This window comes from Fenollaria sp. (assembly GCF_057222035.1).
The window spans coordinates 57,672-105,002 of record NZ_JBXXYC010000007.1 but is presented as its reverse complement, the minus strand read 5'-3'; the positions used below and the strand labels follow the sequence as shown (position 1 = coordinate 105,002).

61 protein-coding genes (1 of these 61 cut by a window edge) are annotated in these 47,331 nt (G+C 35.9%); 55 read left to right on the top strand and 6 right to left on the bottom strand.

Features of this window, described 5'->3' with window-relative positions:
• From AC2UOP_RS06320 to AC2UOP_RS06305, 4 genes are all read left to right on the top strand, one after another.
• Positions 1-220: DUF7010 family protein (locus AC2UOP_RS06320; RefSeq protein WP_484833030.1), on the top strand; the 220-nt coding region annotated here is incomplete at its 5' end.
• Positions 221-651: 431 nt separating this feature from the next.
• Positions 652-1,590: a stalk domain-containing protein gene (locus AC2UOP_RS06315; protein ID WP_085839670.1), complete on the top strand. Its 939-nt coding sequence runs from the start codon at positions 652-654 to the stop codon at positions 1,588-1,590.
• 192 nt (positions 1,591-1,782) lie between these two features.
• Positions 1,783-2,676, top strand: coding sequence for a copper amine oxidase N-terminal domain-containing protein (locus AC2UOP_RS06310; protein WP_484833029.1), 894 nt, complete (start codon positions 1,783-1,785; stop codon positions 2,674-2,676).
• Between the two features lie 106 nt (positions 2,677-2,782).
• The gene (locus AC2UOP_RS06305) at positions 2,783-3,151 is read left to right on the top strand and encodes a hypothetical protein (RefSeq protein WP_085839432.1); all 369 of its coding nucleotides are present in this window, start codon (positions 2,783-2,785) and stop codon (positions 3,149-3,151) included.
• A 55-nt stretch (positions 3,152-3,206) separates the two neighbouring features.
• On the opposite strand, the gene AC2UOP_RS06300 is transcribed toward AC2UOP_RS06305, so the two are convergent.
• The 4 genes from AC2UOP_RS06300 to AC2UOP_RS06285 all read right to left on the bottom strand — a co-directional run bounded on the left by AC2UOP_RS06300 (position 3,207) and on the right by AC2UOP_RS06285 (position 7,895).
• Positions 3,207-3,947: a hypothetical protein gene (locus AC2UOP_RS06300; RefSeq protein ID WP_484833028.1), complete on the bottom strand. Its 741-nt coding sequence runs from the start codon at positions 3,945-3,947 to the stop codon at positions 3,207-3,209.
• A 128-nt stretch (positions 3,948-4,075) separates the two neighbouring features.
• Positions 4,076-5,821: an NADH-dependent [FeFe] hydrogenase, group A6 gene (locus AC2UOP_RS06295; protein WP_484833027.1), complete on the bottom strand. Its 1,746-nt coding sequence runs from the start codon at positions 5,819-5,821 to the stop codon at positions 4,076-4,078.
• Positions 5,822-5,830: 9 nt separating this feature from the next.
• Positions 5,831-7,408: an NADH-ubiquinone oxidoreductase-F iron-sulfur binding region domain-containing protein gene (locus AC2UOP_RS06290; RefSeq protein WP_484833026.1), complete on the bottom strand. Its 1,578-nt coding sequence runs from the start codon at positions 7,406-7,408 to the stop codon at positions 5,831-5,833.
• Between the two features lie 4 nt (positions 7,409-7,412).
• Positions 7,413-7,895, bottom strand: coding sequence for an NADH-quinone oxidoreductase subunit NuoE family protein (locus AC2UOP_RS06285; RefSeq protein ID WP_484833025.1), 483 nt, complete (start codon positions 7,893-7,895; stop codon positions 7,413-7,415).
• A gap of 562 nt (positions 7,896-8,457) precedes the next feature.
• Here AC2UOP_RS06285 and rpsJ point away from each other — a divergent pair.
• The 39 genes from rpsJ (at position 8,458) to AC2UOP_RS06090 (ending at position 30,243) form a co-directional block, all read left to right on the top strand.
• Positions 8,458-8,772: a 30S ribosomal protein S10 gene (rpsJ, locus tag AC2UOP_RS06280; RefSeq protein ID WP_019214284.1), complete on the top strand. Its 315-nt coding sequence runs from the start codon at positions 8,458-8,460 to the stop codon at positions 8,770-8,772.
• A gap of 49 nt (positions 8,773-8,821) precedes the next feature.
• Positions 8,822-9,448 (top strand): 50S ribosomal protein L3, encoded by a 627-nt coding sequence (gene rplC / locus AC2UOP_RS06275; RefSeq protein ID WP_019214285.1) that lies wholly within the window; start codon positions 8,822-8,824, stop codon positions 9,446-9,448.
• A gap of 18 nt (positions 9,449-9,466) precedes the next feature.
• On the top strand, positions 9,467-10,087 hold the full coding sequence (rplD, locus tag AC2UOP_RS06270) for a 50S ribosomal protein L4 (protein WP_019214286.1): 621 nt from the start codon (positions 9,467-9,469) through the stop codon (positions 10,085-10,087).
• Positions 10,084-10,383 (top strand): 50S ribosomal protein L23, encoded by a 300-nt coding sequence (rplW, locus tag AC2UOP_RS06265; protein ID WP_242824751.1) that lies wholly within the window; start codon positions 10,084-10,086, stop codon positions 10,381-10,383. Before rplD ends, rplW begins: the two co-directional genes overlap by 4 nt.
• Positions 10,384-10,401: 18 nt before the next feature.
• Positions 10,402-11,235, top strand: a complete 834-nt coding sequence (gene rplB / locus AC2UOP_RS06260; RefSeq protein WP_019214288.1) for a 50S ribosomal protein L2 — start codon at positions 10,402-10,404, stop codon at positions 11,233-11,235.
• A 10-nt stretch (positions 11,236-11,245) separates the two neighbouring features.
• Positions 11,246-11,530 (top strand): 30S ribosomal protein S19, encoded by a 285-nt coding sequence (gene rpsS, locus AC2UOP_RS06255; RefSeq protein ID WP_019214289.1) that lies wholly within the window; start codon positions 11,246-11,248, stop codon positions 11,528-11,530.
• 16 nt (positions 11,531-11,546) lie between these two features.
• Positions 11,547-11,882: a 50S ribosomal protein L22 gene (rplV, locus tag AC2UOP_RS06250; protein ID WP_019214290.1), complete on the top strand. Its 336-nt coding sequence runs from the start codon at positions 11,547-11,549 to the stop codon at positions 11,880-11,882.
• 11 nt (positions 11,883-11,893) lie between these two features.
• Entirely contained in the window at positions 11,894-12,706 is an 813-nt protein-coding gene (gene rpsC, locus AC2UOP_RS06245) for a 30S ribosomal protein S3 (protein ID WP_019214291.1), read from the top strand.
• 18 nt (positions 12,707-12,724) lie between these two features.
• Positions 12,725-13,156, top strand: coding sequence for a 50S ribosomal protein L16 (gene rplP / locus AC2UOP_RS06240; protein WP_019214292.1), 432 nt, complete (start codon positions 12,725-12,727; stop codon positions 13,154-13,156).
• Positions 13,146-13,352, top strand: coding sequence for a 50S ribosomal protein L29 (gene rpmC / locus AC2UOP_RS06235; protein ID WP_019214293.1), 207 nt, complete (start codon positions 13,146-13,148; stop codon positions 13,350-13,352). The genes rplP and rpmC overlap by 11 nt, the downstream gene beginning before the upstream one ends.
• A gap of 4 nt (positions 13,353-13,356) precedes the next feature.
• The gene (gene rpsQ / locus AC2UOP_RS06230) at positions 13,357-13,611 is read left to right on the top strand and encodes a 30S ribosomal protein S17 (RefSeq protein WP_019214294.1); all 255 of its coding nucleotides are present in this window, start codon (positions 13,357-13,359) and stop codon (positions 13,609-13,611) included.
• Between the two features lie 28 nt (positions 13,612-13,639).
• Positions 13,640-14,008 carry a 50S ribosomal protein L14 gene (rplN, locus tag AC2UOP_RS06225; RefSeq protein ID WP_484833024.1) on the top strand — a complete coding sequence of 123 codons (369 nt, stop codon included), beginning with the start codon at positions 13,640-13,642 and terminating at the stop codon, positions 14,006-14,008.
• Between the two features lie 17 nt (positions 14,009-14,025).
• Complete coding sequence (rplX, locus tag AC2UOP_RS06220; RefSeq protein ID WP_019214296.1) at positions 14,026-14,340, top strand: 50S ribosomal protein L24; 315 nt, start codon at positions 14,026-14,028, stop codon at positions 14,338-14,340.
• 14 nt (positions 14,341-14,354) lie between these two features.
• A complete protein-coding gene (gene rplE / locus AC2UOP_RS06215) occupies positions 14,355-14,897 on the top strand; it encodes a 50S ribosomal protein L5 (protein WP_019214297.1) in 543 nt (180 codons plus the stop codon).
• A 13-nt stretch (positions 14,898-14,910) separates the two neighbouring features.
• Positions 14,911-15,096, top strand: coding sequence for a type Z 30S ribosomal protein S14 (locus tag AC2UOP_RS06210; protein WP_019214298.1), 186 nt, complete (start codon positions 14,911-14,913; stop codon positions 15,094-15,096).
• A 21-nt stretch (positions 15,097-15,117) separates the two neighbouring features.
• Positions 15,118-15,510 (top strand): 30S ribosomal protein S8, encoded by a 393-nt coding sequence (gene rpsH, locus AC2UOP_RS06205; protein WP_283162619.1) that lies wholly within the window; start codon positions 15,118-15,120, stop codon positions 15,508-15,510.
• A gap of 21 nt (positions 15,511-15,531) precedes the next feature.
• Complete coding sequence (gene rplF / locus AC2UOP_RS06200) at positions 15,532-16,068, top strand: 50S ribosomal protein L6 (RefSeq protein WP_019214300.1); 537 nt, start codon at positions 15,532-15,534, stop codon at positions 16,066-16,068.
• Between the two features lie 12 nt (positions 16,069-16,080).
• Positions 16,081-16,443, top strand: coding sequence for a 50S ribosomal protein L18 (gene rplR, locus AC2UOP_RS06195; RefSeq protein ID WP_019214301.1), 363 nt, complete (start codon positions 16,081-16,083; stop codon positions 16,441-16,443).
• Positions 16,444-16,459: 16 nt separating this feature from the next.
• Positions 16,460-16,966, top strand: a complete 507-nt coding sequence (gene rpsE / locus AC2UOP_RS06190) for a 30S ribosomal protein S5 (RefSeq protein ID WP_019214302.1) — start codon at positions 16,460-16,462, stop codon at positions 16,964-16,966.
• 11 nt (positions 16,967-16,977) lie between these two features.
• Positions 16,978-17,154: a 50S ribosomal protein L30 gene (gene rpmD / locus AC2UOP_RS06185; RefSeq protein ID WP_019214303.1), complete on the top strand. Its 177-nt coding sequence runs from the start codon at positions 16,978-16,980 to the stop codon at positions 17,152-17,154.
• Between the two features lie 16 nt (positions 17,155-17,170).
• Positions 17,171-17,626, top strand: a complete 456-nt coding sequence (gene rplO, locus AC2UOP_RS06180; RefSeq protein WP_019214304.1) for a 50S ribosomal protein L15 — start codon at positions 17,171-17,173, stop codon at positions 17,624-17,626.
• A gap of 1 nt (position 17,627) precedes the next feature.
• Positions 17,628-18,887, top strand: a complete 1,260-nt coding sequence (secY, locus tag AC2UOP_RS06175; RefSeq protein ID WP_019214305.1) for a preprotein translocase subunit SecY — start codon at positions 17,628-17,630, stop codon at positions 18,885-18,887.
• Positions 18,888-18,897: 10 nt separating this feature from the next.
• On the top strand, positions 18,898-19,545 hold the full coding sequence (locus tag AC2UOP_RS06170; RefSeq protein ID WP_019214306.1) for an adenylate kinase: 648 nt from the start codon (positions 18,898-18,900) through the stop codon (positions 19,543-19,545).
• An 8-nt stretch (positions 19,546-19,553) separates the two neighbouring features.
• Complete coding sequence (locus AC2UOP_RS06165; RefSeq protein WP_484833023.1) at positions 19,554-19,838, top strand: RNA-binding protein; 285 nt, start codon at positions 19,554-19,556, stop codon at positions 19,836-19,838.
• Between the two features lie 9 nt (positions 19,839-19,847).
• On the top strand, positions 19,848-20,066 hold the full coding sequence (gene infA, locus AC2UOP_RS06160; RefSeq protein ID WP_019214308.1) for a translation initiation factor IF-1: 219 nt from the start codon (positions 19,848-19,850) through the stop codon (positions 20,064-20,066).
• 11 nt (positions 20,067-20,077) lie between these two features.
• The gene (gene rpmJ, locus AC2UOP_RS06155; RefSeq protein ID WP_019214309.1) at positions 20,078-20,191 is read left to right on the top strand and encodes a 50S ribosomal protein L36; all 114 of its coding nucleotides are present in this window, start codon (positions 20,078-20,080) and stop codon (positions 20,189-20,191) included.
• Between the two features lie 16 nt (positions 20,192-20,207).
• Positions 20,208-20,561, top strand: a complete 354-nt coding sequence (rpsM, locus tag AC2UOP_RS06150) for a 30S ribosomal protein S13 (RefSeq protein WP_019214310.1) — start codon at positions 20,208-20,210, stop codon at positions 20,559-20,561.
• Positions 20,562-20,574: 13 nt separating this feature from the next.
• Complete coding sequence (gene rpsK, locus AC2UOP_RS06145; RefSeq protein ID WP_484833022.1) at positions 20,575-20,973, top strand: 30S ribosomal protein S11; 399 nt, start codon at positions 20,575-20,577, stop codon at positions 20,971-20,973.
• A 36-nt stretch (positions 20,974-21,009) separates the two neighbouring features.
• Positions 21,010-21,963 (top strand): DNA-directed RNA polymerase subunit alpha, encoded by a 954-nt coding sequence (locus AC2UOP_RS06140; RefSeq protein ID WP_019214312.1) that lies wholly within the window; start codon positions 21,010-21,012, stop codon positions 21,961-21,963.
• A gap of 10 nt (positions 21,964-21,973) precedes the next feature.
• Entirely contained in the window at positions 21,974-22,315 is a 342-nt protein-coding gene (gene rplQ / locus AC2UOP_RS06135) for a 50S ribosomal protein L17 (protein WP_019214313.1), read from the top strand.
• 62 nt (positions 22,316-22,377) lie between these two features.
• Complete coding sequence (locus AC2UOP_RS06130; protein ID WP_484833021.1) at positions 22,378-22,893, top strand: HutD family protein; 516 nt, start codon at positions 22,378-22,380, stop codon at positions 22,891-22,893.
• A gap of 79 nt (positions 22,894-22,972) precedes the next feature.
• Positions 22,973-23,932, top strand: a complete 960-nt coding sequence (locus AC2UOP_RS06125) for a hypothetical protein (RefSeq protein ID WP_484833020.1) — start codon at positions 22,973-22,975, stop codon at positions 23,930-23,932.
• 303 nt (positions 23,933-24,235) lie between these two features.
• A complete protein-coding gene (locus AC2UOP_RS06120; protein WP_484833019.1) occupies positions 24,236-24,763 on the top strand; it encodes a hypothetical protein in 528 nt (175 codons plus the stop codon).
• On the top strand, positions 24,733-25,353 hold the full coding sequence (locus tag AC2UOP_RS06115) for a methyltransferase (RefSeq protein ID WP_484833031.1): 621 nt from the start codon (positions 24,733-24,735) through the stop codon (positions 25,351-25,353). Before AC2UOP_RS06120 ends, AC2UOP_RS06115 begins: the two co-directional genes overlap by 31 nt.
• A gap of 3 nt (positions 25,354-25,356) precedes the next feature.
• Positions 25,357-26,541, top strand: coding sequence for a cation diffusion facilitator family transporter (locus AC2UOP_RS06110; RefSeq protein WP_484833018.1), 1,185 nt, complete (start codon positions 25,357-25,359; stop codon positions 26,539-26,541).
• The gene (locus tag AC2UOP_RS06105) at positions 26,542-27,765 is read left to right on the top strand and encodes a glutamate--cysteine ligase (RefSeq protein ID WP_484833017.1); all 1,224 of its coding nucleotides are present in this window, start codon (positions 26,542-26,544) and stop codon (positions 27,763-27,765) included.
• Positions 27,746-29,080 (top strand): hypothetical protein, encoded by a 1,335-nt coding sequence (locus AC2UOP_RS06100; protein ID WP_484833016.1) that lies wholly within the window; start codon positions 27,746-27,748, stop codon positions 29,078-29,080. The genes AC2UOP_RS06105 and AC2UOP_RS06100 overlap by 20 nt, the downstream gene beginning before the upstream one ends.
• 1 nt (position 29,081) lies before the next feature.
• A complete protein-coding gene (locus tag AC2UOP_RS06095; protein WP_484833015.1) occupies positions 29,082-29,861 on the top strand; it encodes a hypothetical protein in 780 nt (259 codons plus the stop codon).
• Positions 29,862-29,985: 124 nt separating this feature from the next.
• Positions 29,986-30,243 (top strand): hypothetical protein, encoded by a 258-nt coding sequence (locus AC2UOP_RS06090; RefSeq protein WP_484833014.1) that lies wholly within the window; start codon positions 29,986-29,988, stop codon positions 30,241-30,243.
• 186 nt (positions 30,244-30,429) lie between these two features.
• Here the strand turns inward: AC2UOP_RS06090 and AC2UOP_RS06085 are convergent, their stop codons facing one another.
• Together AC2UOP_RS06085 and AC2UOP_RS06080 are read right to left on the bottom strand one after the other, a co-directional pair.
• Positions 30,430-30,597 (bottom strand): 4Fe-4S binding protein, encoded by a 168-nt coding sequence (locus AC2UOP_RS06085; RefSeq protein ID WP_019214322.1) that lies wholly within the window; start codon positions 30,595-30,597, stop codon positions 30,430-30,432.
• Between the two features lie 63 nt (positions 30,598-30,660).
• Entirely contained in the window at positions 30,661-30,921 is a 261-nt protein-coding gene (locus tag AC2UOP_RS06080) for a DUF1294 domain-containing protein (RefSeq protein WP_019214323.1), read from the bottom strand.
• Positions 30,922-31,000: 79 nt separating this feature from the next.
• On the opposite strand from AC2UOP_RS06080, the gene AC2UOP_RS06075 reads away from it, so the two are divergent.
• The 12 genes from AC2UOP_RS06075 to metG form a co-directional block, all read left to right on the top strand.
• Complete coding sequence (locus tag AC2UOP_RS06075) at positions 31,001-31,696, top strand: tRNA1(Val) (adenine(37)-N6)-methyltransferase (protein ID WP_484833013.1); 696 nt, start codon at positions 31,001-31,003, stop codon at positions 31,694-31,696.
• Positions 31,683-32,519, top strand: a complete 837-nt coding sequence (rsmI, locus tag AC2UOP_RS06070) for a 16S rRNA (cytidine(1402)-2'-O)-methyltransferase (protein WP_484833012.1) — start codon at positions 31,683-31,685, stop codon at positions 32,517-32,519. The genes AC2UOP_RS06075 and rsmI overlap by 14 nt, the downstream gene beginning before the upstream one ends.
• A 1-nt stretch (position 32,520) precedes the next feature.
• The gene (locus tag AC2UOP_RS06065; protein WP_484833011.1) at positions 32,521-33,459 is read left to right on the top strand and encodes a DNA double-strand break repair nuclease NurA; all 939 of its coding nucleotides are present in this window, start codon (positions 32,521-32,523) and stop codon (positions 33,457-33,459) included.
• On the top strand, positions 33,456-35,294 hold the full coding sequence (locus AC2UOP_RS06060; RefSeq protein ID WP_484833010.1) for an ATP-binding protein: 1,839 nt from the start codon (positions 33,456-33,458) through the stop codon (positions 35,292-35,294). The genes AC2UOP_RS06065 and AC2UOP_RS06060 overlap by 4 nt, the downstream gene beginning before the upstream one ends.
• 2 nt (positions 35,295-35,296) lie before the next feature.
• Entirely contained in the window at positions 35,297-36,733 is a 1,437-nt protein-coding gene (locus AC2UOP_RS06055; protein ID WP_484833009.1) for a glycogen synthase, read from the top strand.
• Positions 36,734-37,440: 707 nt separating this feature from the next.
• Complete coding sequence (locus AC2UOP_RS06050; RefSeq protein ID WP_484833008.1) at positions 37,441-38,883, top strand: aspartate ammonia-lyase; 1,443 nt, start codon at positions 37,441-37,443, stop codon at positions 38,881-38,883.
• Between the two features lie 464 nt (positions 38,884-39,347).
• Positions 39,348-40,397: a DMT family transporter gene (locus AC2UOP_RS06045; RefSeq protein ID WP_019214329.1), complete on the top strand. Its 1,050-nt coding sequence runs from the start codon at positions 39,348-39,350 to the stop codon at positions 40,395-40,397.
• Between the two features lie 105 nt (positions 40,398-40,502).
• Positions 40,503-41,462: a hypothetical protein gene (locus tag AC2UOP_RS06040; protein WP_484833007.1), complete on the top strand. Its 960-nt coding sequence runs from the start codon at positions 40,503-40,505 to the stop codon at positions 41,460-41,462.
• 69 nt (positions 41,463-41,531) lie between these two features.
• Positions 41,532-42,104, top strand: a complete 573-nt coding sequence (locus AC2UOP_RS06035) for a methyltransferase domain-containing protein (RefSeq protein ID WP_484833006.1) — start codon at positions 41,532-41,534, stop codon at positions 42,102-42,104.
• Between the two features lie 393 nt (positions 42,105-42,497).
• The gene (locus AC2UOP_RS06030; RefSeq protein ID WP_484833005.1) at positions 42,498-44,216 is read left to right on the top strand and encodes an ABC transporter ATP-binding protein; all 1,719 of its coding nucleotides are present in this window, start codon (positions 42,498-42,500) and stop codon (positions 44,214-44,216) included.
• Positions 44,209-45,924: an ABC transporter ATP-binding protein gene (locus tag AC2UOP_RS06025; protein WP_484833004.1), complete on the top strand. Its 1,716-nt coding sequence runs from the start codon at positions 44,209-44,211 to the stop codon at positions 45,922-45,924. The genes AC2UOP_RS06030 and AC2UOP_RS06025 overlap by 8 nt, the downstream gene beginning before the upstream one ends.
• Before the next feature lie 83 nt (positions 45,925-46,007).
• Positions 46,008-47,331: the 5' portion of a methionine--tRNA ligase gene (gene metG, locus AC2UOP_RS06020; protein WP_484833003.1), read on the top strand. 614 nt of this gene lie beyond the right edge of the window; 1,324 of the gene's 1,938 nt are visible here — the first part of the coding sequence; it begins with the start codon at positions 46,008-46,010; its stop codon lies beyond the right edge, outside the window.

Here is a 47,331-nt window from a genome sequence, read left to right as displayed (position 1 = left end):
GATTATGGTATACGCTATGGTGTTTGGAGCACATTTATTTCCCTATTCATGGTTGTATCAATCAAAGGGATATACAGTTGCTGCAATTTCCATTCCGATGATTTCTTTGATTTTAGGATGTGCATTTAACGGCACAACGGTAGCTGTTGCGGCATGTATTATTGAGATAGTATTTGCTTGTGTATTACATATGGAATTAAAGAAAATGGGAGATAACTAAAACAAATCCCAGTTTGTCGAGCTAAATAATTAAATAGAAATGAAAGAGATGATAGATAATTAAACTCTATCGTCTTTTTTTATACTCAAAATTAGGAGTTTAAAATGGTAAGGATAAGAAGTACCACTTAAAACAATTAAATATATAAGACAGCTAGCGATTGATATAGGTTCAGTCGCTTTTTGATGCACTTCGTCTAAAACGGCATCGTGGAAGGATGGGGTTCTTCTTTCTTCAAAAAATCACTATAAATTTTGTGCTTTCTTAGAAAATATAAATTAAAAAACTTTAAAAGCTTTCACTTTGGTGAGAGTTTTTTTAGTGCTTTATTACAAATTTATTAAAAATCACGAAAATCCATTTATTTATACTTGCGTGGGTATATAATATATATAGGTAAAGTAATAAAAAGTGATAAAAGGAGGTTTATTATGAAAAAGTTTTTATCATTTGTTCTAGTATTTGTGCTATTTTTGTCCATGTCTATGAACATTTCAATGGCTAAGTTTGACGAGACTGGTGCTAAGGAAATTGAATTTCCTCTTGATGTGGAGCCTAAAGACTATAGCGTAAGGATAGGTAAGAATGAATATCCAATTAAAAATGCTACTATACTATTTGTTAACGGTGAGCTTATTCCAAAAGTAGAGATTCTTCTTGAAGATGATACGCCTCTTATTCCTATAAGGGCACTTTCTGAGAAACTTGGCTACAAGATTGAGTGGAAGGCTACTGAGAAAAAAGTTATATTGTCTAAAGATAATTCTAATATCGAGCTTTTCATCGGGAAAAACACAGCACGTGTTGACGGCAAAGACTATAAGATGGAAAAACCGGTCAAGATTAATAATAAAGTAACATATATTCCACTAAGTTTTATAGATAAGGCTATGGGACTTGAAGTTGTTGATACTAAAGAGATGGAGGGGTTATATCCTAAGTATTACGAGACTCAAATACCGTTATCACCTGAAAAAACTATAGTTACCGCTATGAGAAATATCTTTATTGACGAAGAGCATGAGTATTTGAATAAATCTACTGGAGAAGAAACTATGAAGCTAGTACAAAAGAAGTGCATAGAAGGCCTTAAGAACTTTGAAAAGAGCACAAGAGAACGCATTGAAAAATCTAAGGAAATTCAAGAACGTTTTGATGGAGTTTTTAAAGACATTAAAAGGGAAATAGATAGAATGATTTATTTGGGAGAAGTTTCAAAATTTTACAAATACACTATAGGTGTTTATGATATTTATTACGACAGAACAGATGGCAAGATTTATTTTGAGATACCTTCAGCAGGTCCAATCATTAAGGAAATGGATGTGAATGATCCAGATTTATATACGGCGACATTTGTAGCTGGCTAGTGCTTTCGTGTTAAAATTACAATCTTTGTTAGTTTCGAATAAATATTATAAAAAGGCTTTCACTTTTGTGAGAGCTTTTTTAATGCTTTATTACAAATGTGTTAAAAATCACGAAAATCCATTTACTTTTGATTGAACGGGTATATAATATATATAGGTAAAGTAATAAAAAGTGATAAAAGGAGGTTTATTATGAAAAAGTTTTTATCATTTCTTTTAGTATTTGTGCTAGTTTTGTCAATGTCTATGAACATTTCTATGGCGAAGCTTGATGAGACTGGTGCGAAAGAAATTAGTTTTGGAACTAGTAGGGGACCTGAAGATGCCATTATACGTATCGCTGACAAAACTTATCCTATTAAGAACGAAACTATATTATTTATCAACGGAGAAATAATTCCTGAAGCTGAAGTCGTTATAGATGGCGGCAAGGCCATGCTACCACTAAGGCTTATTGCTGAAAAGCTTGGATACGAACTTGGTTGGAACGGTGCTGAGAAAAAGGTTACGCTTAAAAAAGCTGATAAGAGCATTGACATTACTATAGCTAAAAATGAAATGTCTAAGCTTATCAAGAATACTACTTATGTAAGTCCAGATTTTGTAGAAAAGAATCTTGCTGAAAGCGCTGTAGTTACTGAAAGGATTGGCGATGACTCAAAAGAATTTTATGATACTAAGATGGCTATAACTCAAGATAAGACTATCGAAAGAAGTCTTAGAAATGTCATCATTGATGAAAAGCACGAGTACAAGGACAATATTAGCTCGGATGACGCGATGAAGCTAGTAAAGGAAAAATGTCTTGAAGGCCTAAAGAATTTTGCGAAGACTTTGAAGGAAAAAACTAAGGAAGATCCAAATAGATTTGACGATGACATAAAATTAATAGAAAAAGATATCAATAGAATGATATACATTGGCGAAGTATCTAAGTTTTATAGATACACTATAGGACCTTATGATGTTTTATATGACAGAACAGATGGTAAAATCTACTTCCAAATATATCAAGATGAAACTAGAATTAAGGAAGTGGATGTGAATGATCCGAATCTGTATTTAAACATCTTTATCATTGGTTAAAAATATTAAAAGCTTTCACTTTGGTGGGAGCTTTTGTTTTTTACATAATTTGCAAAAATGATTTTTTGGTATTATAATATAAGTAAGCTTATTAGGGGGTGTCAAAATGACGGAACTTAATAAAACAAAGTCAAGAAGCAAAGTAAGTAAGATATATAACTACACTGTTTTAGGTATATATGCTTTGGTTTTGCTAGCGTATATAGTTTTTAAGCTTTTGGGTGCTGATGAAAAGGCAGCTGAAATCTTTCTTAATGGTGTATTTCTGAGTTTAATATTTGCTCTAGTGGGATTAATATTTATTAAGAAAAACGCTTTTACATGGATAAATATTATCTTGCCTGTGGTAATCAATCTACCATACTTCTTATGTCTTATAGCCGTTACGCATGGTTTGGATTGGATGGGCGTTACATTATATTACGCTGAACGCGTAATTAGCTCACCAATAAATTTAATAAAAGCATTTTTCTAATTTGCGCATAAAAATGCAGCTACATATCATATCATGTAGTTGCATTAATTTTTATCTAATTACTTGCGGATATATTATCTATGGCTGTTCTATCTGAAATATCGCTTAAGTCAATCGGGCTTGAGCTTGACTCTGGCATATCGTCTAAGCTGCCTTCCCAGACTGATTTTATTTGAACGTTTAAGTTCTCATCTCCTAGTTCGAAGCTTATATCGTCAATGCTGCTATCACCGGTACCTGAGGACACACAAAAGTAGGATAATGTATCTTTACTTTCGCTTAGGCCGATGTCGCCTCTAAAGCCGCCTGCTCTAGCTACTCCTATTGGCACAATCTCATCTGAGCTTAGCTCTTTTGTAAAGTCTTTGTTTGGATAATAAAACTTGACGTCTGACATACCATAGTCATAGTCTTGATAAACTAAAAGTAGTGGGTAGTCTAGATTGTTTAGCTTTACGAGTGAATATGTGTAAGTGCAATTAAATCCGTCATCTTTTGTGGCTGGATTAAATTTCTCTGGGTTCATATTGTCCAAAACACTTGTGTATACTTGCTTTACTTTTTCAAGATTCTCATCTTCTTGAGCTAATGCATTTTCTTCAGCATCTTTACTTTCTTCGTTGTCTTCGCTTTCTTCATCATCTTTGCTTTCTTCATTATTTTTGCTTGATTTATCGTTTGCGCTTTCTGTAAGATTCTTATCTTCAAGTGTAGTATCTTGTTTTGATGAACATGCTGTTAGGCTTAAGATAAATGTAAGGTTAATTAGAAGAGCTATCATTGTTTTTTTCATCATAAGGTCTACTCCTTTTCATAGATGTTTTTATATATCAATTCTAGCATATTTTTCTTTGTTTTACAATAAGTTTATATCAATAAAACCCTCTTCACCACGTGGCAAAGAGGGTATATGATTATATTAAATTACATCTTTGGATCGGCTTCGTAATGCGTGTGTAGTAGCTCGTGTGCTAATTCGCCGCCAACTTCGCCAAGGTATTCTTTATAAAGTTGTATGATTTTTGGATTGGCGTGTGATTTTCTTATTGCTTTACCTTTATCTATATTATAGATGGCTTCAGCTCTCCTCTTAAGTATTGAGATGTCGCCGTTATGAAGCGGTTGACCGCCTCCGCCTATACATCCGCCTGGGCAAGCCATAACTTCTATCGCATCGTATTCTTTTTCGCCTGACTTAACCATGTTTAGTAGTTTTCTTGTATTGCCAAGTCCGTTTGCTACGGCGATTCTGATTTCTCTTCCATCTATATCAACTGTTGCTTCCTTGATGCCGTTAAGGCCTCTAAGTGCAGTGAATTCAATCTCTTTAAGCTCTTTTCCTGTTATAGTCTCGTAAGCTGTTCTGCATGTTGCCTCGATAACGCCGCCTGTAGCTCCGAAGATTGCGCCTGCGCCTGTTGATTCACCCATTGGATCGTCAAATTCTTCGTCTTTAAGGTCTTTAAAGCTTAGTCCTGCTTCTTTGATCATTGCGCCAAGCTCATTAGTTGTGATAACTATATCAACGTCGCTGTGGCCCATGCTCTTAAGCTCATCTCTTGCTGATTCGTATTTTTTAGCTAAACAAGGCATTACTGATACGACTACCATATCCTTAGGATCTATGCCAAGTTTTTGGGCAAGATAAGTTTTTGCAACTGCTCCAAACATTTCATGAGGGCTCTTGCATGACGATGGTATATCGATCATATCTGAGAATTGTTGCTCCATGAAGTTTACCCAACCTGGACAGCAGCTTGTAAGTATCGGCATCTTGCCTCCCTTTGTAAGTCTTTCTACAAACTCGTGTGCTTCTTCAACTATAGTTAGGTCGGCTGCGAAGTTTGTGTCAAAGACTTGGTCAAAGCCTAATTTTTTAAGTGCACTAACCATCTTACCAGTAACTATAGTGCCTGGCTCCATGCCAAATAGCTCGCCTAGGGCAACTCTAACTGCTGGAGCAGTTTGAACAACAACGTATTTCTTTGGATCTGCAAGTGCTTTCCATACTTTTCTTGTGTAGCTCATACCATGAAGTGCGCCTGTAGGGCAGACTGTAACGCATTGTCCACAGAATGTACATGTTGTTTCGAACATGCTTCTGTTAAATGTTGAGCCGACGTGGCAGTCAAAACCACGGCCAACTTCAGCAAGTGCGCCAACTGTTTGCACCTCGTTACACATTGTCTCGCATCTTCTGCAAAGAATGCACTTTTCTGGCTCTCTAATCATAGATAAGCTTCTGTCATCTATAGGTATATGTCTTCTTTCCCCTTGATATGGAATATCTCTGATGCCTAGGTCTTGCGCTAGTTTTTGTAATTGACAGTTTAAGTTCTTAGCACAAGTCAGGCAGCTGTTTGGATGATCCGATAAAAGCAGCTCAACTATAGTTCTTCTCGCGTTTATGGCAAGAGGCGACTCAGTCTTTATATCCATACCTTCTTTAACAGGTGTTGCACACGCTGGAAGAAGCTTGCTGCTTTTTGCGTCTTCAACCATACAAACCCTGCATGAAGCAAGTTTATTTACAAATTTTATATCATGTAATTCCATGTGGCAAAGTGTAGGTATCTTTACGCCAATGGTTTTAGCAGCATCAAGTATTGAAGTTCTGCCTTCAACAGATACATCAACGCCGTTAATTTTTAAGTTTGTTATCTTAGCCATAAGTACCTCCTATACCAATACTACTGCCTTAACTGGGCAGACGTTCTTACAATTGCCGCACTTGATACACTTAGCTGTGTCAATAATGTGTTTTTCCTTAACTTTTCCTTCAATACAGTTAACAGGGCAGTTTCTAGCACATTTTGTGCAGCCGATACACTTGTCAGTGATGAAGTAGTTAAGTAAATTCTTACACTTCTTAGCTGGACAAGTCTTGTTTTCGCCAACGTGAGCCATGTATTCATCTCTAAAGTATGTTAATGTTGAAAGTATTGGGTTAGGAGATGATTGACCAAGTCCACATAGTGATGACTTGCTCACGATTATGGATAGATCTTCAAGTTTTTCTATATCTTCTTCAGTACCATTGCCTGAAGTTAATTTTTCAAGCAATTCAAGAAGCCTTTTATTGCCAATTCTACAAGGCGTACATTTACCGCATGATTCGTCAACTGAAAATTCTAGGAAGAATCTTGAAACGTCCACCATGCAGTCATCTTCGTCCATAACAACCATACCGCCAGAGCCCATGATTGAGCCTATAGCCTTAAGAGATGCAAAGTCAACCTTTGTATCAAATAATCTCTCAGGTATACATCCGCCAGATGGTCCACCAGTTTGAACGGCCTTAGCCTTTTTGCCGCCTTGAATACCTCCGCCTATATCAAAAACAATCTCTCTAATAGTAGTTCCCATAGGCACTTCAACTAGTCCTGAGTTAGCAACCTTACCAACAAGTGAGAAAACCTTAGTTCCTGACGAATCTTCAGTGCCGATGGATCTGAACCAGTCTGCGCCATGATCAATAATTTGAGCAACGTTAGCAAAAGTTTCAACATTGTTGATAACAGTTGGCTTGCCCCAAAGACCACGTTCAGTAGTTCTGTACTCTTTATTTCTTGGCATACCACGTTTTCCTTCGATAGATTCCATAAGAGCAGTACCTTCACCACAAACGAAAGCACCTGCACCTAGACGAAGCTCTATTTGGAAAGAAAAGTCACTGCCTAAAATATTGTCTCCTAATAAATTATTTTCATTTGCCTTTTTTATAGCAACTTTTAGGCTTTCAACAGCCTTTGGATACTCAGCTCTAACGTAGATAAAGCCCTTTTGAGCACCAACAGCATAAGCGCAGATGGCCATGCCCTCTAAAACGCTGTGCGGATCTTTTTCCAAAACAGACCTATCCATGTAGGCACCTGGGTCACCTTCGTCAGCGTTACAAATTATATATTTTATACCTTCTGGCTGAAGAAAAGCTGCTTCCCATTTTCTTCCAGTAGGGAAACCCGCTCCACCACGTCCCCTAAGACCAGAAGCTTTTATTTCACTAATTATATCTTCTCTTTTTGAATTAAGCGCCTTCTCTAATGAGAAATATCCGCCTAATGCTATGTATTCATCTAAGGACGCTGCATCAATAATGCCACAGTTCTTTAAAACAATTCTGTGCTGCTTTTCAAAAAATTCGCCCTTTTTAGTAATCTTGTCACCGTCAATATTAAAAGAGCCGTCCTTTTTAAGTCTATCAAGAAGAAGATCCTTAGTTTTCTTTTGAATTTCTAATAGATTTTCCTTATTCATATACTTACTCCTTATACTTATTAATAATTTCTGTGACTTGACTTTCTTTTACATGGTCATAAATGTCATCACCAACAGTTACAACAGGTGCTAAAGCACATTCACCAACACATCTAGTCTCAACTATAGAGAAAAGTCCATCAGCTGTTGCCTCGCCCTTAGCTACATTTAATTCCTTTAAGAAGTCGTCCAAAAGCTTATCAGCACCCTTTACGTAGCAAGCAGTACCTAAGCAGATGCATATAGAGTGTTTACCCCTTGGTTTAAAAGTGAATTGACTGTAGAAAGAAGCAACGCCATAAATTTCACTGCTATGCTTATTCAATTTAAGCGCCATAAAATCTACAATCTCTTCAGGTATGTATCCAAAGAGTCTTTGTGCTTCTTGAAGAACTGGCATGACAGCACCTCTGTCGCTCTTCTTTTCTTCGATAAATTGTAAGAACTCGTCGAACTTAGCACGATCTTTGTTAAAACAAAACGCCATAATTTACCTCCCTTAAAATTTAGCTTATTAGTACTAATATTTTATAATAAAAACGATTTTTTGTCAATGATATAATTACTATATTAAAGCATTTAGATAAAAACTTAATAAATATATTTTTTATTACACATAAGATAATAATTTTCGTTATTAAAAAATAATTATTAAAAATATTAATACTTATTTAATAAAATTATAAAATAATTTATATCAAAGCATAGATATGAAAATAAATTTATTTTATAAAAAATTATTGCCCTATATATAAAAGGAAGAGAAAAAATATAAAAAAATAAAAAATAATTAAAAAAACCCTTGACAGACAAGAGCTTATTATGTATAATATATGAGTGCTTAAATCAAATGGCTATGACTAAGAAAGGTTGCGCATCATGTTTTTTGTTGCGTGATGTGGTAATTTCCCTAGTTTCATGCAAGTTTGCTCGAGATGGAAGCAGGCGATTGATTGGCATATTTTATTTACGCTTAGAGAAAACGCACGGATGCGTGTGTAAGAGTTGACTCTCTAAGAAGTAAAAAAATATTACATGGAGGTAATCAAATGTCAAGCAAAAAACAAAAAATCAGAATTAGACTTAAAGCTTACGATCACACACTACTAGATCAATCAGCTCAAAGAATTGTTGAAGCTGCTAAAAAGACAGGCTGCAAGGTATCAGGACCAGTTCCACTACCAACAGAAAAACAAATCGTAACAATTTTAAGATCAGTTCACGTTAACAAAGATTCAAGAGAGCAATTCGAACAAAGAACTCACAAGAGACTAATCGATATCCTTGAACCAAATGACAAAACTGTAGACGCACTTATGAAGATGAACGTGCCTGCAGGTGTAGATATAGAAATAAAACTATAATCTATAAGATTTTATTTAAAATCCGCTGTAAATTATGGAGGTGCAGTTAATGAACGGAATTTTAGCAAAGAAAATTGGAATGACACAAGTTTTCGAAGAATCAGGAAACCTAGTTCCAGTTACAGTTCTTCAAGCCGGACCTATGGTAGTTGTTCAAAAGAAAACTGTTGAAACAGACGGTTACAACGCTATAGTAGTTGGTTTTGGAGAAATCAATGAAAAGAATGTAAACAAACCTCGTAAGGGTCAATTCAAAAAAGCTAACGCTAGCTACAAAAGATACCTTAGAGAGTTTAAAGTAGAAGATGTAGAAAAATACAACTTAGGTGATGAAATCACAGTTGAAATCATGGATGGCGTTGAATTTGTAGACGTTATCGGAACATCAAAAGGTAAAGGTACTCAAGGTGTTATAAAAAGACACGGCTTCGGCAGAGGTAGAGAATCACATGGTTCAAAATTCCACAGAATGCCAGGTGGTATGGGTGCTGCAACATGGCCAGGAAAAGTATTTAAGGGCCATAGAATGATGGGCCGCATGGGTAATGAAAGAGTAACTGTTCAAAACCTAAAAGTAGTAAAAGTAGATAAAGAAAACGGAATTATCCTAATCAAAGGTGCTGTACCAGGACCAAAGAAAGGTTTAATTACTGTTAGAAAAGCAATAAAGAAATAGCGCTAAAGGAGGATTAAAATGCCAAGTTATAAAGTTTTAAACATGGAAGGTAAAGAACTTGAGACAATTGAATTAAATGATGACATCTTTAATCAAGAAGATAACCCTCATCTTATTTACCAAGTAGTAGTTAATCATTTAGCGAACAAACGTCAAGGAACTCAAAGCACTTTAACAAGAGCTGAAGTTAGAGGCGGCGGAAGAAAACCTTGGAAACAAAAAGGTACAGGTAGAGCAAGACAAGGAAGTACAAGAAGTCCTCAATGGAAGGGCGGCGGAGTTGTATTTGCACCAAAGCCAAGAAGCTATGGATACAAACTTCCTAAGAAGTTAAAGAGATTAGCTTTAAAGGTAGCTCTTTCAAACAAAGTTCGTGATAATGAGCTTATTATAGTAGATGATATAAAATTACAAGAAGTTAAGACAAAATACGCTTTTAAAGCACTACAAAATCTTAACGCAAAGAAAGCATATATAGTTACTAAAGATAACGATAAAGACACACAAAGAGCTTTTAGAAATATACCATTCACAATGATTAGTGAAGCAAGAAACATAAACGTATATGATATAGTAAGACATGACAATATGATACTTACAAAAGCTTCTTTAGAAACTATCGAGGAGGTGTTCAAATAATGCTTAATCCACATGATATAATCATAAAACCCATAGTTACAGAAAAGTCTATGAGCGATATGGAAGAAGGTAAGTACACTTTCAAAGTAGACAGAAGAATAAACAAATCTGAAATCAAAAAAGCAATTGAAAACGTTTTTGGTGTAAAGGTTGAAAAAGTAAACACAATGAACATGCAAGGTAAGTTAAAAAGACAAGGCGCACATGAAGGTAGAAGACCAAACTGGAAAAAAGCCATTGTTACACTTAAGGAAGATTCAAAGAGAATTGAATTCTTTGAAGGCATGTCAAATTAGTGATAGGAGGGAAATTTAATGGCTATTAAAACATATAAACCAACTACTCCGTCCAGAAGAATGATGGCATCACCTGCTTTTGAGCTTATCACAAGAGCTAAACCAGAAAAGTCACTTGTAGAAAGCATTAAGAAAAACTCAGGTAGAAACAACACTGGTAGAATCACATCTCGTCACAGAGGCGGGGGAGCTAAGAAGATATACAGAATTATCGACTTTAAGAGAAATAAAATAGGCGTTGTTGGAACAGTAGCTCACATCGAGTACGATCCAAACAGAACAGCAAACATCGCGCTAATTCAATACGAAGACGGCGAAAAGAGATATATCCTTCATCCAGTAGGATTAAATGTTGGAGATAAAATCGAAGCAGGAGAACATGTCGACATCAAAGTAGGTAACGCACTTAAATTAAGAGACATCCCAGTAGGTACACTAATCCACAACATTGAAATGAAACCAGAAAAAGGCGGACAACTAGCAAGAAGCGCTGGTTCATACGCTCAACTTATGGGTAAAGAAGGTAACTACGCACAATTAAGATTACCATCAGGCGAGATGAGAGTTGTTTTACTAGACTGTATGGCAACAATCGGCCAAGTAGGTAACCTTGACCACGAACTAGTTAACATGGGTAAAGCTGGTAAGAAGAGATTAACAGGAAGACGCCCTCACGTAAGAGGTTCAGCGATGAACCCAGTAGACCATCCACATGGTGGTGGTGAAGGTAGAGCACCAATAGGTAGACCATCACCAATGACACCTTGGGGTAAACCTGCTCTAGGACTTAAGACTAGAAAGAAAAAGAAACATTCTGATAAGTATATAATCAGAAGAAGAAACGACAAGTAGGAGGGTTTAAATGGCAAGATCGATAAAAAAAGGACCTTTCGTAGACGAACACTTAATGAAAAAAGTTGAAGCTATGAATGAAGCCAACGATAAAAAAGTTATTAAAACATGGTCAAGACGTTCAACAATCTTCCCAGAATTCATAGGACACACAATAGCAGTATATGACGGCAGAAAACACGTTCCTGTATATATAACAGAAGATATGGTAGGACATAAACTTGGAGAGTTCGTTTTAACAAGAACTTTCAGAGGCCATGTTGCTAAAGGCGACAAGAAAGCAAACGTAAAATAATAGAAGGAGGATATAAATGGAAGCAAAAGCAATAGCTAAATATATTAGAATATCTCCTAGAAAAGTTCACTTTATATGCAACGAAATTAGGGGAAAACATATTGATGAAGCTCTTTCTATTTTAAAGTTTACACCAAAGAAAGGCGCAAGAGAACTATTAGCAGTACTTGAATCTGCAATAGCAAACGCTACAAACAATTTTGACTTAGATAGAGACAAACTATATGTTAAGGATGCACAAGCAACTGATGGACCAAGAATGAAAAGATACAGACCAAAGGCTCACGGTTCAGCTTATCCAATACTAAAGAGAACTGCACACTTATCAGTTGTAGTATCAGACGAGAAATAAGGAGGTAAGAAATGGGCCAAAAAGTAAATCCACACGGACTAAGAGTCGGAGTTATAAAAGATTGGAGCTCAAATTGGTATGCCGACAAGAAAAGTTTCTCTGATAATTTAGTAGAAGACTATAAGATAAGAGAATATTTGAAAAAAGAGCTTTACCAAGCAGGAGTTTCAAAATTAAAAATCGAAAGAACAAGAAAGAAAATTAAAGTTACTATATATACAGCAAAACCTGGTATCGTAATCGGTAGAGGCGGAGAAGGTATAGAAGCACTTAAGAAAAAAATCGAAAGACTTACTACAAAGACAGTTTTAGTAAACGTTGAAGAAGTAAGAAAGCCAGACTTAGATGCTCAACTAGTAGCAGAAAACATTGCGTTCCAACTAGAAAGAAGAATCACATTCAGAAGAGCAATGAAAGGCGCTATCCAAAGAACAATGAAAGAAGGAGCAAAGGGTATCAAAACTCAAGTTTCCGGAAGACTTGGTGGAGCCGACATGGCTAGAAGCGAAGGTTATTCAGAAGGAACAATACCTCTACAAACACTTAGAGCAGATATTGACTATGGTTTTGCAGAAGCAAACACAACATACGGCAAGATCGGCGTAAAGGTTTGGTTATACAAAGGAGAAGTACTTCCAGAAGTAACTGACGAAAGAAAGAAAAACTTTAAAAAGAGAAGTCAAGACGACAAAAAGAAAGACTTCAAAAAGAGAAGAAGAAATAACAACCAAAATACAGGCTTTAAAGACAGAAAAAATAACAATAACAGAAGAGGCTTTAAGCCAGAAGCTAACGAAGCACAAAACGCTAATAACGAAAATTAGTAAGGAGGAAAACATACTATGTTAATGCCTAAAAGAGTAAAGCATCGTAGAGTTCATAGAGGCAGAATGAAAGGTAAAGCATATTCAGGTAACACAATTACTTACGGTGAATATGGCCTACAAGCACTAGAACCAACATGGATGACAGCAAACCAAATAGAAGCTGCTCGTCGTGCGATGACAAGATATATAAAAAGAGGTGGAAATGTTTGGATTAAAGTATTTCCAGACAAACCAGTAACAAAGAAACCTGCAGAAGTACGTATGGGTTCCGGTAAAGGTGCTCCAGAGTATTGGGTTGCAGTAGTAAAACCAGGTAGAGTATTATTTGAAATGGGTGGAGTTTCAGAAGAAATAGCAAGAGAAGCACTAAGACTTGCAGCAATGAAACTTCCTATAAAAACTAAATTTGTAGTTCGTGAAGAAGGTGGTGAAGCTAATGAAGGTTAAAGAAATACGTGATTTAACAACAGAAGAACTAAATCAAAAAGAAAAAGAGCTTAAAAAAGAACTATTTAACCTAAGATTCCAATTAGCTACCGGACAATTAGAAAACCCAAAGACAATTTCTCAAGTTAAAAAAGACATTGCTAGAGTGAAAACAATTGTCAGAGAAAGAGAACTTTCTCAAGTAAAGGAGGCTTAAATCAATGGAAAGAAATCTTAGAAAAGTTAGAACAGGTACAGTAGTTTCTGATAAGATGGAAAAGACAATAACTGTTGCAGTTGAAACAAAAGTTAGTCATCCTATATATAAGAAGAGAGTTAACAGAACTACTAAATTTAAGGCTCACGATGAAAACAACGAAGCAAGAGTTGGCGATTTTGTAAAGATTATGGAAACAAGACCACTATCTAAGACAAAAAGATGGAGACTCGTAGAAATTATAGAAAAAGCAAAATAGTCCTTTTATAGGAAGGGAGGTTAATAAATTGATACAATCTGAATCAAGAATGAGAGTAGCTGATAACTCCGGAGCCAGAGAGGTACTAGTAATTAAAGTCTTAGGTGGCAGTAAAAGAAAGTATGCCGGAGTGGGCGATATAGTGGTTTGCACAGTTAAAAATGCAACACCAGGAGGCGTTGTTAAAAAAGGAGACGTTGTTAAAGCTGTTATAGTTAGAACAACACAACCAATGAGAAGACAAGATGGATCATATATAAGATTTGATGATAACGCAGCAGTTATCGTAAAAGAAGATAAAAATCCTGTTGGAACTCGTATATTTGGACCTGTAACTAGAGAACTAAGAACTGGTGGTTATATGAAGATAATATCACTAGCTCCAGAAGTTCTTTAATGAAGGGAGGTTAAATTATGCACGTTAAAGTAGGCGACAAGGTAATTGTTATTGCCGGTAAAGATAAAGGAAAAACAGGTAAAGTTTTAAAAGCATTACCAAAGAAAGACCGTGTTGTTGTTGAAGGAATAAACATTCAAACAAGACACCAAAAAGCTCGTGGACCTCAAGAACCAGGTGGAATTATTAAATCAGAAGGAGCAATACATGTTTCTAACGTAATGGTTTATAATGAATCACTTAAAAAAGGTACAAGAGTAGGCTATAAAGTTTTGGAAGACGGCAAGAAAGTTAGATACATGAAAGCCGACGGAGAAACATTAGACAAATAAGGGAGGTAGAACGGATGGCTTCCAGACTGGAAACAAGGTACAAAGAAGAAATTGTGCCTCAAATGATGGAAAAATTAGGATATGATAATATAATGCAAGTTCCTAAGCTAGATAAAGTTGTTATCAACATCGGTTTAGGACACGCTAAAGAAAATCCAAAAGTTCTTGAAAGTGCCTTAAAAGAATTAGAGTTAATAACTGGACAAAAACCTGTTATTACACACGCTAAGAAATCTATAGCTAACTTTAAGCTAAGAGAAGGCATGAAGATCGGATGTAAAGTAACATTAAGAAGAGACAAAATGTACTACTTCTTAGATAAGTTAATGAACATCGCTCTTCCAAGAGTAAGAGACTTTAGAGGTGTCAGCAGCACTTCATTCGACGGTAGAGGAAACTATGCATTAGGTATTAAAGAACAATTAATCTTCCCTGAAATCATATACGATGAAGTAGATGAAATCAGAGGTATGGATATCATAATTGTTACTACAGCAAATACTGATAAAGAAGCAAAATTATTCTTAGAGCTTCTTGGTATGCCTTTTAGAAAGTAAAAGGAGGAAGTAGATGGCTAAAAAATCAATGGTTGCTAAGCAACAAAGTAAACAAAAATACAAGGTAAGAGAGTATAACAGATGCAAGATTTGCGGAAGACCTCATGGTTACCTTAGAAAATATGGAATTTGCCGTATATGCTTCAGAAAATTAGCATATAAGGGAGAAATTCCTGGCGTAAGAAAAGCAAGCTGGTAGAAGGAGGAGTGATGTAATATGATGACGGATCCAATCGCGGATATGCTTACAAGAATCAGAAATTCTAACTCACAAAAACACGATTCAGTAGATATTCCGAAGTCAAGAATTAAACAAGAAATCGCTCAAATACTTTTAGATGAAGGATATATAAAAGGCTTTGAAATCGTAGATGACAAAAAGCAAGGCATAATAAGAGTTGAACTAAAATACCTTCCAAACAAAGAAAGAGTAATTTCCGGTATAAAGAGAATTTCTAAACCCGGACTTAGAATATATGTAAATTCAAACGAAGTGCCTAAAGTATTAGGTGGATTAGGTATAGCAATACTTTCTACATCCCATGGTCTTATGACAGACAAAAAAGCTAGAGAAGACAAAGTGGGCGGAGAAGTAATCTGCTATGTATGGTAAAATTAGCTAGGAGGAGTAATAATGTCAAGAATAGGTCTTAAACCTATTACAGTACCTCAAGGCGTTGAAATTAAAGTTAATGACGGAGTAGTTACTGTAAAAGGACCAAAGGGCGAACTTAAAGAAAACATCTGTAAAGATCTTACAATCAAGATTGAAGATGGCATCTTACATGTTGAACGTCCAAATGATGAAAAGAAAATAAAAGCTCTACACGGCCTAACTAGATCACTAATCCATAATATGGTTACAGGTGTAACAGAAGGTTTCTCAAAAGAACTTACTATTATAGGTACAGGTTATAGAGCACAAAAGAATGGAAATAAATTAGCCTTAACACTTGGCTTTTCACATCCACTTGAACTAGAAGATCCAGAAGGAATCACAGTTGAAGTGCCAGAACAAGACAAGATAGTTGTTAAAGGACTAGACAAACAAAAAGTAGGACAATACGCTGCATACATCAGAACATTCAGAATGCCAGAACCATACAAAGGAAAAGGTATTAGATACACTGACGAGTATGTAAGACGTAAAGTTGGTAAGACTGGTAAGTAGGAGGATAATTAGATGATAAACAAAGAAGCAAAAAAAGTAAGTCGTCAAAAAAGACACTTAAGAATCAGATCTAAGATTTCCGGTACTCAAGAAAGACCAAGACTATGTGTATTTAGAAGTGATAAACATATATATGCACAACTAATAGATGACGTTAATGGTGTGACACTTGCTCAAAGCTCAACACTTGATAAGTCTTTAAATTTAGAGAAAACATCAAACATTGAAGCAGCTAAAGCTGTTGGAACAAAAATTGGTGAAATCGCTAAAGAAAAAGGCATAGAAGAAGTAGTATTTGACAGAGCAGGTTATATCTACCATGGTAGAATTAAAGAACTAGCTGAAGCAGCTAGATCAGCAGGTCTTAAATTTTAACGAAGGAGGGGAATTAATGGAACACTTAATTATTGATGCAGCAACTCTTGATCTTGAAGAACAAGTAGTTTCTATAAACAGAGTTGCAAAAGTAGTAAAGGGTGGTAGAAACTTTAGATTCTCGGCCTTAGTTGTTGTTGGAGACAGACAAGGACACGTTGGTGTTGGTATGAGTAAGGCACTTGAAGTACCTGAAGCTATTAGAAAAGCAGTACAAGACGCTAAGAAACACCTAATTGAAGTTTCGATAGTTGATACAACTATCCCACACGAAATTAAAGGTGTTTATGGCGCAGGTAAAGTATTCTTAAAGCCAGCTCCTAAGGGATCAGGTGTTAAGGCATCTTCTGCTATCCGTGCCGTATGTGAACTTGCAGGTATTGAAAATATTTCTGCTAAACGTCTTGGATCAAACAATCCTCGTAACATTGTAAACGCTACAATCAACGGACTTATGAACTTAAAGAGAGCCGAAGATGTTGCTAGAGCAAGAGGAAAGTCTGTAGAAGAATTATTAGGATAGGAGGTTTAAGTATGAACACAATTAAAATTAAACTTAAGAGAAGTTTTATAGGTAAACCTTCTGATCATATAAAGGTAGTTAAAGCTATTGGTCTTAGAAAGATAGGCCAAGTAGTAGAAAAGAACGATACCCCACAAATTAGAGGGATGATACACAAAGTAGACTACATGCTTGAAATCGTAGACTAATTAAGGAGGTGTAAAGATGAAGCTAAATAATTTACAAGCTCAAGAAGGCGGAAAGATCGGTAAAAAAGCTGCTCGTAGAGGTAGAGGTATTGGATCAGGCCTAGGTAAAACTGCTGGTCGTGGTACTAAAGGACAAAAGTCTAGATCCGGTGGAGGAGTAAGACCGGGCTTCGAAGGTGGTCAAATGCCATTATTCAGAAGATTACCTAAGAGGGGCTTTACAAACATATTCAGAAAAGAATATGCTATAGTTAACATCTCCAGCTTAAATGTCTTTGATGATGGTGAGACTGTAGATACACAAAAACTTATCGAAAGAGGCTTAGTTAAGAAGAGCTTAGCAACAGCTAACGGCGTTAAGGTTTTAGGTAACGGAGAACTAGAAAAGAAAATCAATCTAAACGTTGAAAGAATAAGTGAAAGTGCTAAAGAAAAGGTTGAGGCAAAGGGCGGAAAGGTAGAGGTGAAATAAGATGTTTAAGACTCTAAAGAACGCATGGGCAGTTAAAGAGATTAGAATGAAGATTTTATTCACTCTTGCTATGCTTTTCATTTATAGACTTGGAAACTTTATTCCACTTCCATTTGTAAACAGAGATGCTCTTCAAAGCTTTTTCGCTGCAAATGACTCAAGCCTTTTAGGCTTTCTAGATATGATGGCAGGTGGAGCGTTATCAAGATTAAGTATATTTGCATCAAACATATATCCTTATATCAACGCATCCATCATCATACAACTTTTAACAGTAGCTATACCAAAGCTAGAAGAACTAGCTAAGGAAGGCGAAACTGGTAGAAAGAAAATTAACAGATACACAAGATACCTAACTATAATATTAGCTATAATTCAAGGTATTGGTACTGTATTTGGACTATTAAGAGGAACAGTTATAGGTGGAACATTAGCTAAAATGCTTATGGTTCTATGCCTAGTAGCTGGTACACAATTCTTAGTATTCCTTGGTGATCAAATCACTGAAAAAGGTGTTGGCAACGGTATTTCCCTTATCATCTTCCTAGGAATCATCGCAAGACTTCCTGAGACTGTAAGCCAATACTTCAACTTAACAAAAGCTGGACAATATAACTTAATTAACGTTATAATTATGACTATCGCTATGATAGCTATAGTTGCTTTCGTTGTAGCAATACAAGAAGGCGAAAGAAGAATTGGTGTACAATATGCCAAAAGAGTAGTTGGTAGAAAGATGTATGGCGGTCAATCAACACACATCCCTATCAAAGTTAACATGGCAGGCGTTATGCCAGTAATCTTCTCAACATCATTCCTTGGAGCATTCCAAACTATAGGAATGATTACTGGAGGTTCATTTGGCAAGTTTATGGAGACATATTTAGGATACAATTCAGTAGCATTTGCGGTATTAAACGTAATACTAATCGTATTCTTTACATTCTTCTATAACGAAATTCAATTCAATCCAATTGAATACTCTAAAAATTTACAACAAAACGGTGGATTCATCCCTGGTATTAGACCAGGTAGACCAACTAGCGACTTCTTAGCAAAGATTGTTAGAAGAATTGGTCTTGTTGGAGCTATATCACTTGCAATACTTGCTACACTACCAATAGTGCTTGGAGCAATCTTAAAAATGCAAACACACTTTACTGGTACAGGTATCATAATCGTTGTAGGTGTTGTTATTGAAACAATCAAGCAAATCGAAGCTCAAATGATGATGAGACATTACAAGGGTTTCTTAAGCTAGGAGGTAGGAAATGAGATTATTAATTTTAGGACCTCCAGGAGCTGGAAAAGGAACTCAAAGTGATAAGATAGTTGAACATTATAAAGTAAAACACATCTCTACAGGAGATATGTTTAGAGAAAATATTAAAGGCGGTACAGAACTTGGTAAGAAGGCAACTGAGTACATGGATAAGGGACTTTTAGTTCCAGACTCACTTGTTAATGACATGGTTATGGATAGATTATCAAAAGATGATCTTAAAGAACATGGCTTCTTACTAGACGGTTACCCAAGAAATATAAGCCAAGCAGAAGCACTTAAAGACATGCTTACTAAGCTTGATATGCCGCTAGATGCAGTTATCAACATAGAAGTACCTTCTAAATTTTTAATCGATAGAATCACTGGAAGAAGAGTGTGCCCTAAGTGCCAAAGAAGCTATCACATTGCCAACAATCCTCCAAAGGAAGAAGGCATTTGTGATTATGATGGCGAAGCTCTTATTACTAGAAAGGACGACAACGAAGAAACTGTTAAAAACAGAATCGATGTTTACGACAACGAAACAAAGCCTTTAGTAGATTTCTACACAAAAGAAGGTATTATATTGAATATCGATGGAACTCTTTCTATTGATGAGACTTTTGAATCGATAAAATCTAAATTGGGTAAATAGGTGAAACGATGGAATCTACAAAAGATATTGTAGTAGGACAGCTGGTTAAATCTAAATCCGGAAGAGATATGATGAGACTGTTTTTAGTATACGAGGTTGTTGATGATGAGCACGTGCTTTTAGTTGACGGCAAACTAAGAAGGCTAGAGAAGCCAAAGCTTAAGAAAATTAAGCACTTAATCGTATATCATACAATAGTTGAAGATTTTCAAAAGAAAGTTGAAGAAAATTCAAGATTAACAAACAGTCAAATAAGAAAGTATCTAGAACCTTTCTTGATAGAGGAACATTAGGAGGACAAAATGGCTAAAAAAGACATTATAGAGCTTGAAGGCGTAGTAGTTGATGCATTACCAAACGCTATATTCAAGGTAAAGCTTCAAAATGAACATATAATTACATGTCATATCTCTGGAAAATTAAGAATGAATTATATAAGGATTTTACCCGGAGATACAGTAAATGTCGAACTTTCTCCATACGATTTGGAGAGAGGTCGTATAACTTGGCGTAAGAAGTAAGGAGAGATAAAATGAAGGTAAGACCATCAGTTAAAAAAATTTGTGATAAATGCAAAATTATCAAAAGACACGGAAAAGTTATGGTAATTTGCGAAAATCCAAAACATAAACAAGTACAAGGTTAATAGGAGGTGTAGCTTAATGGCAAGAATTGCAGGTGTTGATATCCCTAGAGATAAAAGAGTTGAAATATCATTAACATATATATTCGGTATAGGTCTTTCAACTTCACAAAAAATATTAAGTGAATGCGGTATAAATCCTGATACAAGAGTTAAGGATTTAACAGAAGCAGAAGTAAATCAAATCAGAGACAAGATTGATCACATTAAGGTTGAAGGTGACCTAAGACGTGATGTTGCTCTAAATATAAAGAGACTTCGTGAAATAAACTCATACAGAGGAATTAGACATAAAAGAAATCTTCCTGTAAGAGGACAAAGAACAAAGACTAATGCTAGGACTAGAAAAGGCCCTAACGCAGGTAATAAGTAAGGAGGTAGAGTAAATGGCAATTAAAAAAGGTACAAAAACTAAAACTAAAAGAAGAGTTAAAAAGAACATAGAAAAAGGCCAAGCTCATATTTCTTCATCTTTCAACAACACAATGGTAACTATTTCCGATATGCAAGGAAATGTATTATCATGGGCTAGTGCTGGACAATTAGGCTTTAGAGGTTCAAGAAAATCAACTCCATTCGCAGCACAAGAAGCAGCTGAAACAGCAGCTAAAAAAGCTATGGAACACGGTCTAAAAACTGTAGAAGTTTATGTAAAAGGACCAGGAGCTGGTAGAGAAGCAGCTATAAGAAGTCTGCAAGCAACAGGACTTGAAGTTAACATGATCAAAGATGTTACGCCTATACCTCATAACGGTTGCAGACCACCTAAGAGAAGAAGAGTATAATTATATATATACTTTTAGTCTAAGGAGGGGTTAATTGTGATTGAAATAGAAAAGCCACATGTACAAGTACAAAGTGCTACAAGTGACGGAACTTATGTAAAGATGATTATAGAACCTCTTGAAAGAGGCTACGGAGAAACACTTGGTAACTCATTAAGAAGAGTATTACTTTCTTTATTACCAGGTGCAGCTGTAAACAAAATCAAGATAGAAAACGTTTTACACGAATTTTCTACTATTGATGGAGTATTAGAGGATGTAAGCGAAATAATATTAAATATTAAGAGCTTAGTTCTTAAATACACAGGAGATGAACCGCAAAAACTACTTATCGATCAAAAAGGACCGAAAGAAGTAACTGCAAAAGACATAGTCGCATCACCTGAAGTTGAAGTTATAAATCCAGATCATCACATAGCAACTATAAATGAAGATGGAAAATTAAGTATTGAAATGGACCTTGTAAGAGGCAGAGGCTATGAACTAACAGATATATACAGAACTGGCGACGAAACAGAAGCTGAAATAGGCATTATCCCTATAGATGCATCATTCTCACCAGTAAAGAAAGTTAATATATCGATTGACAATACAAGAGTTGGACAAATAACAGACTTTGATAAATTAACACTCGAAGTATGGACTAACGGAACTATAAAAGCAGTAGACGCTGTAAGTTATGCAGCAAAGATCATTACAGAACACATGGGACTACTAATGGAATTATCCGACGGTATTGAAGATGTTGAAGTTATGATAGACGTTCCTAACAAAAAGAAAGACAAAGCACTTGATATGCAAGTAGAAGAACTTGATCTTTCAGTTAGAAGCTACAACTGCTTAAAGAGAGCTAATATTAACACAGTTCAAGAGCTTGTTAGCAAGACTGATTCAGAAATGATGAAGGTAAGAAACCTTGGAAAGAAATCACTTGAAGAGGTAAAGAATAAGCTTGCAGAACTCAACTTATTTTTAAAGGAAGAAGAATAGGAGGAAGCTTATGGCACAATACAGAAAATTAGGCCGTAGAACTGACCATAGAAATGCTATGCTTCGTAACTTGGTAACATCACTTATAAAAGAGGGAGAAATAAAGACTACAGTTACACGTGCAAAAGAAACAAAGAGAATGGCTGATAAGATGATCACTCTTGCTAAAAGAGGCGATATGCATGCAATCAGACAAGCACAAAGCTACATCTATGACAAAGAAGTAAGTAAAAAATTATTTACAGAAATCGCGCCTAAGTACGCAGACAGACAAGGCGGCTACACAAGAATATTTAAACTTGAACCAAGAATTGGTGATGGCGCCGAAATCGCGTTATTAAGATTAATATAAGTTAAAGATGTATATAAAGTGGGCTTAACTAGTCCACTTTTTTACGCTTAAATTTTTAGAATATGAAAGATTTAAACAAAAAAAGAATAGTTTCCACTTGGAAAGGCGGCAAAACTGAGCAGCTTTGCATAGTACCAGAAAATGCCTCACTTCAAGAGAGAAACTTTGATTTAAGGATATCATCAGCGACGATTGATCTAGAGCGCTCAGAGTTTTCAGACTTTAGAGGCTATAGAAGATATTTAATGAAACTTGAAGGAGATATAACACTTTTAATAGATGATAAAACTATCATCATAAAGAGAGATGAAGCCTTTGAATTTATGGGAGATGAAAAAGTTATCTCCCTAAGCAAAGAGCCATCACGCGACTTCAACGTCATCATTAAAAAAGATAAAAAAGCAGATATATCCATAAAAGAGAATGAAAAATTGAATACAAATAAGGGAGAATATATATTTTCCCTTGAAAAAGCTAAAATAAATGGCAATGACGTAGATAAATATGCCCTATATGAAACAGATGATGAAAGCATAAATTTAGAAGGCAGATTTATTTATATTAAAATTATTAATTAGTGCTAAGCACCAAGAATCTCGTTCATGTGAACGAGGTTCTTCAATTTACAATATAAGCTTATAAAAAAGGAGAACTAATATGAAAAAATCAAAACAAATACTAGCGTTAGTACTAGTTTTAATTCTAACAATAACACTATTCGCATGCAATAAAACAGAAAATAAAGAAGAAAACAAAGAGACAACAGAAACAACAGAAACAGGAAAGACAGAAGAAACAAAAACAGAAGATAAAGACGCCGAAGCAAAAGAAGGCGAAGCTGAGCTTCCTCAAGATGCACTAAAATTAGAAACAAAAAAAGCAGAAAATTTAGACGAAAAATATAACAACGCATACGCACTTATGGACACAGAAAATCAAGACAACAAGGCAAAGTACGATGCATTATATCCAAACGATCCATACAAGATAGACGTAAACGTTAAAGAAGCAGATGAAGCAAACAAGGCAAACTATCTAGGACTTCTAGAAAATTTAATCTATATGGATAGAAAATTAGATGAAGTGACAGAAGATAAACCTTACGATACAAATAGAAATAAAGGCGAAGCTGTTTTAACATATGTACTTTCAAACGAAGATGGCAAAGATCCAGTATTTTTCGCAAATAGAGACCTATACAACTTCTTAAAGCTTGATTTAGAAACAGGCGACAAGCTAAGAATTAAAGATTGGTCACTATTAATCGATGAAGCAACACACGTAATCTTAGGATACAATCAAAAAGACAGATACGAACTAGGCAAAACATACGAAATCGACTACTTCGGCTCAAAGCTAAAAATTATGCCAGTTGGAGTAGCTAAAGAAGGCACAAGCTATGTTAATGGTAAGGGCGAAGAAATATCATTAGATAACACAATCATCGCTCCACTTAAATATGGCGATTCAAAAGAAATGCTTAACGAAGAACAATATAAAGAAATAATCGACAATGCATTGATATTATCACCAGAAGCAGATAAGGCAATGTATTTAGGTAATTATTTGAGAGGCGCATACAAAGCAGTTCACTTAAGTGATCTAATTTTGCGTTAAAATCGCGCCTAAGGCTCGTGCATTCGCTTCCTTCCTCAACGTACGTATTTGTACGTAATCGGTCGGTCGCTCATTGTACTTCGCCTTATCCATCGATTTTTCCAGCAAAATTGGTGAATAAATAAAATTCAATCAAACCAATAATGAAAAAGCATGTGGGCTATATCTCACATGCTTTTTTTATTTCTTACTACATGTTTATCACTCATCTTAGATATAGCTAATTAGCCACCCGTAACATAATTTAGCGTATTATACTGTTTTAATATTTCTTGCAATGGGTATTTATACATAGGTGATTTTATGAATTTTGAATCTATTATAGATGAAGGTATAAATAATAATAAGGCGATGCAAGGCTCATTTTCGGGGCCATTGAATAAAGACGGATCTAAAATTAAATTTAAGACTATAATCATGAAGGGCGAGGAGCATTTACAAATTGAAAAATTTATTGATAAAAAAGCTTTTCATGAGAATATTGCGATGAATAAAGCAAAAGAAAAAATTATCGCTCTAATGAATGATTACAAGCAGCTCTTTATAACAGTTGGTTCTGAGTCTTATCAAGTTTTTAATAACAAAGGCAAAATTAAGGCCTTAAGCACAAAAACTGATAAAAAAGCGAAGGCGCTTAGCCATGACAAAAAGAAAAATTACATAATTAATGAGGGTGACAAGGTCGATTTTCTAATTTATTTAAAGGTTATGAGTGAGGACGGCAAGGTCTACAATAGCTACTACGATAAATTTAAGCAAATTAATAAATATCTTGAAATTTTGACAAGGCGCTCGATAAGATTGATACATCTAAAAAGATACGCATTTTAGATTTTGGCTGCGGCAAGGCATATCTGACTTTTGCGGTTTATTATTATCTTAAGAATATCAGAAAACTTGATTTTTACATCGAAGGACTTGATTTAAAGTCTGATGTTGTCCGTGATTTAAATAAAATTAAGGATGCCCTTCATTACGATGAAATAAATTTTGTGTGCAAGGACATCAAAGATTATGATAAAAAAGACAATATCGACATCATGCTTACTTTGCACGCCTGTGATATAGCGACTGACATCGCTCTTAAGAAGGCGGTAGAGCTAAATGCGTCACTTATACTATCGGTTCCGTGCTGCCAAAAAGAGCTTTTCTCAAAGATTAAATCTGATGAATTAAATGGAATTCTTAAGCACGGCATACTTAAGGAGAGAGTCGCAGCCATTGTTACTGACTCACTTAGAAGCCTTTACTTAGAAAAGCATGGCTACAAATCTGAAATTATTGAATTCATAGACATGGATCACACACCAAAAAATCTTATGATTAGAGCCTTTAAGGACAAGGTAAATCCACTCGCGATAGATGAATATGAAAAAATAAAACATTTATTCGGCTTAGAAAATATTTTTATAGAAGGTTAGAAAATGATAGAAAATTTAATTTATTTTATAAATAGACCAAACAGAAACACGCGAGATGCTCTATTTAGAAAGAAGACAGGCTACTTCGTTTCAATCACAGGAATTGTTTTTAACATAATTTTAAGTGTGGCGAAGGTACTTATTGGCCTTTTCGTTCACTCCATCGCCATCATGGCGGATGCGGTTAATAACATTTTTGATACGATTTCATCAGTGGTTACACTGCTTGGATTTAAATTATCAGAAAAGCCCGCTGACAAAGATCATCCTTACGGACATGGTAGGATTGAGTATATATCAGGACTTTTGATATCCATCATAGTTATCATCATAGGACTTCAATTCATAAAGTCATCTGTTTTAAGAATTTTAAATCCAGATATAGTTAAATTCGACCACCTAAGCTTTTTCATAATGATTTTATCAATACTTGTCAAGGTTTTCATAACAATTTTGAATAAAAAGGCAGGAGATATGATAGACTCTAAAGCGATGAAGGCAACTAGCATTGACTCACTTGGTGACGTTTTTACAACCATGGTTGTTATAGTGCCTATGATTAGCTCATTGTTTACAAAGGTTCAAATCGATGGTTATTTCGGCGTTATCGTTTCACTTATGATTATTAAGAATGGTATCGAGATGATAAAGGAAACTATTGGCCCGATTCTTGGCGAGGAGCCAGATAAGGAACTTGTTGAAATGATACATAAAGACCTTGATGCAGAGCCACTTATCAAGAACGTACACGATTTTCACGCACATAACTATGGCCCTGACAATGTTTATATCTCTTTTGATGTTGAGATGCCAGCGCATCTAACAATTGAAGAAGCTCACAATGTCATAGATACTTGGGAGAGAATTCTTGAGGAAAAATATAACATTACCATAATTATACATGTCGATCCATATTTGGAAGAGGACAATTACAATGAAATTTACAAAAAAATAGAAGAAGCAGTCAAATCTGATGGCAGTGTAGTTGCTCTACATGATTTTAGGATAGTTAGCAGCAAGTCTGGCAAAGATTTATTACTTTTGGATCTTGTTTTAAATGATATGCAAGGCAAGGACAAGGAGGCGCTTGCCGATGAGATGAAAAAACGTTTTGAAAAGGAGGTTTCAAAGGATTACGACTACAGATTAAGAATAGTACCGAATTTTACTAATATAGGGGATGAGTAAATGATTAGAGATAAAATTATTGATTATATACGAAGTGGAGAAAAGTCTGAGAAGGATTACGCTATAGGTTTTGAGATAGAAAATTTCATAGTTGATAAGGACAATAGGGCTGTAACATACTGGGACGAAGGCGGCATCAAGGATATACTTGAAGACCTTATTAATATTGGCTACGAAGCGATTTATCTAGATGGTGTTTTGCTTGGCGCGAAAAAAGGCAAAACTGAAATTAGTTTAGAGCCGGGCAGTCAATTTGAGTTATCCATAAAAAAGACTTGGCGTATCAAAGATCTTGAAAGTGAGTATTTTGCGCGCATGGAAGAGATAAAGGACGTGGTAGAAAAAAGGGGCTATCTTATCTTACAAAGAGGCTACCATGTAAAAACTAAGATTGATGAGATAAAGATACTTCCTAAGGAGCGCTACGACCTTATGTATAAGTATTTCTCAGAGACAGGGACTATGGGTCACAATATGATGAAGGGCACAGCAGCTTCCCAATCGTCAATCGATTACAAAGGCGAAGAAGATTTTAGACGCAAGATGAGAGTATACAATGCATTGAGCCCAGTTTTTTACGCAATTTTTGAAAACGCAAATATTTTCGAAGGAAAGCCTTATAATGAAAATGGTTTAAGAATGAGTATATGGAAAAACACTGACAAAGACCGCTGTTCAATCATAAAAGAAGCTTTTGACGATGATTTTTCATACGCTTCATACGCTGACTACATTGTGAATAGACCATGTATTTTTATACATAAGGACGGCAAAGACATTTACACAGGACATACTAAGATTAAAGACATAGAAGGGATAGACGAGATAGACGAGGACCTTGTTGAACATGTACTCAGCATGTTCTTCCCAGATACTCGCGCGAAAAAATATATCGAGATAAGGATGATGGACGCAGTTCAAATTGAGTACTTACTTGGCTTAGTCGCTTTAATTAAGGCGACAAGCTATCAAAATTTGGATGAAGTCTATGAAATGATTAAGGATGTGACTTATGAAGACGCTTTAAGGGCGCTTGGTTCATTCAAAGAGCACGGCATAAGAGGCAAATTAAAAGAAAAAAGCTTTTTAGATATAGCAAAAAAATTAATTTCACTTGCTAAATCATCTCTAGGAGATGAAGCACATTATTTAGACGCACTTGAAAAAGTGATTAATTCAGATAAATCGATAAGGGAGGTAAATTTTGAAAAATATGGATTATAATACCATTGGCAAAAGATACATTGACATAGTTAAAGAAGACCCTGAGAAATATTATGAAGATTATAAAAAATTATTAGCGAAGGTCGCAAAATCAACTGCGAAGTATAAAGGCGAGCCGGTTCCTGCCATTTATCAGCCATTTTTCGTATCAGAAGAGGACGAAGAAACTTTTAAATATATTTCTGATATGATGATGAGAATTTCTGACAAAATTACTAAGGCATACGTTGCCATATCTGCATTTAGAAATACTTTTGATTTTGACAATAAAATGAAGCAATTGCTTATACACAAGCCGCTTCTAGCTACATTCGTGCCAATTTGTCGCTACGATATATTCTATAAATCGCGCGATGAATTTAAATTTTGCGAGCTAAATACCGATGGCTCCTCAGCCATGAACGAAGATAACGAGGTCGCTCCATTCATGCTTGAGCTTGAAGCGATGAAAGAGATGGAAAAGCGCTATGGATACGAATTTTCTTATTATGAACTTTTTGATTCGTGGGTAGATGAATTCAAGGAGCTTTATAAAGAAACTACTGGCAAAGAAGATTTTAATCTTGCCATCGTCGATATCATGGAGAGCGCATCGCATGAAGAATTTGAAAAATTTAAAAAAGCCTTCGAAAAGAAGGGCATTAAGACAATTATTTGCGATGCGAGAGATATTAAGCGTAAAGATGGCCACATATATGCGGGAGATTTTAGGATAGATGCTGTTTATAGAAGATTAGTTACTTTTGAAGCGGTAGAGCATTGGGACGAGATACAAGAATTTATAGATGGCTATTTAAACGATGAATTCGTGATGATAGGCTCATTTAAGAGTCAAGTTATGCATGACAAGAGGATATTTATCAAGCTTTTTGAAGACAGAGTAAAGAAATTTTTATCAAAGGATGAGCTTGAATTTATTGAAAAACACATTCCTTATACAGCCATGCTGACAAATGAAACTTTTGAAGAAGTTTTAAAGAACAAGGACAAGTACATCATCAAACCAGTTGATAACAACGCATCAAAGGGTGTTTATGTCGGCAAGGATCACTCGAAAAAAGAATTTGAGGCGATTTTGAAAAAATTTGTAGGCACAGGATACATTTATCAAGAATATATCGAGCCATACAAAAGAGATGTCATTCTTTTTGATGAAAAAGGCAATTTAGAAGTGAAAAAGCTTAAATCCATTGTTGGTCTATTCATATATAATAAGAAGTTTAAGGGCCTATACACTAGATATGGTGAAGAAAACATCATTTCGAGCTTGCACCAATATTATCTTGGTGTAAATATCAAAGCAAAGGAGTCTTAAGATGAAAAAGAAAATAATTTTAATAATATCTATGCTAATGGTTTTGGCAATGATATTTACAGGATGCAATAAGCCTAAAACTGATGAGCCAAAAGAAAATACAGCTCAAGACAATGGCGAGATAAGTGAAGAAGATAAGAAAAATGATGAGTATGTTGAACTTGTTAAAAAAACTAAGGGCGTTTCGGGCCTTATAGAAGGCGATATAATTGCTCAATACGTCAAGATTGCAAAAGCAGAGGAAGAAGCTGATAAACTTACGCTAATACTGTCTTATACTGAGCTTGCTTATATTTATGAAGATCACGTTTTTACAAACACAGCTGGTATGCAAATGCCTTTAAAACTTGTTTATGAGAAGAACGGGGACGATTACGAGCTAAAAGAAAAGATTAGCCCTGAAGATGGAGACGGGTTTTATGATTCTTTAATGAAAATGGTGGACTCGGATAAAGAACTTGCTCAAGAGATTACTAGTCACAGCATGAGCGAAAGTTTTGGCGATATTATGAAAGATTTATACAAAAAAGCTGAAGAGGCAGGCTTAAAGGACTTTACGCTAGACCTTGACAATGTTCCCGGCTATCCAAAGGACGAGTCTTTATTCTTAGAAGAGGTTCCAAATGAGCCTAAGAACACAATTGTTATAGTCAATAAGGAGGATTATGAAAAAGCAAAGAAGAATGAGGAAAAAGAGAACTGGCCGCATGTAGAAGGCTTAGTTTACGATAAAGAAACAAAGATTGCGATAAAAGAAATTATCGATGATTTTACTAAATAATAAATAATTTTAGCCTTTCTAATTGAAGGGCTAAAAAAATTTATTGAAACCCTTGTATTTTTATTGACATTGGGGTATAATAAAAAGAAAGTCAAATACAAAGACTAAAAGAAAGGAGCGCAAGATGAAAGAATTTGAGTTAAAAGTCATGAGATCTGAGTCATCTAATGGTTTGTACATAGAGCTAGGTCAAGGGGTAATTGATTTTACTCGAGCTATCAAGGCAAAGATATACTTATCTGTTGATGACAAGAAGGTTGAAGCAAGCATGATTAAATTTCCAAAGGATAAATATGTAGTACCACTTAAAGAAAGACAATTAAAAGTACTTAAGGTCGAAGAGGGTAAGACATATAAGTTCGCTATTGAAAATAGAAGATAATTTAATAAATTAAGTCCATAGATGCGTCTATGGACTTTTTCTTTTTCAAAAATATAAATAAATTTAAAATGATTTGATTTAAATAATTCAAAAATATTTTCATAAACAAAAAATATTTTAAAGCCTTTATAAAAAATCGCAAGAAAAAAGGCCTCACCTATGTGAGACCTTGAGATTCCCCTATGTCTAGTTTGGTTGTGGGGCATCTACTGGACAAACGCTGTTACATTGTCCGCAGTCGATGCATTTATCTGCATCTATTATGTAGATTTCGCCTTCAGCGATAGCGTCAACTGGACACTCAGGTAAACATTGTCCGCATGCTATGCATTCTTCGCTAATTTTGTAAGCCATTCATTATCCCTCCCTTGTATTTTAATTATAATTTATATATGTCCATTTGTCAAGTGATTAGTATCACATCAGATACTTTTTGTAAATAAATAGCCACAGCACTGCCATGGTAGGCATGAGAGTTAAAAATTTAATCTTTTGCGTCTTATGTCTAAAGACTAGCATAGAGACCACTCCAAGTGGCGCTCCGCCAATCAGAGATAGTCCTAAAAGTACTTTCTCAGGCGTTCTGTGCTTGTAATCACCGCTTGCCGCCTTGAATTTATCGAATCCAAATGCCAAGAAGCAAATTACGTTTATGCCATAGAATAAATATTTAAGCATCCTATCACCATTATTTATATACCCAAAATTGTTTGTTTTTAATCACAATAAATGATATAATATTTATAAGGAGGCTTTTATGGATCAAGTATCGGGTACAAATTTTTACATATATCAGGATAAGGATGATTTTTCTTTTGGTATAGATGCAGTGCTTTTATCTGATTTTACCAATGCTAAGAAAAATCACATAGACCTTTGCACTGGTAACGGCATAGTCGCTTTAAGGCTTGCATATATCTATGACGATATAAACATCGTCGGAGCCGATATTGATCATAAGGCGATAGAACTTTTTAAAAAATCTATTGAGATAAATAAACTTGATGAAAGAGTCAAGGCTATGGAAGTGGATATAAGAGAAATAGAAAAATATTTTAAAAAAAATACTTTTGATAGCCTCTCAGTTAATCCGCCATATTTAAATCCAAAGGATAACATAGCTTCTGGCGATTACAAAAGGCAAGAGCTTTTACTAAATTTGGACGATATAGCAAGAGCTGCGAGCTATTTACTTAAGCCATGTAGCAAAATATTTATGGTTCACAGACCAGCAAGGCTTGTGGATATAATTTTAAGCTTTAAAAAATATGACATTAATCTTAGAAAATTAAGAGCGATAAAACCATTTGCAGAGAAAAAGGCGAACATGATACTTTTAGAGCTAGAAAAGTCAGAAAAAGAGGGTTTTGATTACATGAAGGAGCTAATCGTTTATAACAATGATGGCTCTTACACTGACGAAGTAAAGGAGATTTACTATGGAAATGAATAAAGGCACTTTATATATAGTCGCGACACCCATAGGTAACTACGAGGACATAACTTTGCGTGCGCTAAACGTACTAAAGTCTGTTGATTACATTGCTTGCGAGGACACAAGGCACACAGGAGTTTTACTTAAGCACTATGAAATAAAAAAGCCGCTCTTTGCTTATCACAAATTTAACGAAACTGACAAATCATCATATATAATCGAACTTTTGAGCGAAGGAAAGAGCATTGCCATAGTCTCAGATGCGGGATCACCTGGCATATCTGACCCTGGAGTGATTGCGGCGCGTGCTGCAAGAGAGGCTGGATACACCGTTACAGCCATACCGGGAGCTACAGCCTTTGTCACATCGCTTATGGCGAGCGGCCTAGACCTTAGTCACTTCGCTTTTATTGGCTTTGCGCCTCAAAAGGACGCTAAGCGCAAAAAATTTATGGAAATCTACAAATCATACACCATGCCGCTCATTTACTACGAAGCGCCTCACAGGCTCATAGCCTTTCTAAATACTGCGCTTGAAGTTTATGGCGATAGAATGATTTTTATAAGCCGCGAGCTAACAAAAGTTTTTGAAGAAAATTTATATATGCGCATAAGCGAGGCCATAGCCCATTTTACAGAGAATGAGCCTCGTGGCGAATTTGTCATCACTATTACTGGTTTTGATAGTGATGATGATGGCGAGACAATTGACATAAACGAAGCTGCAAGAGCACTTATAGACGAAGGCCTAAGCATGAAGGATGCGACAAACAAGTTAAAGGAACTAGGTTTTAAGAAGAACGAAGCCTACAAGGCGCTGCTTGAGATAAAGGAAGAGTAATATGTACGAAGAATTGCTCATAAAGATGAGAGATTTAAATAATTTAATAAAAGAAAAGTCCGCAGGCATAGACAAGAGGGGTAGAGAGGGTCTTAAGAAAGATATTTATAATGGTCTTGCAGATAAATACATGATAGAAGACGATATAGACCTTGAAAAGCTTGCTGATGAAGGCGGTCTTTGGGCTGTGGATGGCTCGCTGGGTAGGATAGGCTCTCTTTATCCGCACTACATCAGCGTTATAGACGCTCTTGTGATATCGACAAAAAAAGGTTTTGAGCACAGAAAGAGCACTATATACTCGCCAATGCAAGGACAAGTGCAAGAGGAGGACGAATTTTCATTTGAGTCTGAAATGTATGTTAAAAAAGAGATGGCAAGACTTGAGGTGCGCGTCACAATTGAGGCTCTAGAGAAAGAAACGCCTAAGATGATATTTATGGACGGCGGTTTTATTCGCTACATCATCAGCTGTAAAGAAGATTTTGAAGAGCTTAAAAAAATTTGCATAGAGCGCGGAATAATTTTAGCTGGGGTCATCGAGGAGATAAAGACATCAATACTTGGTAAAGAGCTTGATTTGAAGGCCTATGATAGAGAGATACTCTTTTCGCTACTTGATTATAAAGAGGCGATGCTTATAAAGGATGAGATCAATAACAAGGCTGAAGAAGGCATAACGAGTGCCTTTGTTCGAACATCGATGAAGCCTTATGCCATCGGCGTAGATATATCGACTGAGCAAAAAGATGCTATGAAGGATGTACTCAAAACTATGATAATGCTGACGCCAAAGGATTCAAGAGGCATACCTATAATCTTAGATATAGTTGATAAGAAGGTCAAAATTACAGATGAACTTAAACAGAGGGTTCTAGTCAAGGAGCTTGACAAGGACGTTTACGATAGATATTTTAACGAAGTGAGGAATTTTAGATGAAAGTCTTAGGTTTAACAGGCACAAGCGAGGTTTATTTGGCCTCGAATGAGAGAAATTTTAGAATAAATGAGTTTTTGCTCGTTGAAGACAAGGTTAAAAATTATATAGGCGAGGTAGTTGAAGCAAATACCTTCAATCGCTTTATGCCATTTGAAAAAGAAAATGATTTTGTTGATCAAAGCGTGATTGATTCCTTGTATAAATTGGGCTATGATGTGAATAATGAAGTCATCTACTTAGCTAAACTTAGGCTTTTAGAGGAAGCGATGTACCCAATCATGGCAGGCTCTTCCGTTAGAGTGCCAAAATTTGATGAGATCAAAAATCTTATCATCAAGTCATCACCTAAAGATGGCTTAGTTCTCGGAGTTATCAAGAATACTGATGACCTTTATGAACATGCTGACGAAGAGCTAAAAAATATTGTATATACATTTGAAAATGGCGAGAGAAAAAATCAAAATGATCTTCCATACATCTTCAATGTGAGTGAATTCAGTCAATACCCACACATAGGTGTATTTGGAGGCTCTGGTTCGGGTAAATCATTTGCTCTAAGAGTAATTATCGAAGAGCTTATGAAAAAGAGGATACCGACTATAGTTTTAGACCCTCACTATGAGATGGATTTTAAGCTAAAGACTTATGACGAAGCGCCTGACTACAGTAGTTTATATCAAAGCTTTTTACTTGGCAAGGACGTTGGAGTTGATTTTAAGGACCTAAACGTGGGCGAGTTTAAAAATTTATTAAACGCAGCTGGCGCAATGACAGATGCGATGGATACCTCAGTTGATGAAGTTTTTAAGAGGGGCGAGAGCCTTGACTCATTTAGACTTAGACTAAGCGAAATACTTGAAGCGCTTGATAGAACTGAGGATGCTCTTAAGATGGATATGCAGACAGCCGAGCTTAATGGCGATGCAGCCGAAGCAGATAGGATAAAAAGATTACAAGGCTACCAAAATAAATATAGCCGCAAATTAAATGCATCGAGCTTAAAGGGAATTAGCTGGAGATTTAGAAGACTTATTCAGGACAATGTATTTAGCAGCGATTCGGAAGCTTTAGAGGCAGCGCTTAGAAGCGGTAAACTTATTTCATTAAAGGGATCGACAAGATTACTAGAAGTTTATTCATCATATATACTTAAGAAATTTTATTATAAGAGAAGAGCCTATATGGACGCGAAATTACTCGGAACAAACGATGAAGACTACTTCCCACCATTTATCATAATCACAGACGAAGCACACAATTTTGCTCCGAAGGCCTTTGAGAGTGCATCAAAACCTATTCTTAAAGAAGTTGCTCAAGAGGGAAGAAAATACGGTGTCTTCTTAATTTTGGCAACACAAAGGATAACGCTGCTTGATGATACTATCACAGCTCAGCTCAATACAAAATTTATACTAAGAACAGTTAGAGAATCAGACATCAGTACCATAAAAGAGGAGACAGACATCAGTTCAGACGATGCAAAGAGGCTTCCTTACTTGACTACAGGCGATGCCTTTATATCAGAAGCCTCCTTTGGTAGAACCATATTCACAAGATTTCGTTTTGCCGACACCAAAGCCATAGACAAAGTAAATCCATTCTTAGAACTAAAGGGCGAGACAGAAGATAAGATGCTGGCTGTATTTGAAGAGATAAAAGACATACTTCCAATAAGCGATTTTAATCTAACTCGTGAAGCGGCTAGACTTGAAAAGACAGTCGGCACCATGAGCACAGAAGAATTTAAGGATATACTTGAACGACTAGCCCAAGACGGATATATAAATAAAAGAACAAATCCATTCGGACAAAATGAATATATAGAGAAGGAATAAATATGAGAATATTTTTTTTAGCAGCAGAAGTGAGTCCCTTCGTTAAAACAAGAGGACTTGCTGAGACAATGAGGTGCCTTCCACAAGAGGTCGCCAAAGAGGGCAACGACGTATACGTTTTCATTCCCTTACACAAGCCAATAAAGAGAGAATATCAAGAAAAAGTTGAGTTCATGTCATCCTACGGAGTCATGATGGGCGACGGCATTATTTACGCAAGCGTTTTTAAATACGAAGAAGCAGGCGTTAAATATATTTTTATAGCCAACGAAGATTATTTTGAAAGAGACAGGATATATGGCGAGTTTGACGATGCCAAGCGCTACATCTTCTTTACAAAGGCAGTTTTGGAATTTATCAAGACCTATAGCATTAAGCCAGACATAATTCACGCGAACGACTGGCATACAGGGCTTGTGCCGATTTTATTAAAGCAGTACAAGAAGAGCGACAGCTATTACAAAGGAATTAGAACAGTTTTTACCGTTCATAATCTAAAATATCAGGGAGTTTTCAATCAAAATATCATAGCTGGCATAGTCGATACAGACCTTGAAGTACTAAAGGATCAAAATTATGAGTTCATCGACTCAATCAATATGCTTAAGGCAGGTATCGTCTCATCTGATATAGTTACTACCATAAGTAAGTCTTTTAGAGACGAGCTAATGGATCCACATTTCGGTGAGGGACTTGAAGAAGTTTTTAAGGAGTATAGCTATAAATTTCATGGCATTGTCAATGGTATAGACAACGAAAAATATAATCCGATGACAGATGAAGCCTTATTTAAAAATTACGATGTAAATGCTTTTAAATTAAAAAGATATAATAAGGAAGAAGTTCAAAACTATTATGGACTTAAAAAAGATGGAGACAAGCCTCTAGTTATTATGATCAGCCGTATGAAACGCTCAAAAGGAATTAAGCTTGTAATTGGTGCGATTGAAGAGATGATGAAGCTTGATTGCAATTTCATCATCATGGGAACTGGATTTAAGAGCTACGAAGAAAAATTTAGAGAGCTTGAGGAAAAGTATCCAGACAAGATGGCGGCGAGAATTTATTATAATGAGAACGAAGCGAGAAGATTATACGCAGCATCGGACATACTCTTGATGCCGTCAGAGCTTGAGCCTTGCGGATCAGCACAAATGATTGCCATGCGATATGGATCACTTCCTTTAGTTAGAAAAGTTGGCGGACTCAAAGACACCGTCATTGCGTATAACGATGATAAAGAGCATGCCAATGGCTTTGCCTTTGAAAATATCGACCAAAATGAAATGTATGAGGCACTGAATAGAGCCTTGAAATTATATTATCAAGATGAAGATGAGTTCAATAGAATTTTGAAAAACGCGATGAGAGTTGACAATGGCTGGAAAAAGACAGCGGAGGAGTACTGCAAACTATATAAGAGTTTATGTGAAGAATAAAAAAATTTCGCATTCAAGCGAGCCCTTGAGCTCGTTCGCTTGTTCGGCAATGCTCGACTTATTTCGCATTAAGTTGAGCCCTTTTGCTAGTTTCGAATTGTTTTGTCGTTGCGGAGTGCACTTGCACACCTCACTCCAAAAAATTCTGTACAACGCAAAATCATCTCAACTTCTCTGCGAACTAAGCGTTTGAGTGACTTTGTATAGCGTTATTAAAAAATCGCTACGTCCAATCATCGCAATGCGAAGCATCAAGGTTCTCGGGACCCACTCTATGCGAAGCATAGTAAGTGGGTGAGGTTCTTCTTTTTCCGGCAAAATTAGTTGGGATAAAGTGATTAATTTATGAATCGCTTGTTCTGCGAAATTTGCAGATTTTATAAAATTTTCAATAAAAAGAATAAAATCACAAACCTCTTTGCTAGTCGAAGAGGTTTTTTATAAAAAATTATTCGAGCAAAAATATTTCATATAAATATATTCATTTATAAAAATTTTATAAAATATTTTTGAAAATATTAAAATATTTCTTTCATATTTATCAATTTAAAGACTGTGATTCAAGTCACAATGAATTATATTTTCACTTAGCTTGCAAATACTTTAATGAATTAAAAAATTTAGTCTATAATCCCAGACTTAAGCGCTTGCAAGCTTTTCGATTATGTGTTAAAATGATGATGTAATTAAAATTCGGGAGGTAAGTCATGGAAGAAATCAAGAAAAGAATAGAAGCAGATTCTATTGGTGAGAAGGAAGTACCAGTAGACGCTTATTATGGCGTTCAAAGTCTAAGAGGTAAAGAAAACTTTCATATAACTGGTAGACACATTCATCCAGAGATGATAGTTGCTCTAGCAGAAATTAAAAAGGCTTGCGCAATCACTAACCAACAATCACGCCTTATGTCAAAAGAAAAAGAAGAAGCTATTGCCAAGGCTTGTGATATGATTATCGAAGGAAAATATCACGACCAATTTATTTGCGATGCAATTCAAGGCGGAGCTGGAACTACAGCTAACATGAACGCTAACGAAGTTATCGCTAACCTTGCTAATGAGCTTATGGGCGGAGACCTAGGTACATATGACCACGTTCATCCAAATGACGACGTTAACATGTGCCAATCAACTAACGACGTTTATCCAACAGCTGGAAAGATAGCTGCTGTTAAGCTTGTTAACAAGACTATAGACCAATTAATGGATTTAATCAATGCTCTTGAAAAGAAATCAATCGAGTTTGACGACGTTATCAAGATGGGCAGAACACAATTACAAGACGCAGTACCTATCAGACTTGGACAAGAATTTCACGCATATCAAAGCGCTCTTCGCCGTGACGTCAGAAGAATTAAAAAGGCAAGAGATGTTCTAAAAGTTATAAACATGGGATCAACAGCCATCGGTACAGGCATAAACGTTGATGTTAACTACTATGTCAATATTACTGAAACACTTGCGAGAGTGACAGGACTTTCGCTTAAACAAGCAGATGACATGATTGACGGCACACAAAATCTTGACGGAGTGGCTTTCCTATCAGCAACAATCAAGACTTGCGCGATAACATTATCAAAGATGAGTAATGACCTAAGACTTATGAGCTCAGGTCCAAGAACTGGTTTTGGAGAAATAATTTTACCAGCTAGACAAAACGGCTCATCCATCATGCCAGGAAAGGTTAACCCAGTTATTCCAGAAGTAGCTAGCCAAGTTGCTTTCTCAATCATAGGTAATGACATGTGCATCACTATGGCGGCAGAAGCAGGTCAACTTGAACTAAACGCATTCGAACCAGTTATGTTCTACAAGCTTTTCGAATCAATCGAAACACTTGGCAATGCTTGCGAAACACTTAGAGTGAACTGCGTTGAAGGCATCAAAGCTGATAAAGACAGATGTAAAGCACTACTTGATAACTCAGTCGGTATGGTAACAGCCCTTGTACCACACATCGGCTACAAAAAATCAGCAGCCATCGCTAAAGAAGCGCTTAAAACAGGCGAATCAGTTACTTCAATCATACTAAGAGACAATATACTTGACCAAAAAGAAATAGATGAAATCTTCAACCCATTCCAATTAACTAAACCGGGAATTGCAGCGAGGGAGCTAATCCAAGAAAAGGGCGACAAGGAAGAAGACTAAAATTTCGCATTCAAGCGAGCACTTGAGCTCGTTCCTTCCTTAGCAATGCTCACGTACGTTTAGTACGCTGCGCTTGCTTCGTCAGTCCACGTCGCCCAATCATCTCGCTTGCTCTGCGAAATTAACTCGGGGTATTAGATTATTTTATAGATCGCTTACTTCGTCAGTCCACTTCGTCCCATTCATCTCAAGTGCGAAGCACCAAGGTTCTGGGGCACCCATTCAAAGCGAAGCTTTGTAAATGGGTCAGGTTCTTCTTTTCTTCGCAAAATTTACTCGGAGTAGACTGTTAGTGCTAATCGAAGTGCAAAATTTACTCGGAGTAAATAAACTATTTTAATAAATAAAACAAAATAAAAGATTTATGGGGAGCAAATGCATTAAAAATTTGTGCAAATGCTCCCCATTTTTATTTGCAAATTTGTGCTATAATATAAGTATAAAAAACATAGGAGTAGATTTAGATGAATAAAAATAATAAAATCACTGCAATAATTTGCGCGATATTAGCAGCCGTCTTTTATGCGCTTAATACACCATTCTCAAAAGTTTTATTAAAAAATATCTCGCCGACATTCATGGCGTCCTTCCTTTACCTTGGAGCTGGCATCGGCGTTGGTATCATGTATTTATTTAAATATAAAAACGAGGATAAGGACATGAGGCTTACAAAAAATGATTTGACATACACTATACTTATGGTGGTCTTAGATGTAATTGCACCCATATTTTTAATGATAGGTATATCAATAGGTTCATCTGCAAACGCATCACTTTTAGGAAACTTCGAGATAGTTGCAACAAGCATCATCGCTCTAGTGTTTTTTAAAGAAGATGTGTCGAAAAATTTATGGATTGCCATAGTATTTATCACGCTTTCAAGCATTATACTTTCATTTGAGGGTCAAGAATCTTTTAGATTTTCATATGGATCGCTTTTTGTAATACTGGCAACTATGTCTTGGGGTCTTGAAAATAACTGCACTAGAAAAATTTCAAACAAATCCTCTTATCAAATCGTGACCATAAAAGGACTTTGTTCAGGAATTGCTTCCTTAATCATATCCATAATTATAGGAGAGAAATTTCCTGAGATCCGCTATACTTTCTTTGCACTTTTGCTTGGCTATGTGGCTTATGGACTAAGCATATTTTTGTACGTGCGCAGTCAAAGAGATTTAGGCGCAGCTAAGACTAGTGCTTATTATGCAATCGCCCCATTTATTGGAACGTTTTTGTGTTTTCTGGTCAATGGTGAAGCTTTAAGTGCTTCATATTTTGTTGGGCTTATCTTGATGATAGTGGGAACAGTTTTTGTAGTTATTGACACTTGCTTAATTAAGCATACGCACTTGCATACACATACTATCACTCACACACATGATGGTTATACGCATACACATGTCTTGACACATGAGCACGAGCACAAACACTTTTTGAATGAAGACAAGGAAGGTCACAATGACTTTTTGAGCAGTGAAGAGCACATGAGATTGCATAAGAACAATTTATAGACATCATTGGGGAGCAAATGCATTAAAAATTTGTGCAAATGCTCCCCATTTTATTTTTTTGATTTATGCTATAATATATTTATAAAACACATAAAGGAGTTTATTATGAACTGGATCAACGCATTTGAAATAATTTGTTACATAATTGTCGGCATATTTTTATTTGATGTCATCAAGAAGAAAAATTGGAACGAGCTATACATGGTTATATCTGCGGCAATAGCGGGCTTTTCGCTTGAGCTACTTGCGGTGCGCCTAACAGACATTTATCACTACTCAAACCTTTATTATATAATGATAGGCATAGAACCATACCAATTCCCTTTCTTCGGTGGACTTATGTGGGGCGCGGTAGCCGTCTGTGCCTATAGACTTGCCAAAAAATTTAAACTCAGCCCACTAATGACAGCTCTTCTGTCAGGATTTTTCGTCGTATCGATGGACCTCCTACTAGATGTAGCAGCCATAAGGCTTTCAGGCGGATTTTGGGTTTGGGAAGGAAGAGAGATAAATTTATCAGTAAATCACCATACCTTCATGTCAGTCATATGGGTAAATTTTTTAGGATATATCTTTGAAACACCATCAATAATTTATTATTCTGAAAAATATTGGCACCGCAAAGAAAAATCCATAATCAAAAATGTCATCGCCGCCATAATCATAGGCCTTATGTCAGTAGCAACAGTTGGCGTTTTAAGCTTTATATCGCTTAAGCTAAACGATATAACAGACGAATGGTTTTCATTCATCGCATTTTTAGTTTTGTGGCTATATATATTTATAAGACTAATTAGAGAAATATTTTTAAAAAGAAAATTAATAAAAATAATATTTTATGACCCAGCACTGACAATATTTTGGTTCGCACTATACCTTTACTGTTTAGCGGGCCTTGCGCACTTAGGCATATTAGGTGCAAAACCTATATACGCAGTCTTTGCCTTAGCCTTATTTGTAGGAACGATTTTGCTTACTTTGATTAATTTTGATAAGAATCATGGAGATAATAAAGAAGACTTAAGCAGGGAAGAATATATGAGCTTTGATAAAAATAATTTATAAACATTAATAAATAATATAACATATAGAATATTTTAAATATGTTCTGGGTATATATACTATGGTGATGATATGAATAAAATAGATACAAAACAATATGTTGATGAATTTTATAAAAAGATAGCCGAGGACAATCAGGTTTCGGACGAAGAGAAGCAAAGGGCGGTCGCCTATTCACTCGGCTACACTGATGAGGACATTGAGCTTGGCGGCGACTTGGGTCTTGGCTGCGGCAATCCCATTCAAAATGCTAAGCTTAAAGATGGCGAGTGGCTACTTGACCTTGGCTGCGGCAAAGGGGTCGATGTATTCAAGGCGGCTCGTGAGATGCACGGAACTGGCAAGGCTGTGGGGATTGATAGGCTACCCGAAATGATTGAGCGTGCGAATTTCATTCGTGACAAAAGAGGCTTTGACAATGCCGACTTTTTAGTCTCAGACATTGACGATATCAACTTGCCTGACAATACCTTTGACGTTGTTATATCAAACTGCGTAATCAATCTACTTGAAGATAAGGAAAAGGTATATAAAGAGATATTTCGTGTGCTTAAGCCAGGCGGACGCGTTTCTATAAGTGATATAATTCAGATAAAAAAGCTTCCAGACGATATCATAGCTGATCCCATTTTTCACGCGACATGAGTAGGTGGATCCATCACTTCAGAGGCTCTGAAGAAAATTTTAGAAAAGGTTGGCTTCATGCCATTTACCATAGTAGAAGAGGACTTGACAGAGGAGTATCTAAATAAGTGGGGCCACGAAGGCCTTGATGAATTTATCAAGCGTGGCAAAATACTTGCGATAAAACCGCTTAATTAATTTAATAATTATGCTTATGGATGCTATTTAATAATGGCATCCATTTATTTGTAAAATATTTAACTCTTTAACAAAGTGACTTGACAATTAGCTTGCAAAGTGATACGATTGATACAGTGAATAGTTTATTATATTAACCCTCCCACAAACTTTTTCTCCTTCGTTTGAGGGGGGGGTATTTTAATTATTTTATAAATTTTATTAGGAGGTGTTAATATGAAAGCGATTTTTAACACATACAAACTTGTACGCAAGCATGCAGGCTCCACATACATATTCATTCTAATTGAATCTTTAATCACGGCGCTTGTTAGTCCAGCGATAATTTACGCTACGGCTATGGCTGTCGACTCGATTCTTAATTATGTACATGGAGAACGTAATTTGTTCCCAATTATTTTATTGATACTTTTATTTGCTTGGGGAGAGGTAGCTAAGTTCATTCGAAACATTTTAGATATAAAGCTTGAGCAAAAACTTGAACTTAATTTAAACATGGCTGTAATGAATAAACTGGATAAAATATCTTTGGAAGAGATTGAAAAGTCTGGTTTTCAAGACAAGCTAAACAAGGTGAAGGACCGTCCACACATGGCTCTCATCGAATTATTCAACTCATCCATAGCCATAGCAGCCATAGCTGTGAAAGTTATGGGTATTGTCTTTGTGTTCTTTACGATATCAGCTTATCTTGGCCTTGCATATATTATAAGTGCTGCGCTTGATGTTTTCTTCAGCTTCAAGGCAGTTAATAATATGAATAAGATGTTTGAAAACACTTCGCACAATGAGCGTGAGATGGAAAATATATTAAGGATACTTAAGGATAAAAACGCCATCTATGAGATAAAAGTTTTTCAAATGAAATCTTTATTTCTTAAGAAGTTTAAAAAATATTCTGAAGCCGTTTTTGATGATAGACTTAAGACGACTATTGCAAGTCAAAAATATCTTTTGCTTAGTTCGTTTATAAATATAATATGGATGGGACTTGCAATACTTTTTGTAATATTAAAACTAATTCAAAGAGCAATTAGTGTTGGTTCGCTTACAGCTGTCATCACATCTGCGTCGACTACTTTGGATATGGCTGAGGACTTTGTTTATGAAGCCTCTAGCGTAGCTAATTCTGGCTACATAGCAGAAACTCTTTTATATATTCTTGATTATGATGAAAAAGAAATCAAAGAGCAAATTAAGAGCGGCGAAAAAATTGTTTTTGATAAATTAAGCTTTAAATATCCACAAAGTGAAAATATCGTTTTAGATGATTTATCTCTAGCTATTGACAAAAACAAGGTTACTGCCATAGTTGGAGAAAACGGAGCTGGTAAGTCAACTATAATCAAGCTGATAGCTGGACTTTACAAGCCAAGTAGCGGCACTGTGAAGATCAATGGTACTGAGCCATATTATTTATCGAAAAAAGAATTGGCAGATAGCTTAGCGATAGTTTATCAAGACTTTCAAAACTATGAATTTAGTATAAAGGATAATATTTTGCTTGGCGATGATAAAGATATTTCAGGCGATTTAGATTTAATGGAGCTTGATAAGTATGACATGAATACAAATTTAGGCAAGCTAGAAGATGATGGCGTATACTTATCTGGTGGCGAAAGCCAAAGGCTTGCAATTGCTAGAGCCATCTCAAAGTCTTCTGATTTTCTTATCTTTGATGAGCCAACTGCATCCATGGACCCGATGATGGAAGCGAAGATGTATGAGGGCATAATCAAAGTGCTTAAGAGGCGCGGTGCTATAATTATCACTCACAGACTTGTCTTGTCTAAGCTTGCAGATGAGGTTTTAGTAATTGATAAAGGAAAGCTTATTGAACGAGGTACGCACGAAACGCTTATGGAAAAGGGCGGTAAATACGCGAAGATGTTCACTGAACAAGCAGCTTGGTATAAGGAGGCAAAAAATGACTAAGGTAATTAAAAAAGTTTTTAGCGTAACACCAATCGCGACCATATATGTCTTCATCTACCATATACTTTCAGGCTTCTTTGTTGCAGCAAAGCTATATGCCTCGATGCATATCATACAAAGCGGCTATGAATATATTAAAAATGCTAATGATATAGATGCTTTTATAAAATATGGAGTCATGCTTTTAATAATAATTTTTCTTGAAAGGCTACTTGAGTACCTTTATGCGATAGCGATGAATGGTTATCTGTTCGAAAAGACAGGCAGCTACTTAAATAGAGAGATGGCAGCAAAATTATCAAGGGTAGACTTAATTAATTTTGAGAATAGAGATTTTTTAACTATAGGAGAAAGGGCAGCGAGTGCAGTTGATGACGAAAGGCTAAGTAACTCAGTAAGACTACTTGCCATGGCACTAGGTCAAGGACTTGAAGTTATCTTGATACTTGTAACGCTTTGGACTTATAGCCCCTACTTAGTTGCTCTAGCGGCCTTAACAGTAGTACCGTACCTAATCACAAGACTTATACGCGGCAAAGCCTTTTATGATTTAAAGAGCATAGAAGCCTTTGACGAGAGAAAACTAAATTATTTCTACAGCATTTTTACAGATACTAAGACCAATAGAGAGATAAAATCATATAATAGCTCTGAGTTTTTCTTAAATAAATATACTAGCGTATTTAAAGATACGAGTAAAAAATATTTTGATGAGAAACTAAAAGATGCTAAGTCACTACTTTTCTGCGACATACTAAGCGTTACAGCCTTCACCATAGCCATAGTCATAACGATAAAACTTGCCTTTGATGGCAAGATACTCATCGGTATGATGGGTGCTGCACTTATGGCTTATCAAAATATGCAAAACTCAAGTAAAGAGATGATAGTGACTGTCGGCAATTTGCCAAGAAACATTTCCTTCGCAAGCGATTACTTTAATTTTATGGACAGCAGTGAAGAGAAAAAAGCTTATGATGTAAATTTTGGCAAAATTAGTGTAAAAGATGCTTCATTTACTTATCCAAAGACTGATAAGGGTCTTCATGACATAAGCCTAAGTATAGATGAAGGCGAGAGCGTAGCAATCGTTGGCTACAATGGTTCAGGTAAGACAACATTTACAAAGGCTTTGACTGGCGTATATGATGCTATGGGCGAAATATCTTTTGGCGACGTAAACATAAAGGGAAGAGGATTAAGTTTTGATGATTACACAATAGTTCCTCAAGAAAGGACTGAGACTAATCTTAGTATAGCTGAGCATATAGCCTCACAAGAGACTTATGACGAGGCAAAGCTAAAGTCGCTACTTGATTACGTGGGCTTAGATAAATTATATAAAGAGCACTCACTTGATACAAGGCTTGGCAAGGATTTTGATGGAGTAGAGCTATCTGGCGGCGAAAGGCAAAGGCTTGATATAGCAAGGTCCATGTATAAAAATTCAAAGCTTATCATACTTGATGAGGCAACATCGGCTCTTGATCCTATGCAAGAGAGCGAGATTTTGAAGAAGTTCCTCGACATATCAAAGGGAAGGACATCCATCATCGTAACGCATAGACTTGGTATTTGCAAAAGCGTTGATAAGATTGTAGTCTTTAAAGATGGCAGAGTGGATAGCGTTGGCACACATGATGAGCTATTAAAAAATTCGCCATATTATAGAGATATGTATGAAGCACAAGCAAAATTTTATAAATAATAAATTAATCAAAGACTATATATAAATGGTCTTTGATTTTTTTGTCTCTTTATGCTATAATTAAGGGAAAAGGAGTTGAAAGAATGGAAAAATATTATTTAAGTACACCAATTTATTATCCAAGTGGTTACTTACACATAGGAAATACGTATACGACTATAGTTGCGGACATGCTTAAGAGGTACAAAGAGCTTCAAGGCATGGATGTATATTTTGTTACAGGCTCCGACGAACACGGCGAAAAGATTCAAAAGAATGCTGAAAAAGCTGGCGTTACTCCATTGCAATTCGTTACTAATATTAATGAACAAATATATAAGCTATGGGACTTACTTGACATAAGATATGATAAGTATGTAAGAACTTCAGATAAATCCCACGATGAGATGGTTAAGAAGATATTTACAAGGCTATACGAACAAGGCGACATCTACAAGGGCGAGTATGAAGGACTTTACTGCACTCCATGTGAGTCGTTCTGGACTGAGTCTCAACTTGTTGATGGCAAGTGCCCTGACTGTGGCAGAGAAGTGCATCCAGCTCATGAAGAAGCGTATTTCTTTAGATTAAGCAATTACAAGGACAGACTTTTAAAATATTACGAAGAGCACCCAGAATTTATTGAACCAGAGTCTAAAAAGACTGAGATGATCAATAACTTCTTCAAGGAAGGCCTTCAAGACCTATGCGTTTCAAGAACTTCGTTCGACTGGGGCGTTCAAGTGCCATTCGATCCAAAGCATGTTGTTTACGTATGGATAGACGCTTTGTCATCATACATTGATGCGGCAGGATATTTACAAGACGACGAAAAGTTCAAAAAACTTTGGCCAGCTGATATTCACTTGGTTGGTAAGGATATTTTACGTTTCCACGTAATCATATGGCCAGCACTACTTATGGCTCTAGACCTACCACTACCTAAGAAAGTCTTTGCTCATGGCTGGATACTTTTTGAAAGCGACAAGATGAGTAAGAGCAAGGGTAATGTCATCTACCCTGAGCCAATAGTTAAGCTATATGGCAGAGATGCGCTTAAGTACTATGTTATGAGAGAGTTTAACTTTGGTAGCGATGGTAACTTCCAAAGCAAAAAGTTTATGGAAAGAGTTAACTCTGACCTTGCAAATGACCTTGGTAACTTGGTTTCAAGAACTATTGCCATGGCTGAAAAATACTTTGGCGGAATTGTTAATAAAAAGACTTCTGATGATGAAATCGATAAGGATCTAATCGATGTGGCTCTAACAAGAAAAGCTGTTCTTGATCAAAAGATGGAGCATCTAAACTTATCAGTAGCCATTGACGAAGTATTTAAGCTAATCAGAAGATCAAATAAGTACATCGACGAAACATGCCCATGGACTTTAAACGATGATGAACACAAGGAAAGACTTGAAACTATCA

What these genes read in the sequence shown, in the direction of transcription:
- rplR (WP_019214301.1), top strand. Translation starts at nt 16,081, where the DNA reads ATGATAAACAAAGAAGCAAAAAAAGTAAGTCGTCAAAAAAGACACTTA.
- AC2UOP_RS06120 (WP_484833019.1), top strand. Translation starts at nt 24,236, where the DNA reads ATGAATTTTGAATCTATTATAGATGAAGGTATAAATAATAATAAGGCG.
- AC2UOP_RS06130 (WP_484833021.1), top strand. Translation starts at nt 22,378, where the DNA reads ATGAAAGATTTAAACAAAAAAAGAATAGTTTCCACTTGGAAAGGCGGC.
- rpsK (WP_484833022.1), top strand. Translation starts at nt 20,575, where the DNA reads ATGGCAATTAAAAAAGGTACAAAAACTAAAACTAAAAGAAGAGTTAAA.
- rpsH (WP_283162619.1), top strand. Translation starts at nt 15,118, where the DNA reads ATGACGGATCCAATCGCGGATATGCTTACAAGAATCAGAAATTCTAAC.
- AC2UOP_RS06105 (WP_484833017.1), top strand. Translation starts at nt 26,542, where the DNA reads ATGATTAGAGATAAAATTATTGATTATATACGAAGTGGAGAAAAGTCT.
- AC2UOP_RS06315 (WP_085839670.1), top strand. Translation starts at nt 652, where the DNA reads ATGAAAAAGTTTTTATCATTTGTTCTAGTATTTGTGCTATTTTTGTCC.
- rplQ (WP_019214313.1), top strand. Translation starts at nt 21,974, where the DNA reads ATGGCACAATACAGAAAATTAGGCCGTAGAACTGACCATAGAAATGCT.
- AC2UOP_RS06165 (WP_484833023.1), top strand. Translation starts at nt 19,554, where the DNA reads ATGGAATCTACAAAAGATATTGTAGTAGGACAGCTGGTTAAATCTAAA.
- AC2UOP_RS06290 (WP_484833026.1), bottom strand. Translation starts at nt 7,408, where the DNA reads ATGAATAAGGAAAATCTATTAGAAATTCAAAAGAAAACTAAGGATCTT.
- rpmC (WP_019214293.1), top strand. Translation starts at nt 13,146, where the DNA reads ATGAAGGTTAAAGAAATACGTGATTTAACAACAGAAGAACTAAATCAA.
- AC2UOP_RS06090 (WP_484833014.1), top strand. Translation starts at nt 29,986, where the DNA reads ATGAAAGAATTTGAGTTAAAAGTCATGAGATCTGAGTCATCTAATGGT.
- AC2UOP_RS06095 (WP_484833015.1), top strand. Translation starts at nt 29,082, where the DNA reads ATGAAAAAGAAAATAATTTTAATAATATCTATGCTAATGGTTTTGGCA.
- rpmJ (WP_019214309.1), top strand. Translation starts at nt 20,078, where the DNA reads ATGAAGGTAAGACCATCAGTTAAAAAAATTTGTGATAAATGCAAAATT.
- rplE (WP_019214297.1), top strand. Translation starts at nt 14,355, where the DNA reads ATGGCTTCCAGACTGGAAACAAGGTACAAAGAAGAAATTGTGCCTCAA.
- rplD (WP_019214286.1), top strand. Translation starts at nt 9,467, where the DNA reads ATGCCAAGTTATAAAGTTTTAAACATGGAAGGTAAAGAACTTGAGACA.
- AC2UOP_RS06080 (WP_019214323.1), bottom strand. Translation starts at nt 30,921, where the DNA reads ATGCTTAAATATTTATTCTATGGCATAAACGTAATTTGCTTCTTGGCA.
- rsmI (WP_484833012.1), top strand. Translation starts at nt 31,683, where the DNA reads ATGGAAATGAATAAAGGCACTTTATATATAGTCGCGACACCCATAGGT.
- rplX (WP_019214296.1), top strand. Translation starts at nt 14,026, where the DNA reads ATGCACGTTAAAGTAGGCGACAAGGTAATTGTTATTGCCGGTAAAGAT.
- AC2UOP_RS06065 (WP_484833011.1), top strand. Translation starts at nt 32,521, where the DNA reads ATGTACGAAGAATTGCTCATAAAGATGAGAGATTTAAATAATTTAATA.
- AC2UOP_RS06305 (WP_085839432.1), top strand. Translation starts at nt 2,783, where the DNA reads ATGACGGAACTTAATAAAACAAAGTCAAGAAGCAAAGTAAGTAAGATA.
- rplC (WP_019214285.1), top strand. Translation starts at nt 8,822, where the DNA reads ATGAACGGAATTTTAGCAAAGAAAATTGGAATGACACAAGTTTTCGAA.
- AC2UOP_RS06075 (WP_484833013.1), top strand. Translation starts at nt 31,001, where the DNA reads ATGGATCAAGTATCGGGTACAAATTTTTACATATATCAGGATAAGGAT.
- rplO (WP_019214304.1), top strand. Translation starts at nt 17,171, where the DNA reads ATGAAGCTAAATAATTTACAAGCTCAAGAAGGCGGAAAGATCGGTAAA.
- AC2UOP_RS06170 (WP_019214306.1), top strand. Translation starts at nt 18,898, where the DNA reads ATGAGATTATTAATTTTAGGACCTCCAGGAGCTGGAAAAGGAACTCAA.
- AC2UOP_RS06295 (WP_484833027.1), bottom strand. Translation starts at nt 5,821, where the DNA reads ATGGCTAAGATAACAAACTTAAAAATTAACGGCGTTGATGTATCTGTT.
- rplV (WP_019214290.1), top strand. Translation starts at nt 11,547, where the DNA reads ATGGAAGCAAAAGCAATAGCTAAATATATTAGAATATCTCCTAGAAAA.
- AC2UOP_RS06085 (WP_019214322.1), bottom strand. Translation starts at nt 30,597, where the DNA reads ATGGCTTACAAAATTAGCGAAGAATGCATAGCATGCGGACAATGTTTA.
- rpmD (WP_019214303.1), top strand. Translation starts at nt 16,978, where the DNA reads ATGAACACAATTAAAATTAAACTTAAGAGAAGTTTTATAGGTAAACCT.
- rpsE (WP_019214302.1), top strand. Translation starts at nt 16,460, where the DNA reads ATGGAACACTTAATTATTGATGCAGCAACTCTTGATCTTGAAGAACAA.
- AC2UOP_RS06060 (WP_484833010.1), top strand. Translation starts at nt 33,456, where the DNA reads ATGAAAGTCTTAGGTTTAACAGGCACAAGCGAGGTTTATTTGGCCTCG.
- AC2UOP_RS06125 (WP_484833020.1), top strand. Translation starts at nt 22,973, where the DNA reads ATGAAAAAATCAAAACAAATACTAGCGTTAGTACTAGTTTTAATTCTA.
- rplB (WP_019214288.1), top strand. Translation starts at nt 10,402, where the DNA reads ATGGCTATTAAAACATATAAACCAACTACTCCGTCCAGAAGAATGATG.
- rplF (WP_019214300.1), top strand. Translation starts at nt 15,532, where the DNA reads ATGTCAAGAATAGGTCTTAAACCTATTACAGTACCTCAAGGCGTTGAA.
- rpsJ (WP_019214284.1), top strand. Translation starts at nt 8,458, where the DNA reads ATGTCAAGCAAAAAACAAAAAATCAGAATTAGACTTAAAGCTTACGAT.
- AC2UOP_RS06110 (WP_484833018.1), top strand. Translation starts at nt 25,357, where the DNA reads ATGATAGAAAATTTAATTTATTTTATAAATAGACCAAACAGAAACACG.
- rpsQ (WP_019214294.1), top strand. Translation starts at nt 13,357, where the DNA reads ATGGAAAGAAATCTTAGAAAAGTTAGAACAGGTACAGTAGTTTCTGAT.
- rplP (WP_019214292.1), top strand. Translation starts at nt 12,725, where the DNA reads ATGTTAATGCCTAAAAGAGTAAAGCATCGTAGAGTTCATAGAGGCAGA.
- AC2UOP_RS06300 (WP_484833028.1), bottom strand. Translation starts at nt 3,947, where the DNA reads ATGATGAAAAAAACAATGATAGCTCTTCTAATTAACCTTACATTTATC.
- AC2UOP_RS06035 (WP_484833006.1), top strand. Translation starts at nt 41,532, where the DNA reads ATGAATAAAATAGATACAAAACAATATGTTGATGAATTTTATAAAAAG.
- rpsM (WP_019214310.1), top strand. Translation starts at nt 20,208, where the DNA reads ATGGCAAGAATTGCAGGTGTTGATATCCCTAGAGATAAAAGAGTTGAA.
- AC2UOP_RS06050 (WP_484833008.1), top strand. Translation starts at nt 37,441, where the DNA reads ATGGAAGAAATCAAGAAAAGAATAGAAGCAGATTCTATTGGTGAGAAG.
- AC2UOP_RS06040 (WP_484833007.1), top strand. Translation starts at nt 40,503, where the DNA reads ATGAACTGGATCAACGCATTTGAAATAATTTGTTACATAATTGTCGGC.
- AC2UOP_RS06025 (WP_484833004.1), top strand. Translation starts at nt 44,209, where the DNA reads ATGACTAAGGTAATTAAAAAAGTTTTTAGCGTAACACCAATCGCGACC.
- AC2UOP_RS06310 (WP_484833029.1), top strand. Translation starts at nt 1,783, where the DNA reads ATGAAAAAGTTTTTATCATTTCTTTTAGTATTTGTGCTAGTTTTGTCA.
- infA (WP_019214308.1), top strand. Translation starts at nt 19,848, where the DNA reads ATGGCTAAAAAAGACATTATAGAGCTTGAAGGCGTAGTAGTTGATGCA.
- AC2UOP_RS06285 (WP_484833025.1), bottom strand. Translation starts at nt 7,895, where the DNA reads ATGGCGTTTTGTTTTAACAAAGATCGTGCTAAGTTCGACGAGTTCTTA.
- AC2UOP_RS06030 (WP_484833005.1), top strand. Translation starts at nt 42,498, where the DNA reads ATGAAAGCGATTTTTAACACATACAAACTTGTACGCAAGCATGCAGGC.
- rpsS (WP_019214289.1), top strand. Translation starts at nt 11,246, where the DNA reads ATGGCAAGATCGATAAAAAAAGGACCTTTCGTAGACGAACACTTAATG.
- AC2UOP_RS06210 (WP_019214298.1), top strand. Translation starts at nt 14,911, where the DNA reads ATGGCTAAAAAATCAATGGTTGCTAAGCAACAAAGTAAACAAAAATAC.
- rpsC (WP_019214291.1), top strand. Translation starts at nt 11,894, where the DNA reads ATGGGCCAAAAAGTAAATCCACACGGACTAAGAGTCGGAGTTATAAAA.
- AC2UOP_RS06055 (WP_484833009.1), top strand. Translation starts at nt 35,297, where the DNA reads ATGAGAATATTTTTTTTAGCAGCAGAAGTGAGTCCCTTCGTTAAAACA.
- secY (WP_019214305.1), top strand. Translation starts at nt 17,628, where the DNA reads ATGTTTAAGACTCTAAAGAACGCATGGGCAGTTAAAGAGATTAGAATG.
- AC2UOP_RS06045 (WP_019214329.1), top strand. Translation starts at nt 39,348, where the DNA reads ATGAATAAAAATAATAAAATCACTGCAATAATTTGCGCGATATTAGCA.